The 55,891-nt window shown below is 58.4% G+C and carries 58 protein-coding genes; 23 read left to right on the top strand and 35 right to left on the bottom strand.

Annotated features, from left to right (window positions below):
- Nucleotides 1-27: 27 nt before the first annotated feature.
- The 8 genes from AC2FJE_RS20190 to AC2FJE_RS20155 all read right to left on the bottom strand — a co-directional run bounded on the left by AC2FJE_RS20190 (nt 28) and on the right by AC2FJE_RS20155 (nt 7,454).
- Nucleotides 28-1,197 (bottom strand): LysM peptidoglycan-binding domain-containing M23 family metallopeptidase, encoded by a 1,170-nt coding sequence (locus tag AC2FJE_RS20190; protein WP_109311749.1) that lies wholly within the window; start codon nt 1,195-1,197, stop codon nt 28-30.
- 63 nt (nt 1,198-1,260) lie between these two features.
- Nucleotides 1,261-1,911 carry a protein-L-isoaspartate(D-aspartate) O-methyltransferase gene (locus AC2FJE_RS20185; protein WP_058271826.1) on the bottom strand — a complete coding sequence of 217 codons (651 nt, stop codon included), beginning with the start codon at nt 1,909-1,911 and terminating at the stop codon, nt 1,261-1,263.
- On the bottom strand, nt 1,908-2,690 hold the full coding sequence (gene surE, locus AC2FJE_RS20180; RefSeq protein ID WP_496754259.1) for a 5'/3'-nucleotidase SurE: 783 nt from the start codon (nt 2,688-2,690) through the stop codon (nt 1,908-1,910). Before surE ends, AC2FJE_RS20185 begins: the two co-directional genes overlap by 4 nt.
- A gap of 120 nt (nt 2,691-2,810) precedes the next feature.
- Nucleotides 2,811-3,914: an ABC transporter ATP-binding protein gene (locus tag AC2FJE_RS20175; protein WP_472723896.1), complete on the bottom strand. Its 1,104-nt coding sequence runs from the start codon at nt 3,912-3,914 to the stop codon at nt 2,811-2,813.
- Nucleotides 3,915-3,976: 62 nt separating this feature from the next.
- Nucleotides 3,977-5,023 carry a methyltransferase domain-containing protein gene (locus AC2FJE_RS20170; RefSeq protein ID WP_496754262.1) on the bottom strand — a complete coding sequence of 349 codons (1,047 nt, stop codon included), beginning with the start codon at nt 5,021-5,023 and terminating at the stop codon, nt 3,977-3,979.
- A gap of 105 nt (nt 5,024-5,128) precedes the next feature.
- Nucleotides 5,129-6,241, bottom strand: coding sequence for a YhaZ family DNA alkylation repair protein (locus AC2FJE_RS20165; RefSeq protein ID WP_496754264.1), 1,113 nt, complete (start codon nt 6,239-6,241; stop codon nt 5,129-5,131).
- A 2-nt stretch (nt 6,242-6,243) separates the two neighbouring features.
- A complete protein-coding gene (locus AC2FJE_RS20160) occupies nt 6,244-7,023 on the bottom strand; it encodes an SDR family oxidoreductase (protein ID WP_496754266.1) in 780 nt (259 codons plus the stop codon).
- Between the two features lie 68 nt (nt 7,024-7,091).
- Nucleotides 7,092-7,454, bottom strand: a complete 363-nt coding sequence (locus AC2FJE_RS20155; protein WP_496754268.1) for a SnoaL-like domain-containing protein — start codon at nt 7,452-7,454, stop codon at nt 7,092-7,094.
- A gap of 109 nt (nt 7,455-7,563) precedes the next feature.
- Between AC2FJE_RS20155 and AC2FJE_RS20150 the strand changes: the two genes are divergently transcribed.
- The 4 genes from AC2FJE_RS20150 (at nt 7,564) to AC2FJE_RS20135 (ending at nt 12,156) form a co-directional block, all read left to right on the top strand.
- Nucleotides 7,564-9,171 (top strand): peptide chain release factor 3, encoded by a 1,608-nt coding sequence (locus AC2FJE_RS20150; RefSeq protein WP_058278118.1) that lies wholly within the window; start codon nt 7,564-7,566, stop codon nt 9,169-9,171.
- 21 nt (nt 9,172-9,192) lie between these two features.
- Nucleotides 9,193-9,630: a hypothetical protein gene (locus AC2FJE_RS20145; RefSeq protein ID WP_058271832.1), complete on the top strand. Its 438-nt coding sequence runs from the start codon at nt 9,193-9,195 to the stop codon at nt 9,628-9,630.
- Nucleotides 9,627-10,556, top strand: a complete 930-nt coding sequence (locus tag AC2FJE_RS20140) for a glycosyltransferase family 2 protein (RefSeq protein ID WP_058271833.1) — start codon at nt 9,627-9,629, stop codon at nt 10,554-10,556. Before AC2FJE_RS20145 ends, AC2FJE_RS20140 begins: the two co-directional genes overlap by 4 nt.
- A 184-nt stretch (nt 10,557-10,740) precedes the next feature.
- Complete coding sequence (locus AC2FJE_RS20135) at nt 10,741-12,156, top strand: DEAD/DEAH box helicase (RefSeq protein ID WP_496754771.1); 1,416 nt, start codon at nt 10,741-10,743, stop codon at nt 12,154-12,156.
- Here the strand turns inward: AC2FJE_RS20135 and AC2FJE_RS20130 are convergent.
- The 3 genes from AC2FJE_RS20130 to AC2FJE_RS20120 are packed head-to-tail and all read right to left on the bottom strand — an operon-like array spanning nt 12,153 to nt 14,157.
- Nucleotides 12,153-13,055 (bottom strand): EamA family transporter, encoded by a 903-nt coding sequence (locus tag AC2FJE_RS20130; protein WP_496754271.1) that lies wholly within the window; start codon nt 13,053-13,055, stop codon nt 12,153-12,155. The genes AC2FJE_RS20135 and AC2FJE_RS20130 overlap by 4 nt on opposite strands.
- A 21-nt stretch (nt 13,056-13,076) precedes the next feature.
- Nucleotides 13,077-13,961, bottom strand: a complete 885-nt coding sequence (locus AC2FJE_RS20125; protein ID WP_496754275.1) for a fatty acid desaturase — start codon at nt 13,959-13,961, stop codon at nt 13,077-13,079.
- On the bottom strand, nt 13,954-14,157 hold the full coding sequence (locus AC2FJE_RS20120; protein ID WP_058278218.1) for a DUF2061 domain-containing protein: 204 nt from the start codon (nt 14,155-14,157) through the stop codon (nt 13,954-13,956). Before AC2FJE_RS20120 ends, AC2FJE_RS20125 begins: the two co-directional genes overlap by 8 nt.
- Nucleotides 14,158-14,263: 106 nt before the next feature.
- On the opposite strand from AC2FJE_RS20120, the gene AC2FJE_RS20115 reads away from it, so the two are divergent.
- The gene (locus AC2FJE_RS20115) at nt 14,264-15,127 is read left to right on the top strand and encodes a helix-turn-helix domain-containing protein (protein ID WP_058271837.1); all 864 of its coding nucleotides are present in this window, start codon (nt 14,264-14,266) and stop codon (nt 15,125-15,127) included.
- A gap of 94 nt (nt 15,128-15,221) precedes the next feature.
- Nucleotides 15,222-15,404 carry a hypothetical protein gene (locus AC2FJE_RS20110; protein ID WP_496738430.1) on the top strand — a complete coding sequence of 61 codons (183 nt, stop codon included), beginning with the start codon at nt 15,222-15,224 and terminating at the stop codon, nt 15,402-15,404.
- Here the strand turns inward: AC2FJE_RS20110 and AC2FJE_RS20105 are convergent.
- The 4 genes from AC2FJE_RS20105 to bcoG form a co-directional block, all read right to left on the bottom strand.
- Nucleotides 15,401-16,162: an SDR family oxidoreductase gene (locus AC2FJE_RS20105; protein WP_496754277.1), complete on the bottom strand. Its 762-nt coding sequence runs from the start codon at nt 16,160-16,162 to the stop codon at nt 15,401-15,403. The genes AC2FJE_RS20110 and AC2FJE_RS20105 overlap by 4 nt on opposite strands.
- A complete protein-coding gene (locus AC2FJE_RS20100; protein WP_496754279.1) occupies nt 16,159-17,625 on the bottom strand; it encodes a carnitine 3-dehydrogenase in 1,467 nt (488 codons plus the stop codon). Before AC2FJE_RS20100 ends, AC2FJE_RS20105 begins: the two co-directional genes overlap by 4 nt.
- An 8-nt stretch (nt 17,626-17,633) precedes the next feature.
- On the bottom strand, nt 17,634-17,963 hold the full coding sequence (locus AC2FJE_RS20095; RefSeq protein ID WP_109311737.1) for a hypothetical protein: 330 nt from the start codon (nt 17,961-17,963) through the stop codon (nt 17,634-17,636).
- Nucleotides 17,964-18,027: 64 nt separating this feature from the next.
- Complete coding sequence (gene bcoG / locus AC2FJE_RS20090) at nt 18,028-18,942, bottom strand: 3-dehydrocarnitine:acetyl-CoA trimethylamine transferase BcoG (protein ID WP_496761392.1); 915 nt, start codon at nt 18,940-18,942, stop codon at nt 18,028-18,030.
- A gap of 133 nt (nt 18,943-19,075) precedes the next feature.
- Here bcoG and AC2FJE_RS20085 point away from each other — a divergent pair, with 133 nt between their 5' ends.
- A complete protein-coding gene (locus tag AC2FJE_RS20085; RefSeq protein WP_282151377.1) occupies nt 19,076-20,062 on the top strand; it encodes a GlxA family transcriptional regulator in 987 nt (328 codons plus the stop codon).
- 70 nt (nt 20,063-20,132) lie between these two features.
- On the opposite strand, the gene AC2FJE_RS20080 is transcribed toward AC2FJE_RS20085, so the two are convergent.
- The 4 genes from AC2FJE_RS20080 to AC2FJE_RS20065 all read right to left on the bottom strand — a co-directional run bounded on the left by AC2FJE_RS20080 (nt 20,133) and on the right by AC2FJE_RS20065 (nt 24,746).
- Nucleotides 20,133-21,179: an aldo/keto reductase gene (locus AC2FJE_RS20080; RefSeq protein WP_496761389.1), complete on the bottom strand. Its 1,047-nt coding sequence runs from the start codon at nt 21,177-21,179 to the stop codon at nt 20,133-20,135.
- Nucleotides 21,180-21,450: 271 nt separating this feature from the next.
- Complete coding sequence (locus tag AC2FJE_RS20075; protein ID WP_496754284.1) at nt 21,451-22,662, bottom strand: NADH:flavin oxidoreductase/NADH oxidase family protein; 1,212 nt, start codon at nt 22,660-22,662, stop codon at nt 21,451-21,453.
- Between the two features lie 154 nt (nt 22,663-22,816).
- The gene (locus tag AC2FJE_RS20070; protein WP_282118261.1) at nt 22,817-23,275 is read right to left on the bottom strand and encodes a DNA polymerase III subunit chi; all 459 of its coding nucleotides are present in this window, start codon (nt 23,273-23,275) and stop codon (nt 22,817-22,819) included.
- A gap of 4 nt (nt 23,276-23,279) precedes the next feature.
- The gene (locus AC2FJE_RS20065) at nt 23,280-24,746 is read right to left on the bottom strand and encodes a leucyl aminopeptidase (protein WP_282168165.1); all 1,467 of its coding nucleotides are present in this window, start codon (nt 24,744-24,746) and stop codon (nt 23,280-23,282) included.
- A 240-nt stretch (nt 24,747-24,986) separates the two neighbouring features.
- On the opposite strand from AC2FJE_RS20065, the gene lptG reads away from it, so the two are divergent.
- The 5 genes from lptG to rsmA all read left to right on the top strand — a co-directional run bounded on the left by lptG (nt 24,987) and on the right by rsmA (nt 31,382).
- Nucleotides 24,987-26,087 carry an LPS export ABC transporter permease LptG gene (lptG, locus tag AC2FJE_RS20060; protein ID WP_058277603.1) on the top strand — a complete coding sequence of 367 codons (1,101 nt, stop codon included), beginning with the start codon at nt 24,987-24,989 and terminating at the stop codon, nt 26,085-26,087.
- Nucleotides 26,087-28,249 carry an LPS-assembly protein LptD gene (locus AC2FJE_RS20055; RefSeq protein WP_496754288.1) on the top strand — a complete coding sequence of 721 codons (2,163 nt, stop codon included), beginning with the start codon at nt 26,087-26,089 and terminating at the stop codon, nt 28,247-28,249. Before lptG ends, AC2FJE_RS20055 begins: the two co-directional genes overlap by 1 nt.
- Nucleotides 28,240-29,493, top strand: coding sequence for a peptidylprolyl isomerase (locus AC2FJE_RS20050; protein ID WP_058271850.1), 1,254 nt, complete (start codon nt 28,240-28,242; stop codon nt 29,491-29,493). Before AC2FJE_RS20055 ends, AC2FJE_RS20050 begins: the two co-directional genes overlap by 10 nt.
- A complete protein-coding gene (pdxA, locus tag AC2FJE_RS20045) occupies nt 29,490-30,455 on the top strand; it encodes a 4-hydroxythreonine-4-phosphate dehydrogenase PdxA (RefSeq protein WP_282151384.1) in 966 nt (321 codons plus the stop codon). The genes AC2FJE_RS20050 and pdxA overlap by 4 nt, the downstream gene beginning before the upstream one ends.
- Before the next feature lie 84 nt (nt 30,456-30,539).
- Nucleotides 30,540-31,382: a 16S rRNA (adenine(1518)-N(6)/adenine(1519)-N(6))-dimethyltransferase RsmA gene (rsmA, locus tag AC2FJE_RS20040; protein ID WP_496696643.1), complete on the top strand. Its 843-nt coding sequence runs from the start codon at nt 30,540-30,542 to the stop codon at nt 31,380-31,382.
- Nucleotides 31,383-32,031: 649 nt separating this feature from the next.
- Here the strand turns inward: rsmA and AC2FJE_RS20035 are convergent.
- The 3 genes from AC2FJE_RS20035 to prfA all read right to left on the bottom strand — a co-directional run bounded on the left by AC2FJE_RS20035 (nt 32,032) and on the right by prfA (nt 34,763).
- Entirely contained in the window at nt 32,032-32,628 is a 597-nt protein-coding gene (locus tag AC2FJE_RS20035) for a DUF4167 domain-containing protein (RefSeq protein WP_108858419.1), read from the bottom strand.
- Nucleotides 32,629-32,865: 237 nt separating this feature from the next.
- Nucleotides 32,866-33,711: a peptide chain release factor N(5)-glutamine methyltransferase gene (gene prmC / locus AC2FJE_RS20030; RefSeq protein ID WP_496761388.1), complete on the bottom strand. Its 846-nt coding sequence runs from the start codon at nt 33,709-33,711 to the stop codon at nt 32,866-32,868.
- Entirely contained in the window at nt 33,708-34,763 is a 1,056-nt protein-coding gene (gene prfA / locus AC2FJE_RS20025) for a peptide chain release factor 1 (RefSeq protein WP_058277596.1), read from the bottom strand. Before prfA ends, prmC begins: the two co-directional genes overlap by 4 nt.
- Nucleotides 34,764-34,826: 63 nt before the next feature.
- On the opposite strand from prfA, the gene AC2FJE_RS20020 reads away from it, so the two are divergent.
- Complete coding sequence (locus tag AC2FJE_RS20020) at nt 34,827-35,114, top strand: hypothetical protein (RefSeq protein ID WP_082637102.1); 288 nt, start codon at nt 34,827-34,829, stop codon at nt 35,112-35,114.
- Here AC2FJE_RS20020 and AC2FJE_RS20015 read toward each other — a convergent pair.
- The 4 genes from AC2FJE_RS20015 to AC2FJE_RS20000 all read right to left on the bottom strand — a co-directional run bounded on the left by AC2FJE_RS20015 (nt 35,055) and on the right by AC2FJE_RS20000 (nt 38,681).
- Nucleotides 35,055-35,462, bottom strand: a complete 408-nt coding sequence (locus AC2FJE_RS20015) for a DUF1499 domain-containing protein (protein WP_058278155.1) — start codon at nt 35,460-35,462, stop codon at nt 35,055-35,057. The two genes, AC2FJE_RS20020 and AC2FJE_RS20015, sit on opposite strands and share 60 nt — an antisense overlap.
- Nucleotides 35,463-35,525: 63 nt before the next feature.
- A complete protein-coding gene (speB, locus tag AC2FJE_RS20010) occupies nt 35,526-36,473 on the bottom strand; it encodes an agmatinase (protein WP_496738414.1) in 948 nt (315 codons plus the stop codon).
- A gap of 62 nt (nt 36,474-36,535) precedes the next feature.
- The gene (gene speB, locus AC2FJE_RS20005) at nt 36,536-37,504 is read right to left on the bottom strand and encodes an agmatinase (RefSeq protein ID WP_496754296.1); all 969 of its coding nucleotides are present in this window, start codon (nt 37,502-37,504) and stop codon (nt 36,536-36,538) included.
- 13 nt (nt 37,505-37,517) lie between these two features.
- Nucleotides 37,518-38,681, bottom strand: a complete 1,164-nt coding sequence (locus tag AC2FJE_RS20000; RefSeq protein WP_496754298.1) for a M20 aminoacylase family protein — start codon at nt 38,679-38,681, stop codon at nt 37,518-37,520.
- 66 nt (nt 38,682-38,747) lie between these two features.
- Between AC2FJE_RS20000 and mazG the strand changes: the two genes are divergently transcribed.
- The 3 genes from mazG to AC2FJE_RS19985 all read left to right on the top strand — a co-directional run bounded on the left by mazG (nt 38,748) and on the right by AC2FJE_RS19985 (nt 41,056).
- Complete coding sequence (mazG, locus tag AC2FJE_RS19995) at nt 38,748-39,605, top strand: nucleoside triphosphate pyrophosphohydrolase (RefSeq protein WP_496761418.1); 858 nt, start codon at nt 38,748-38,750, stop codon at nt 39,603-39,605.
- 63 nt (nt 39,606-39,668) lie between these two features.
- Nucleotides 39,669-40,610 carry a nucleoside hydrolase gene (locus AC2FJE_RS19990; RefSeq protein WP_496754301.1) on the top strand — a complete coding sequence of 314 codons (942 nt, stop codon included), beginning with the start codon at nt 39,669-39,671 and terminating at the stop codon, nt 40,608-40,610.
- Nucleotides 40,607-41,056 carry a GNAT family N-acetyltransferase gene (locus tag AC2FJE_RS19985; RefSeq protein WP_058277590.1) on the top strand — a complete coding sequence of 150 codons (450 nt, stop codon included), beginning with the start codon at nt 40,607-40,609 and terminating at the stop codon, nt 41,054-41,056. The genes AC2FJE_RS19990 and AC2FJE_RS19985 overlap by 4 nt, the downstream gene beginning before the upstream one ends.
- A 48-nt stretch (nt 41,057-41,104) precedes the next feature.
- Here AC2FJE_RS19985 and AC2FJE_RS19980 read toward each other — a convergent pair whose 3' ends face one another.
- The 6 genes from AC2FJE_RS19980 to AC2FJE_RS19955 form a co-directional block, all read right to left on the bottom strand.
- Nucleotides 41,105-41,272 (bottom strand): hypothetical protein, encoded by a 168-nt coding sequence (locus AC2FJE_RS19980; protein ID WP_186437364.1) that lies wholly within the window; start codon nt 41,270-41,272, stop codon nt 41,105-41,107.
- Between the two features lie 151 nt (nt 41,273-41,423).
- The gene (locus tag AC2FJE_RS19975) at nt 41,424-41,963 is read right to left on the bottom strand and encodes a GNAT family N-acetyltransferase (protein ID WP_496754304.1); all 540 of its coding nucleotides are present in this window, start codon (nt 41,961-41,963) and stop codon (nt 41,424-41,426) included.
- Between the two features lie 46 nt (nt 41,964-42,009).
- On the bottom strand, nt 42,010-43,287 hold the full coding sequence (gene eno / locus AC2FJE_RS19970) for a phosphopyruvate hydratase (RefSeq protein ID WP_058271864.1): 1,278 nt from the start codon (nt 43,285-43,287) through the stop codon (nt 42,010-42,012).
- Nucleotides 43,288-43,432: 145 nt separating this feature from the next.
- Nucleotides 43,433-44,314: a DMT family transporter gene (locus AC2FJE_RS19965; protein ID WP_282151397.1), complete on the bottom strand. Its 882-nt coding sequence runs from the start codon at nt 44,312-44,314 to the stop codon at nt 43,433-43,435.
- 136 nt (nt 44,315-44,450) lie between these two features.
- Nucleotides 44,451-44,864 carry a Fur family transcriptional regulator gene (locus tag AC2FJE_RS19960; RefSeq protein WP_058277587.1) on the bottom strand — a complete coding sequence of 138 codons (414 nt, stop codon included), beginning with the start codon at nt 44,862-44,864 and terminating at the stop codon, nt 44,451-44,453.
- Between the two features lie 71 nt (nt 44,865-44,935).
- Nucleotides 44,936-45,640, bottom strand: coding sequence for an endonuclease/exonuclease/phosphatase family protein (locus AC2FJE_RS19955; RefSeq protein WP_496696660.1), 705 nt, complete (start codon nt 45,638-45,640; stop codon nt 44,936-44,938).
- A 14-nt stretch (nt 45,641-45,654) separates the two neighbouring features.
- On the opposite strand from AC2FJE_RS19955, the gene AC2FJE_RS19950 reads away from it, so the two are divergent.
- From AC2FJE_RS19950 to AC2FJE_RS19940, 3 genes are all read left to right on the top strand, one after another.
- Nucleotides 45,655-45,837, top strand: coding sequence for a hypothetical protein (locus AC2FJE_RS19950; RefSeq protein WP_496696662.1), 183 nt, complete (start codon nt 45,655-45,657; stop codon nt 45,835-45,837).
- Between the two features lie 8 nt (nt 45,838-45,845).
- A complete protein-coding gene (locus AC2FJE_RS19945; protein WP_496754306.1) occupies nt 45,846-46,733 on the top strand; it encodes a DMT family transporter in 888 nt (295 codons plus the stop codon).
- Between the two features lie 85 nt (nt 46,734-46,818).
- Complete coding sequence (locus AC2FJE_RS19940; RefSeq protein WP_496754308.1) at nt 46,819-47,790, top strand: cation efflux transmembrane domain-containing protein; 972 nt, start codon at nt 46,819-46,821, stop codon at nt 47,788-47,790.
- A gap of 11 nt (nt 47,791-47,801) precedes the next feature.
- Here the strand turns inward: AC2FJE_RS19940 and AC2FJE_RS19935 are convergent, their stop codons facing one another.
- Nucleotides 47,802-49,220, bottom strand: a complete 1,419-nt coding sequence (locus AC2FJE_RS19935) for a protein adenylyltransferase SelO (RefSeq protein ID WP_496754310.1) — start codon at nt 49,218-49,220, stop codon at nt 47,802-47,804.
- Nucleotides 49,221-49,305: 85 nt separating this feature from the next.
- On the opposite strand from AC2FJE_RS19935, the gene AC2FJE_RS19930 reads away from it, so the two are divergent.
- Nucleotides 49,306-49,725, top strand: coding sequence for a cupin domain-containing protein (locus tag AC2FJE_RS19930; RefSeq protein ID WP_496754313.1), 420 nt, complete (start codon nt 49,306-49,308; stop codon nt 49,723-49,725).
- Between the two features lie 3 nt (nt 49,726-49,728).
- Nucleotides 49,729-50,631 (top strand): fatty acid desaturase, encoded by a 903-nt coding sequence (locus tag AC2FJE_RS19925; protein ID WP_496761386.1) that lies wholly within the window; start codon nt 49,729-49,731, stop codon nt 50,629-50,631.
- A gap of 754 nt (nt 50,632-51,385) precedes the next feature.
- Here the strand turns inward: AC2FJE_RS19925 and AC2FJE_RS19920 are convergent.
- A complete protein-coding gene (locus tag AC2FJE_RS19920; RefSeq protein ID WP_432653435.1) occupies nt 51,386-52,444 on the bottom strand; it encodes an anhydro-N-acetylmuramic acid kinase in 1,059 nt (352 codons plus the stop codon).
- Between the two features lie 208 nt (nt 52,445-52,652).
- Here AC2FJE_RS19920 and AC2FJE_RS19915 point away from each other — a divergent pair, with 208 nt between their 5' ends.
- Together AC2FJE_RS19915 and tyrS are read left to right on the top strand one after the other, a co-directional pair.
- Nucleotides 52,653-53,921: an MFS transporter gene (locus AC2FJE_RS19915; protein WP_496754318.1), complete on the top strand. Its 1,269-nt coding sequence runs from the start codon at nt 52,653-52,655 to the stop codon at nt 53,919-53,921.
- A gap of 91 nt (nt 53,922-54,012) precedes the next feature.
- Nucleotides 54,013-55,266: a tyrosine--tRNA ligase gene (gene tyrS, locus AC2FJE_RS19910; protein WP_496761384.1), complete on the top strand. Its 1,254-nt coding sequence runs from the start codon at nt 54,013-54,015 to the stop codon at nt 55,264-55,266.
- Between the two features lie 79 nt (nt 55,267-55,345).
- Here the strand turns inward: tyrS and AC2FJE_RS19905 are convergent.
- Nucleotides 55,346-55,891 (bottom strand): hypothetical protein (locus AC2FJE_RS19905; RefSeq protein WP_496761383.1); only part of this gene is annotated, 546 nt, incomplete at its 5' end.

Genomic DNA, 55,891 nt, shown 5'->3' with positions numbered 1-55,891 from the left:
GGCACATCCCGCTCGGGGCCATAACCCTCACCGCAGATAGGGTTCCGGATCGACAGATTCGAACCCTTTACGCACCTCGAAATGGACGTAGGCATTGTCGCCACCGCGCAAGGAGGCGATCTTTTGGCCGCGCTTGACGCGAGCACCCTTTTTCACAGTGATGTTCTCGACATTCGCGTAGACGGTCAGCAGGTCGCTGTTGTGCTTTACCACAATGATCGGCACTTGATCCGCGTCTGCCGTGATTGCGGCGACGGTGCCCGCAGCGGCAGCGTTAACCGGGCTACCCGGCGAGGCCGCAATGTCGATTCCTTCGTTCGAGCCCTTTTTATAGGTGCGGATGATCGTACCTGTGACAGGCAGTCCAAGCGCAGAATTGCTTTGCGTAGTTGGCGCTTCGGCGGTCACGTCAGGTGCGGGTTCGGCGGGCTTGATGACTTCATCCGGCAAAGGTTGCGTCGCGCTGGGCGGCGTCGGTGTCGGCGATCCCTGCCCAGGTTGGGTGATCGTAGTCGCAGGGACTGTTGTCACGGCGGCCGCCTCCTGACGGGGCGCAGGCTGGTTCTTGATAGGAATCAGCAGAAACTGTCCTTCACGCACGGTAAAGTCCGACCCCAACCCGTTCCACTCGGCCAAGGCATCTACCGGCACGTTATACAGGCGCGCGATCGTATACGCGGTTTCGCCGCGCTTGACCTTGTGGCGAATGGGTTCGGGTCCCGCCGGCGCAGGGGCCGGAGCAGGCGCGGCGGTTGGTTGCGCCGGTTCCAGCGTCGATGTGCGCACCGACCCATCCGCCGGAGCTGCGTCAATCGCAGTGCCTGCAATTGTCGCGATATCGACAGAACTGGCCGCGCTGACAGTACGGGGCAAGGCCACCACTTCGCCATCACGCAGTTGGTCCGCAGCTTGCAATCCGTTAAAACGCGCGACTTCCGCTGCCGGTAATCCGACCCGGGCGGCGACATCGCCAACCGTGTCGCCCCGGCGCGCAACGGCCACTTGATAATTGGGATAGGTGATCACGCCACGCGCATCCGGTGCCGGCCGGTTGGCAGTGGCCGCCTGCGCCGCATCGGCCGTGGAAAAACCACCGACATTGCCGCGCAGATCATAATCTATGGGGCCTTCGCATCCCGCGAGGAACGCCAAGGACGCAACACCTGCTGCGACTGCTGATTTGGAAACTGCTCTCATTTTACTGTCCTCACCGCCTGCCCCTGTTGTCCGGGATTCCAGCGCTTATCGCGAAATATTTCTTTACGCTCCGTCTTTGCCAAGCCCTTCTAGCAGGGGCACGAACCGAACGGGCAACAATTCATCATAGTCCAGGCCGGTCTCAGTGCGTCTGACCCGGATCAGGGTCTGAACCGCATCCGACTGTCCCACCGGCAAAACCATGATACCGCCGATTTTGAGCTGCGCCAAGAGCGGCCCGGGCGGGTCCTCAGCGGCGGCGGTCACAATGATACGATCAAACGGGGCTTGTTCCGACAAACCGAACGATCCGTCAGACAGCATCGCCGTCACATTGGTCATTCCCAATTCTCGAAACAGCTCGCCGGTTTCGCGCACCAGACGTTTATGACGTTCGACCGTATAGACCCGGCGCGCCAGCTTGGACAGAACCGCCGCCTGATAGCCCGAGCCTGTACCAACTTCCAGCACCGTGTCACGAGGGCGCACATCCAGCGCCTGCGTCATCAGCCCCACAACCGAAGGCTGGCTGATCGTCTGGCCACAGGCGATCGGCAGCGGTGTATCCTCATAAGCGCGCTCGGCGAACAGACCCTTGACGAAACGGCCCCGATCGACCTGTTCCATCGCAGCCAGAACGCGCGCATCCGTTACCCCGCGCGACCGCAGGGCAAAGAGGAACTGCATGGTTGTTTCTGGATCAAGTCCGCTCATTCGATCGACTTCAGTTGTTCCAGAACGTCATGGGCCGTCAGGTCCGCACGCATCGGTGTGACCGAGATGTAGCCCCCAAGATTTACCGCCGCATCCGTGCCGGGTGCGGTCGGGTTGTGCTGATAGCCGCCCTTGATCCACAGGAACCGCCGACCCGAGGGCGAGCTGTGCGGTTCAACCGTGAAATTGGTATCCCGGCGAAAACCCTGCGGCGCGATGCGCGTCCCCAGAACCTCATCCGCCGGCACAGGTGGGAAATTCACGTTGTAAAACAGGCGGTAATCGCCCTGCTCTTCAGGCGTTGCTTTCAGAATTCGCCGCACGAGGTCGGCCCCGTAACGCGTTGCAGCCTCAAAAGGATCATCCAGACCCAGATTGCGCGGTCCGAAATACTGCGACAAGGCAATCGCAGGAATACCCTGCAGGGCGGCTTCCATCGCCCCACCCACCGTGCCGGAATACAGCGTGTTCTCGGCCGAATTGTTGCCCCGGTTCACTCCGGACAAAACCAGATCCGGCGGCGTGTCCTTCATGACGTCGTGCAGCCCGGCCAACACACAGTCAGCGGGTGAGCCTTCGGCGGCATAGCGGCGTTCGACGAGCTTAGCGACCATCATCGGGTGGGTATAGCTGATGCAGTGGCCGACACCCGATTGTTCGAACGCAGGTGCCACGACCCAAACCTCACCATCCGGGCCTGCCAAATCGGCGGCAATCGCCTCAAGTGCGATCAGCCCCGGGGCATTGATCCCGTCATCATTGGTCAGAAGTATACGCATAAGCCCCATCCACCCGGCGTTTTGCCCTTGATAGACCCGCCCCCGCGTCGCGGCAAGCAAAGCGCGCGTCCAATCTGATGCTTTCGCGCACCACTTGGCGCTAAACTGTGACTTTCCAGCCTAAACCGGGAAAACGAAACACCTGTCACGGCGGATGGTCAGCCACATGACCCGTCCCGGACTGGGAACAAAGACATTGGGCACCGTCGCCCTCAGGATCGAGCCGTCATGGTCCATCCGAAATTCAACAAGGCTTTCGTTGCCCAAAAACCGTGCCCGCTCGACCACGCCCCGCGCGGCAACGCCGTCAGTCGGTGTCGGCAGCGGCCCCTTGCCGTTACGGTCAAAGTCCAGCCGCACGTGCTGTGGGCGGAATACGATTTCGACATCTGTATTATCCGGAACACCGGGTGCCAGAAATTGCCCGAATGGCGTTTCGGCCAAGGCGCCATTCACTTTGGATTGCAAAACATTGATATCACTAAAAAACGCCACCGCTGCTTTGTCCGCCGGGCGGGTGAAGACGTTGTAGGGCGCGCCTTGTTGCACGACTTTTCCCCGCCGCATCAGGGCGATTTCATCCGCCATGCGCATCGCTTCTTCCGGCTCATGCGTGACAAGAACAACAGCGGCATCCTCTTCCTTGAGGATCGCAAGCGTTTCATCCCGAATGCCGTCCCGCAACCGGTTGTCGAGGCCCGAGAAAGGCTCGTCCATCAACATGATCCGCGGACGCGGGGCCAATGCGCGGGCCAGTGCCACACGTTGCTGCTCGCCACCTGACAGATGATGCGGGTAGTCGTCGACGAAACGCATCAGGTCAACCTTGCGCAGCAGCGCTTCGACGCGGGCGCGTTTTTCGTCCCTATGCCCCTTCAGGCCAAAGGCCACATTGTCGGCAACGCTGAGATGCGGAAACAGGGCAAAGTCCTGAAACATCAGCCCTATTTCGCGCCGCTCGGGCGGCACACGAAACACCGTGTCACAGATCAACTTGCCATCGACATAGATTTCACCGGATTCCTGCATCTCGACCCCGGCGATCATGCGCAGGGTTGTCGACTTGCCGCAGCCCGAAGGCCCCAACAGACAGGTCACCTGCCCCGCCCGCACCATCAGCGAGACGTCATCCACAACAACCCGCCCTTCATACCGGGCGATCAGATTTCGGATTTCCAACCGAGGAGGAGTAGCGTTTTCTGTCACCGATGGGCCCCGTTGCATTTCCCGATCAATTCCATCGGGCTTAGGCGGGGATAACAACCCCGCCCCTCAGGTGCAAGAGATCAGCAACAGCCGCTGGATGGAGCCTCGCCCATGGCTTCAAACGGGCTTTCACCACCGCAGCCTTCGAAAATCCCGTAGTGGGTCGAGAAATCGCCAATGAAGTTGAAATGCCGGGCAAAACGGGTGTCTTTCAACATCATCCACGTGTTGCCGCAGACAGGAAAGACCTTACCTGCCTCGATCGCGTGGTGATCATCCAGTTCGAACAGATGCGGGGCGTTCGGGATGGTGCCCTTGTAGATCACGGCCTGGCCGTAATCCTCACACGCAGGCTCCAACTCGGACAGCTTGAACAGACGGTAGGTGGCGGACAGGAATTTAAGAGGCGCAACACTCTCTTCGAGCACCGCGTTTTCAATAGTCAGCGGACGATGCGTGACCCGGCGCGGGTCGCCAAAGCCAGCCTTGCGCGACATCGACAGAAAATCGTTCCAGTACAACGCGCCTGACAAGCATTCGCCGTACAGAACCTCATCCTCGGCCATCTCTTTGGGCACGCGGCGGTCTGAATAGACGTCCGAGAAATACATCTCGCCCCCGTCTTTCAACAACCGGTGCGCACCGCGCAAAACAGCCTCTTTATCGGTGGCCAGATTGATCACGCAGTTCGAGACGATAATGTCAAAAGAACCGGGTTCCAGATCAAGCTCATCCAGCTTTTCGATATAGCCATGGTGAAATTCTACATTGCTGGCAGAATGCCCAAAGGCCTGCGCGTGATAGTCCTGATGCGCGAGCGCGATGTCCAGTTGCTCCGGCGTCATGTCCACACCGACAACGCGCCCCTTTTCGCCTACCATTGCAGACAAGGCATAAACATCACGTCCTGCACCGCAGCCGAGATCCAGAATGCTCATCCCCTCAAGGTCGTGCGGAGCGATCAGACCGCAGCCATAGTAGCGCGTCAGAACTTCATCATGAATTTTCGACAGGATCTTTTTGACATGATCCGGCATGTCATCAGGCGTACAACACGCGTTTGTCTGTAAGTCCGAGCTGCCCTGCAGGACTTCGCCATAGTAATTCTGCACTGCCTCATGCTTCATCGCGGTTATCCTTCTGTCTGATGGCTGCATAGCAGCTAATGCAGCGTGGGGCTTGGCGCAATCCGGGCCTTTAGAATCTGACGAAAGCGTGAGGGCGTGTAGGGGTTATGCCAGCAGTTCGAAATCAACGCCCGCGCGCAGTTTGCCGTTCACCTGTATCTCAAGCCGATGCGCACCGGGGATAAGTTTGAACGTGGTCGCGTCACCTTTAAGCTTATGCTTTTTGGTCAGGGTAAGAGCACCATCTACCAAAGTGGACTGTTTCAGCTTGTGCACTTTGGCTGAGGTTTTACCACCAGGCCTTTGAAAATGAACAATGTAATCCACCAAAACAGGTTGGTCGCCGTTTCCACTCAGCATTACATCGAATTCCAGCGCGCCGCCGATCTGGGCATCACCCTTGATGGTGACATCGGCCGAAACCTTCGCATCCGGGTCAAAGCCCAGCATTTTCATGGCGCGCGGATGGCCTGCTTTCACAAGCCCGCGCAAGGTGTGCGAGGTCATCCAGTCCATCTCGGCCTGATCCTGCCGCCCGTTCCTGCCCCAATCCTGCAACCGGTCCAAAACCAGATCGGGGTCTTTCTTGGTGATGTCATTCAGGTGGTTGGCCACCGACCGCGTGACATATCGCGTCCCATCGGCATGCAGCCGATCCAGTAGAGGCAGCGGATCGGTCAGGTCCAGCCCCACCGCCTGCCCCCAAGGCAAACGCGGTCTTGTGCCTTCGCTGACCAGCCGGCGCACGTGATAGCTGTCATGCGCGCACCACTCCTGCATCCGCGCCAACACCTGTTCCTGATGGGTGTTGAGGAACGGACGTATGGCCCATTCCATTGAAAACCTTTGGGTCAGTTCCTCAAGAACATCCAATGACTGCCTCGGATGATCCAGCCCCACGGCAACAACCCAGTCACCCAGCGGAGCAAAGATGAAATCACCAAAATCATCATCCGTTTTGCCGGGATCCAAAGGCGGCGGCAAAGCGCGCAGCAGCGTTGATGCGATCTGAGGCAAGTCGCCCGGCACCGCCTGTTGCAGGCATTCAGCGATCCAGGCCATCCTCTCTTTCAGTTCCAGATCCAGCAGACGCGACATGACCTGCGCCTCAAACGCCTCGGCATCAAAGGACGGGTCCGCACCCGCGAAAAGCCCCGCCAAATAGCGGGTCTTTTCGGCATTAAACAGTTGATCTTTAAGTGAGAAGTTTTGAGCCATGATCACATCGTCAGATTGGTGGCGCCACCATCCAGCAGTATGTTCTGCCCGACAATGAAACCGGCATTCTGCGAACACAGGAACGCACAGGCTGCGCCAAACTCTTCACGCGTTCCATACCGGCGCGCCGGGATGGTTGCCGCGCGTTCAGCGCGCGCCTCGTCCATCGAAATTCCTTTTTGCGCCGCGACACCACCATCCAATGAGTCCGCCCGGTCAGTGGCGTGAATGCCCGGCAGCAAGTTGTTGATCGTCACACCTTTTGGTGCAACCTGACGCGCAGTTCCGGCAACATAACCTGTCAGTCCGGTGCGGGCTGCATTCGACAGACCCAGCGCAGGGATCGGTGCACGCACAGATTGCGAGGTGATATTCACCACCCGGCCCCAGCCCTTGTCCATCATCCCCGGCAACAGTGCCTTCATGAAGGCAATCGGCGTCAGCATGTTAGAGTCCAGCGCCTTAATAAAATCGTCACGATCCCAGTCCGACCACAAACCGGGCGGCGGACCACCGGCATTTGTCACAAGAATATCAACATTCTGCGCGACTTTTATCACCTGTTCTTGCCCGTCAACCGAGGTCACATCGCAGGCGACAGTTTGCACGTCCACCCCATGTTCAGATCGCAGGCGCGTGGCCTCGGCTTCCAAAGCCTCAGACCCGCGCGCGTTCATCACCAGATCAACGCCGGCCGCTGCAAGCGCCTCGGCACAGCCCAGACCCAGACCTTTGCTGCTGGCACAAACCAGCGCGCGCTTTCCTCTAATTCCCAGATCCATCTGATCCTCCCTGTCTTTGCCGCACATCTAGCACCAGCCTTTCAGGGAAGACCAGAAACCAAAACACGTTAGTAAAAGAACTCTTCGCGCACGATCTTGCCATCCGCGACGTGGTAAATGGCGACTTCGCGCATATCAAAGCTGTCACCGCTTTCCAGCACAGTACCCTTCACTTCAAAAATTACGGCAAAGCGGTCCACACCATGCACAAATGGATCACTTACTGAAGCTTCGGTTACATCATGTGCGCCTTCCCACCATTCATGTTTGCCGCGGATTGCGTCGCGCCCGGCGACTTCGCGCCCCATACCCGAGTAATCCACAGCTTCGACAGAAACGGCATTGTCTGCATAGAGCTTATCCAAATTCGCTTTGGCCCGGCCCTCGCGGCAACCAGCGACCAGTTCGTTTGCGATTTCTTTTAAATTCATCACACCTCTCCATCATTTGTTCACTATATGTTCTTTTTGCCAGTATCAGGCGATTCTGAACACCCCCTTTGTCTTGCCTCGGCAGAATTCCCCGCATATACGCGCGTTCATGCTTGATATCGCCTCGAACCAACCCGTTTTGCCGCCCGAGATCGCCCGGCGCCGGACATTCGCCATCATCTCGCACCCGGATGCGGGCAAAACGACGCTGACTGAAAAGTTCCTGTTGTACGGGGGCGCTATTCAGATGGCCGGTCAGGTGCGCGCCAAGGGCGAAGCCCGGCGCACCCGTTCGGACTTCATGCAGATGGAGAAGGATCGCGGCATCTCGGTTTCCGCATCGGCGATGTCTTTTGACTATGACACCTTCAGGTTCAATCTGGTGGATACGCCCGGCCACAGTGATTTCTCTGAAGACACCTATCGCACGCTGACCGCTGTGGACGCCGCCGTGATGGTCATCGACGGCGCGAAAGGTGTGGAAAGCCAGACGCAGAAACTGTTCGAGGTCTGTCGCCTGCGTGATCTGCCGATCCTGACCTTCTGTAACAAGATGGACCGCGAAAGCCGCGATACGTTCGAGATCATCGACGAAATTCAGGAAATGCTGGCCATTGACGTCACGCCTGCCGCGTGGCCCATCGGCGTCGGCCGCGATTTCATCGGCTGCTACGACATGCTGCGCGACCGGTTGGAGCTGATGGACCGCGCCGACCGTAACAAAGTGGCCGAAAGCATCGAGATCAACGGTCTTGATGACCCCAAGCTCGCGGAACACGTACCCGAGCACCTGCTGGAGAAGTTCCTAGAAGAGGTCGAGATGGCGCGGGAGCTGCTGCCCGCCATGGACCCGCAGGCGGTGCTTGAGGGGCATATGACCCCGATCTGGTTCGGTTCGGCGATCAACTCGTTCGGTGTCAAGGAACTGATGGAGGGCATCGGCGCTTATGGCCCGCAGCCGCAAATCCAGTCTGCCGAACCGCGTCAAATCGCACCGGATGAAAAGAAGGTCGCCGGTTTTGTCTTCAAGGTTCAGGCAAATATGGACCCAAAGCACCGCGACCGCGTCGCCTTTGTTCGCATGGCATCGGGCCATTTCAAGCGTGGTATGAAGCTGACCCACGTGCGATCGAAAAAGCCGATGGCGATTTCGAACCCTGTGCTGTTTCTGGCGTCCGACCGCGAACTGGCCGAAGAGGCCTGGGCCGGTGATATCATCGGCATCCCCAACCACGGGCAATTGCGCATCGGCGACACGCTGACCGAAGGCGAAGCGATCCGGGTGACCGGCATCCCGTCCTTCGCGCCGGAACTGCTGCAAACCGTGCGCCCGGGCGATCCAATGAAGGCCAAGCATCTGGAAAAGGCTCTGATGCAATTTGCCGAGGAAGGTGCCGCCAAGGTGTTCAAACCTTCGATCGGGTCAGGCTTCATCGTCGGCGTCGTCGGCGCGTTGCAATTCGAAGTGCTCGCCAGCCGGATTGAGATGGAATACGGCCTGCCAGTGCGCTTTGAGGCGTCGCAATTCACCTCGGCCCGCTGGGTCAGCGGCGGCAAAGCCGAAGTCGAGAAGTTCGTCGAAGCCAACAAGCAGCACATCGCCCATGATCATGACGGCGATATCGTTTATCTGACGCGCCTGCAGTGGGACATCGACCGGGTCGTCCGCGACTACCCCGAACTGAACCTGACGGCCACGAAAGAGATGATGGCGTGATGGCACGGGCCGAAAGCACGAATGGATGATGATCTAACGTATTCGGGTGGCTTGCCCGCCCTGCAAGACAGGTTCGAAAGGCGACGAGCGCCTTTCGACTTCTCGGACGAGGTACTGCCAGCAGAAGATGTCGATCTGACCCATTTGACGCGTCAGATTGTTCCTGAAAGCGCGACACGGCCGCAACCCGGCCAGGCGGATACATCCTGGACGCGCAAACGCCGACACATCGCGCAGGAATTCGTCGGAAAATCTGAACTGGCGTTTCTGAACGCGCAGCTTATTTCGAACTTGCGGAAACGATCCTGGCCGAACCACGCCCCCGCCTTGTTTTGCCGGTTGTGGGCCGAGCATTCGGATCATCTGTTCAAGGCTTTGAATCGCGATCCCGGGACAGTGTTCCGGCGCCTGGCCAAAATGCGTGAGACTCGTGCAGCGCGTAGGGAAGCGCGCCAATGACGACCTGGGGTATCGTCTCAATGGTTCGCGGATCGACCCGCGACATACTCAGGTTCGCGGCCCATCACCTCGATCTGGGTGCGGATTATCTGTACATTTACCTGGACGAACCCAATCGTGAGGCGCACCGGACGCTGAGGAAACACCCGAAAATCAGGGCGCGAATCTCTGATGATGCCTTTTGGGAGAATCGCAAACGTGACCGCCCGGACCGCCATCAGGTTCGCCAGACGCTTCATGCCACATTCGCCTATCGCAACACCGATCTGGACTGGCTGGCCCATATCGATGTGGATGAGTTTCTGTGGTCCTCAAAACCAATCCCAGATCAGTTGCAATCCGTCCCCGCCGACATCCCTGCCGTCCGCGTCCGGCCGATGGAGGAAATGTCAGGGGGCGAAGATCTGTTCAAAGCACATATCCCCAGCGGACCGGACCGTTCAGCCATAGTGCAGTCGATCTATCCCAACTATGGTGGCTTTGTTCTTGGCGGGTTTCTCAGCCATGTTCAGGGTAAATTATTTGTCCGTACAGGTATGGAAAAGCTGAACTTTCGAATCCACAATTTGTTTCAAAACAAAAAGCTTCTGCCCTGCAAATTTGAACTTCCGGGGTTAGAGCTGTGTCATCGCCACGCCCCGGATTGGAACCACTGGGCGGCGCATTATCAGTTCCGGATGGCGCGTGGGTCCTATCAACCCGGCATGTCCCCTAATGTTCCGCGCGAACTGGGCGGTCTGAACAAGAATGAGCTGTTCAACTGGATCGAGACAGAACAGGGCCAGGACGGCTTGCGCGCGTTCTATGACGAAATTAGCGGTGCCGATCCTGGCGTACGCACACGTCTCGAAGAATATGGGTTGATCCGGCACAGACCGCTGGATCTGGACGCGAAAGTTGTGAAACACTTTCCCGGAAGCTGCTGAATTGTTGCGGAAAATCTGCAGTGGGCGCTAGCGACGTCAGGTTAAGGGCTCTTCATTTGACCCTGCCCCATGATTTTGTTATGTCCGCGCAAAGCCGAAATGCGCGTGACAGCGTATGGCCATCCGGGCCCGGCATTCCTTTGACGCGCGGGCTAGGTCTAGTGTCCGCATGAACCGGACATACATGACAAAATTCAACGAACTGAACCTGAACCCGAAGGTCCTCAAAGCCATTGAGGAAGCCGGATACGAAACGCCCACGCCGATTCAGGAAGGCGCGATACCAGCTGCCCTTGAAGGTCGTGATGTTCTGGGCATTGCTCAGACCGGTACCGGCAAGACGGCCAGCTTTACGCTGCCGATGATCACCTTGCTGGCCCGTGGGCGCGCCCGTGCACGTATGCCGCGCTCGCTAGTGCTGTGCCCGACCCGGGAACTGGCCGCGCAGGTGGCCGAGAATTTCGACACCTACGCCAAACACCTGAAACTGACCAAAGCGCTGTTGATTGGCGGCGTCAGCTTCAAAGAACAGGACGCGTTGATCGACCGGGGCGTTGACGTCCTGATCGCCACGCCAGGTCGCCTGCTGGACCATTTCGAACGCGGCAAGCTTCTTTTGACCGGTGTTCAGATCATGGTTGTCGACGAAGCTGACCGGATGCTGGACATGGGGTTCATCCCCGATATCGAACGCATCTTCTCGCTGACGCCGTTCACGCGCCAGACGTTGTTCTTTTCGGCCACAATGGCCCCCGAGATTGAGCGGATCACCGACACCTTCCTGTCTGCACCCACGCGGGTCGAGGTTGCGCGTCAGGCCACCGCTTCAGAAACTATTGAACAGGGCGTCGTGATGTTCAAAGGCGGTCGTCGGGATCGTGAGGCCAGCCAAAAACGCAATGTCCTGCGGGCACTGATCGACGCTGAAGGCGAAAAATGCACCAACGCCATCATCTTCTGCAACCGCAAGACCGATGTGGATATCTGCGCCAAGTCTCTCAAAAAATACGGCTATGACGCCGCCGCGATCCACGGCGATCTGGATCAATCCCAGCGCACGAAAACACTCGACGGCTTCCGGGATGGGTCTTTGCGCCTACTCGTGGCCTCGGACGTGGCCGCGCGCGGATTGGATGTGCCATCCGTCAGCCATGTGATCAATTTCGACGTCCCCGGTCACCCCGAGGATTACGTCCACCGCATTGGCCGCACCGGTCGCGCCGGGCGAGAGGGCAAGGCGATCACGATCTGCTCTTCCCGCGATGAAAAGGCGCTGGCGGCGGTAGAGAAGTTGATTCAGAAGGAAATTCCCCGTCTGAACAACCCGATTGAGGCGGATGACTCCAAAGCCGATTCCCCAAAAACCGAGAATCGGCCCAAAGCGGCGGACACCAAAAAGTCCGAGCGGCGCAAAAGTGAGCCCCGCACGGAAAGAGAGCCTCGTAAGGATAGAGAACCGCGCAAGGATAGAGAGCCCCGTAAGGACAAAGAGTCCAAAGGCCGCGGTCGCAGAGACGACAGGGGCCCTGCAGTTGTCGGCATGGGCGATCACTTGCCCAGCTTCATCGCCCTCAGCTTTGACGAACGCCGTGCAGGCTAAATCGTAAGCACCAGTGCCAGTATCGAGGCACCAAGCAACGTCATCCCGGCGATCTCGCGCCGGGTGATTCTTTCGCGGAAAAACAAGAGCGAGGCGAACAGGCTGAAGATCAGTTCGACCTGCCCCAGAGCTTTGACATAGGCCGCGTTTTGCAGCGTGAAGGCGAAGAACCAGCAGAACGATCCACATAGACTGGTGAGGCCGACAAAAACGCCCGTTCGGCGTGTGTCCCAAACTGCGCGCAGCTCAGCACGGTCGCGCCATAGCAGCCACAGCCCCATGCTGAAGAATTGGAACGAAACCACCACGGCCAAAGTGACCAGCGCCCGGAACCAGGCGTCTAAATCCCCCAGCTCCAACGAGGCACCGCGATAGCTGACGGATGAGAAAGCAAACAGCACGCCCGAACCCAGCCCAAGACGCGATGCACGGTTGGTGAGATGTGCCCACCAAGCCCCTTCTCCACCAGGGCTTTTCGACAACAGCAAGACAGCCACCAGTCCCAGAACAATCGCAAACAACGCACCCAAAGACACCTTATCGCCCAAGACCAGAAATCCGACGATGGCGGTTTGGATAACTTCGGTCTTCTTGAATGTAATGCCGACGGCAAAATTGCGTTGTTTGAACAAGGCCACCACGCAGATGGTCGCCAATATCTGCGTTGTCCCGCCGATCACTGCAAACAACCAGAACCGCCCGGTTAGGGCCGGTAGGCTGAAACCAGTCAACTGCATCGCCATGAACAGGCCTAGAACGGCCAGTGGCATGGAATAGGCAAACCGCGCAAAAGTCGCGCCGGCTGCCGAAAGTTTCACGGTGCTCAGCGACTTTTGCAGCATGAACCGCACGGTCTGAAATGCCGCGGCGGCGATGGTGATGGGAATCCACAAACTCATGGATTCCCTTGTGTCGTCAAATCAACCCTTTGGCCAGAGCGGATGCTCGACCGGGTCCTTGGTACGCCAGAAATAGGACCGGAAAATCTGCCCGTAAGACCGGTAGACATAAGCGTGGTTGCTGGCCAGATAGCGGTCTTTTCCGGCACGATAAAGCGCAGGCAACCGATACCACGGAGCACCGGGATTCATGTGATGAACGACGTGCAGATTGTTGTTCAGAAACAAAAAAGCCAACAATCCACGATCTTCGACGATGACGGTTCGGGCGCTGGAGTTTTCGTGCGCTCGGTGTTCAAGAAACGTCCGGATCTTGACCAGGCCCAAGCCAATGTAAGCAGACAGAACAAAGGCCCATACAGGCATTGGAGACCCAGCAACCACCCACAAAACCGCGGCCACCCCAACCAGGTGCAGCCCCCATGCCAACAGTACGGCTCTGTCTCCGCGTTTGGCGCCGCGCAACTCATCCCGAAAGAAGAGATACTGACCAATCGTCGGGCCCAACACCATGCGCCCAAGTAGTGTGTTGTTCGCCCTCAGCAGCCGCTTTTGCCAACCTTTGAGCGTATTCCAAACCTTCGGGTCCAGATAGTTCGACTCGGGGTCGTCATAGGGGTCAGTCAGCGTCGAATCCCTGTGATGCGCCAGATGCAGATCGCGGAACCGGTTGTATGGAATGAACAAGGTTAGCGGCAGTGCCATCAGCGCCTCGTTCACCCAGCGCGTACGGAACGGGTGCCCGTGCAGCGCCTCGTGCGTCAGCGACGAGTGCAGCGCCGCGACCAAGCCCATGGCGGGGATAGCCAGCCAGACGGGAAGTGTGAATATCACCGCCAGCCATGCTGCATAACACGCAATGATCAGGGCAAAGGTGCCCCACTCGGGACCCGGCCGCTCAGACATTTCGGCCCCATGTGATGCCTGCCCAGACACGCTCATAGATCACGTACATCGTCAGGCCGATGCCCGTGTTCACAATCGCCAACGTCCCACCAACTGCGGCAGAACCTGTCGCGATCAGACCCACCAGAGTCATCATGACCAGGCCCATCGCATTCCACACCACAGCCTTCACGACCGATCTTCGTCGCGTTTCCATTCCGTCACCCATATTATTGTTATGCTTTAAGAATTACGGATCGTGGCCGAGTTGAAAATTCTGAATATGATTAACAAAATTCATCATCCATGATATAAATCACCATATGACGGATAAATTAGACAAACGAGACCGCGCTGCACAGTTTCGCCAACGCCTTGCCCGCGCGATGGAAGAACGTGACATCAGCCAAAGCGCGCTGGCCCGGGATATCGGTGTCGACCGATCGACCGTATCCCAACTTTTGACTGGCGAAGGTGCGCGCCTGCCGAACGCGCATGTCGTTGGCAGCTGCGCCACAGCGCTAGGTGTTTCGGCTGACTGGCTGCTGAGCTTATCGGATCGGCCAGAAAGCGCTGCAGAGCTCCTGGCGCTTTCTCTGAGTATGACCAAAGCGCCACGCGCGCTGGTCGATGAACGCATTTTCGAATGGCACAAAGAGGCGGCTGGCTACAAGGTTCGCTATGTACCCGCCACCCTGCCCGACATGCTGAAAACCCGCGCCGTGCTAGAGTGGGAATACGCCCCGCATCTGGGGCGAACGGCGGATCAGGCCATCGGCGCGTCAGAAGACCGGCTGACGTGGATGCGCAGCGCGCAATCAGATTATGAGATCGCCATGCCGCTGTATGAGATCGACAGCTTTGCCCGCGCGACCGGATACTACGAAGGCCTGTGCCCGAAAATCAGGATGGATCAGATCGACCACTTGTTAGAGCTGAGCGACCAGCTTTATCCCCGCATGCGCATCTATCTGTTTGATGCCAAACGCCTCTATTCTGCGCCGGTCACGATTTTTGGCCCGCTGCTGTGTGTGTTCTACGCGGGCAGTCACTATATGGCCTTTCGGGACCGCGACAGGATCGAAGTTTTTTCCCGTCATTTCGATACGTTGGTGCGAGAAGCGGATGTGACGGCGCGGGACTTCCCCGATCATCTCAGGCAGCTGCGATCAACGATTTCCGCCTGATAACGGCCTTATAGATGCGTAAGCGACCAAGGTGTGATATCGTCACTTGGCGCGAACTTTCGAGCGATCCGATCACAGACGGAGGACAATAAGAATGGACGCATTAAAAACTGCTCAATACGCACGGGCGCTTTATTCCGCCCACGGAGATCAGGCCGAGGCGGAAGCTGCGCAGAAGATGCGCGAATGCAAAGACGCCGGGAACATGCAGCAAGCCCGTGACTGGCAGGCGGTTCGCCAGAGCATCCGCCAGATTCGCGGACCCAATCAGGCTTAAACCTTGGGGTCGGGGTTAACGGTGTGCCCATCGACCGCAATTACCTGCCCCGACACCAACCGCGCCGCATCCGACGCAAGGAACACGGCCATATTGGCGATGTCGTGCCCTTCGACAAAGCGACCCATTGAAGTGCCCGAGGCGTAACCGTCATAGACCTGGTCCCGCGTCATGCCCTTGGCGTCGGCCTCTCGCTGCAGCACGCCTTCCATCCGTGGGCCTTCTACTGAGCCAGGGCAGATAACATTGCACCGCACGCCATGCGCGCCAAGCTCCATCGCCAGGGTCTTGGCCAGACCGATCATCCCCCACTTCGCCGCAGCATAAGGCGCGCGATTTGGGTATCCGTATTGGCCAGCCGTCGAAGACGTAATGACCACCGCGCCACTGCCCTGACGTTTCAGGATTGGAGCGGCGTGTTTGGAGCACAGAAAGGCACCCTCCAGATTTACTGCAAGGCACATGCGCCAATCGGCCAATTCAACATCTTCAACCGAAGCGGTTGGTCCCGCGATTCCGGCATTTGCGCACAGGGTATCCAAACCACCCCATTCCGCCTCGATGTCTTGGAACAAGGTGGCCACGGCATCCTCATCCGCGACGTTCGCCTCGGACCGCTGCCAATGGACCGGACAATCAGACAGGGCATTCGGGTCAACATCAGCCACCCAAACCTGCGCACCAGCTGCGTCAAAGGCTTCGGCCATGGCGCGGCCAACGCCCGAGGCGCCAGCCGTGATCAGAACGCGCCCACTCATGCCGGTTTGCGGATCGCAGCACCCGCACCTTCAGGATAAGGCAATCCAGCCTGAGCTTCGGCGATCCGGGCCATAGCCGCTTCGATCTCGGCCGAAGGTGCGCTCGGACGACGGGTTTCCAGACTGACATGCAGCAGGAAGCTTTCGCCCGTGGCCAATAGCTTGTCGCCTTCATACATGGAATGGAACACGTGCAGCTTCTTGCCCTGCCCCAACAGCATCTGTGTACGCACTTCGATCTTTGCGCCCGCGTGGACTTCGTCGATATAGCGGATGTGGTTTTCGGCCGTAAAGTAACTGCCGCCCGAAGCGATGTAATCGGCATCACACCCCATGATCTCCATGAACCGGTCGGTCGCCGCGGCGAAGGCCTCAAGGTAACGCGCCTCGTTCATGTGACCGTTATAGTCGGTCCAGTCCAATGGCACTGCGCGCGACAAGGTCAGAATTGGCTGGCTCAGATCGGCCTGATCCATCGTCGGCAAAGCACCCGGTTTCAGCGCCGCGTCATGCTGGTTCAGAACAGCACCGGCCCCATAGTTCTGCGCCTTGAGCGCCCGCATCATCCCAACGAGGTTATTGTCGCGAATACGCTCCAATTCGCGGATCGAGTGCATGCCCGACTGTACGTCAGACTGATCCGCGATCATGTCGACCAGCTCATCGGTGAACTCGGGCACATCCATCAACTTGGTCCAGGGCCATTTCAACGCCGGGCCGAACTGCGCCATGAAATGCCGCATCCCCGCCTCGCCACCGGCCACGCGATAAGTCTCGAACAGACCCATCTGCGCCCAGCGGATACCAAAGCCCATGCGGATCGCTTCGTCGATCTCTTCAGTCGTGGCGATACCGTCCTTGACCAGCCACAGCGCCTCGCGCCAGACGGCTTCGAGGAACCGGTCAGCAATATGCGCATCAATTTCTTTTTTGACATGCAGAGGGAAGAAACCCACCGATTTCAACAGGTCCTTCGCGCGGTCGACCATTTCAGGCCGGTTCTTGTCGGTCGGTACCAATTCGATCAGCGGCAGCAGGTAAACCGGATTAAACGGGTGTGTCACCACGATTTGTTCTGGGCGCAGCGCGCCCTCCTGCAACTCGGACGGTTTGAACCCGCTAGTTGACGACCCGATGATCGCCTCCGGATCGCAGGCATCCTGCAAGCTTTTGTAAACCTTCAGCTTCAGTTCCAGCCGTTCGGGCACGCTTTCCTGAATCCAGGTGGCGCCTTGCACGGCGTCAATCAAATCGTCGTGGAAGGTAAGCGCCCCCTCAGACGGCAAAAGCACATCACTCAACCCCGGCAGAGACCGGCGCGCGTTGTCCAGAACTTCACCAATCTTGCGCTCGGCCTCCGGGTCCGGATCGAACACGCGGACATCCCAACCGTTAAGCAAGAACCGCGCGGCCCACCCGCCGCCGATTACACCACCACCGATAATAGCTGCTGTTTTTGTCATTTCTTTTCCTAGTCGATACAGATCACCAGCTCGCGTCCCGTCTCATCCAGATGAGGAATGCACCCGAACTGCGGCGTGACCGCGCTGCATTGTTTGGTCTCGGACAGGCAAAAGCCTTGACAGTCCGAACCTTTTTCACAGGTCTTGCCCGCATCTGCCAGCGGCAGAACGCACACATATTGCTGGGCTTTGCCTGCAACCTCGTAGACACCACCTTTGGCTTCGCAAGCCTGCCTCCCATTGTTCACAGAAGCCGCCTCCGCCTTTTCATCCGCTGGAAGGCAAGCCGCCATAAGTCCCGCTCCGACGACAGCCAGACACCGCAACATCACTTTCATGAGTCTCATTCCCTCAGTTGATGCCCCGGTGTCATGGCAAGGCGAACTTCCGACAAGAGAAAATTCAGCCCTTAGGTGCTCGTTTCACCAGCCCCAGCTTTTCACGCACTTCCTGCGCGCCGATCACCCGCGCGCCCATGTTCGAAACGATGGTGTTCGCCCGCTCAACCAGCTGCCAGTTTTCCGCAAGAACGCCTTTATCGAGGAACAGATTGTCCTCAAGGCCAACGCGCACATTGCCGCCCGCCAGCACCGAAGCCGACGCATATGCCATCTGGTTCCGCCCAAGCGCGAATGCGCTGAAGGTCCAGTCATCAGGCACGTTATTCACCATGGCCATAAAGGTGTTCAGATCATCCGGAGCCCCCCACGGCACGCCCATGCACAGCTGAACCAGTGCCTGGCTGTCCAGAACGCCGTCCTTCACCAACTGCTTGGCGTACCACAGATGACCGGTATCAAAGGCCTCGATCTCAGGCTTCACGCCCAGATGCGTCATCATCCGGCCCATCGCCTGCAGCATGCCTGGCGTGTTGGTCATGACATAGTCAGCTTCGGCAAAATTCATGGTGCCGCAATCAAGAGTACAGATTTCGGGCAGACATTCAGCCACGTGCTCCACCCGAGCAGCCGCGCCGATCATGTCGGTGCCGTCCGCGTTCAACGGCAGTGGAGATTCCGTCGGGCCAAAAATCATGTCGCCGCCCATCCCGGCGGTGAGGTTCAGCACAACGTCGACCTCGGCTTCACGAATGCGATCAGTCACCTCGCGGTACAGGTCCAGACGACGGCTGGGTGCACCGGTTTCCGGATCACGCACGTGGCAATGCACGATGGCCGCGCCTGCCTTGGCCGCGGCGATCGCACTTTCGGCAATCTGCTTGGGCGAACGCGGCACATGCGGGCTGCGATCCTGTGTTCCGCCCGAGCCGGTGACAGCGCAGGTGATGAAGACTTCGCGGTTCATTTCCAGTGGCATGGTGTTTTCCCCAACTTATACCCGGTTTTGACCTAAGTTATCCTCAGGCTTCTCCCCGGATTCCGATTTGCGTTCATCCCCGACTCTGGCGCAGCTTTATGGAAACAACTTGCCAGAATGCGAATCGAACTTGATGAAATCCGCAAAAAACATATTGCAGCCCGAACATCGCGCCCTAAAAACGGCCGTGCTGGTTCTGGATGAATGCAACACGCTCAGCTTTGCCTCGGCCGTTGATCCCATGCGCGCCGCCAACCGTCTGGCGGACCGCCCAGCCTTTGACTGGGATTATGTGACGGCCACAGCGGAACCGGCGATGCTGACCAGCGCCCTGAATGTTCCAGGCACACCGCTGGCTCGGTTGCAGGGTTGCGACCTGATGATCGTCATTGCAGGTTTCCAACTGGCCCGTCACGCCACACCCAGCTTGCTCGCCGGACTGCGCCGCATTGCCGGTACCGGAGCCACCATGGCTGGCATCGACGGCGGCCCCTGGTTGTTGGCTGAAGCCGGCCTGCTGAACGGCCACTCCGCCACAACGCACTGGGAGGATCTGGACAATTTCGCGACCCGCTTCCCCGAAGTTGATGTTCGCCCTGACCGATTTACTGTGTCCGGCAACCGGCTGACTTCAGGCGGCGCGATCCCCGCAGTCGAGATGATGCTACACATCATCGCCGCGCGCCACGGCGCAGGTTTTGCCGCCCGCGTGTCCGGCCTGTTCCTATACGAGGGCGCACCGGAACCGTCCAAGCCACAAAGCCGTACAGGCGCGCCGCATCGTCATACGGCTCTGACAGCAAAGGCGAACTCGTTGATGGAGACATCGCTCGAGGACCCGCTACCGTTGGCCGTCATTGCCGACTCTCTGGGCACCAGCCCTCGTACTCTGCAACAACAGTTCCGTCTGCGCCTGAACACAACGCCACAGGATCACTATCTGCAACTGCGCCTGGCCGAAGCGCGGCGTCTGGTAACCGATACGGATATGCCATTGATGGACGTGGCACTCGCCACAGGCTTTGCCTCACAATCCAGCTTTGCCCGTGCTTTCCGCACCGCGCACGGCCTGTCGGCCAGAGACCTCCGTCAGGACCGGATCCAGCCCACACATCACTGACCGGATCCGCTTCATCTGGCTAAAAATTTCCCGGGGGAGTCGCGCAAAGCGCGGCGGATGCAGAGCCCCCTTAGAACGGCATCGGATGCGCGCGATGCGCGGCACTGATATCCGCCAGGACATCATCCGCCAACACCACCTCCGTGCCCCCCAGAATATGGGCCAACTGCGCAATCGTGGTCGCTCCGAAAATGGCAGACATCATAAACGGGCGCGTTTGGCACCATGCCAGCGCCATATGTACCGGATCCAGGCCATGCCGCTGCGCGATCTTCAGATAGGCATCTACGGCCCCAAACACACGCTCGTACTTACGCCCACCCATGGTCGGAACAAGATCCATGCGCGAGTCCTTAGGCACCGCTCCGCCCTGATACTTGCCCGTCAGAAACCCTGCCGCCAACGGAGAAAACGCCATCAGGCCGACATCTTCGTGCACGCTAAGCTCGGCCATATCGGTGTCGAAGTGGCGGCACAGCAGAGAATACTCATTCTGGACCGAAGCGACCCGTGGCGCGCCCGTCTGTTCGGCCAGCCGCAGCCATTGCGCGGTGCCCCATGCGCTTTCATTCGACAGGCCGAACGCGCGGATATTGCCCTTATCGACTTGCTGTTGCAGAGCGACAAGGCACTCCTCCATATTCTCCAGTACGTCATTGGTGTTGTGACCAGACGGCGCATAGGTCCAGTTCTGCCGAAACATGTAACTGCCGCGATTGGGCCAGTGAAACTGATACAGATCGATGCAATCCGTCTGCAATCGACGCAGAGACCCCTCGATCGCTTCGGGAATCGTTTGCGCAGAAATTGGTGCCCCGTCGCGGGCATGCGCGAAACCTGCACCGGAGTGTTTGGTCGCCAGAATATACTCCGCCCGCCGCGCGGGGTTCACCGCGTTCCAGTTGCCCAGGATTTCTTCGGTCCGCCCCACGGTCTCTTTCGAGATCGGGTTCACCGGGTACATCTCAGCCGCGTCAACGAAATTGATCCCAGCCTCCAGCGCCATGTCGATCTGGGTGTGTGCATCCGCTTCAGAGGTCTGCGTCCCAAACGTCATGGTGCCAAGGCACAGATCCGTCACTTCAATACCAGTGCGCCCCAATGGGTTCTTTTTCATCTCAAAATCCTTCTGCTCGCAACGCCGCGCACCCTAAAGCAGAGAACCGTCAGAGCAAGGGTGCAGGCGATCAATTCCGGTGCAACAAGGGGTTGGGCTTATTCAAACCTCTCTGCAGAAAGCGGAATAAAGCCAAACGCAGCACACGGCGTTTCTGCCCCCTGTGATACGGGTATCCATGCCGATTCCAGCGAATGCGCTTTCCTTTCAAAGTTTTGGTCCGCCATGCGGACCAATGCTTCCGGTCACTGCAGCTGCGCCAATGCCGGCTTTAGGTTGCTCGTGAGATTCCGCTGAAATGAGAGTTCCAAACCTCTCGTCGAACCTCATCTCTGGCCTCGTATGCCGCTATTGCTTCGTCTAGCTCGTCAGGTTCAAGCGCGTTTTCTCCCCTGGCGATCCGCGTGACTTGCATCGTGTACCATGCAGTCACTCCGCCTTCCGGAGGGTTCTTGAAACGTGGGAATTGCGGCTCGTCGCGTTGATCGGAAAGCCAAAAGGATGGCAATTCTGGATCAACGACCAATGCGCGGGCCAATCCAACGAGATCGGCTTTTCCCTCTGCAATGGCGCTTTTGGCCTGTGCAAGCGTCTTGAAACCGCCCGTCACCATAAGGGGAATGTTCGTTTTCGCACGCGCACGTTCAGCAAAATCAAGAAAATAGGCGCCGGAACCCGCACGATCTGATGATGACGCAGCACCCGGAAAATATGTGCCACCGCTGACATCAATCAGATCAATTGTTGTTTTGTCTAATGCCGCAATGACCTCAAGAGATTCATCTTCAGCGAAGCCGCCTTCAAGTTGATCTGTAGCGTTCAATTTGATGCCCACAGGGAAATCCGGGCCAACGGCATCGCGCACGGCGCTGATCACTTCCAGCAGCAGTCTCATCCGGTTTTGCAATGAACCGCCATAGGCATCTTCGCGTTTGTTGAATAGCGGAGACAGAAACTGATTAAGTAAGAATCCATGGGCCGCATGCAACTCAACGCCACCGAACCCGAGCTGCTTGGCAAGGTTTGCTGTGCGTGCAAATTCGGCCGGCAGTGCATGGATCTCATCCAAGGACAGCGCGCCACATTTCAGACCGGGCAAATCAAGTCTACTCGGCCCCTTCGGCGAGCTGATCGGAGCATCCGCCATCGCACCTGCATGTCCAAGTTGCGGCCACAAATGAGCGTCGTTGGTTGCCCCTGCCTGTGCAAGTTTTCTTAGAAATGCGAAATCGGATTGATCGTTCAAAACCAAATTGCCGGGCTTCTCTGCGAAATGAGGTGTGCCCTGCACTTCGCCGATGATCGAGAGGGCGAGGCCGCCAGTTGCCCAACGCTCATAGAGCTTGATTTGATCATCACTTGGATTGCCTTTGCCGTCACCAAGCGAGTCAGACATCGCCGATTTAGCAATTCGGTTTTTAAGAGTTACGCCGCAGGGCAGAATTAGCGGCTGGCGCAAGAGAGACTGGGTTCTATTGGACATTTGGTTCCTCAAACTTTTGCCTTAACAGTTGAAAACAGTCATTTTTGCCTTGCACCGCAACCGTCAATTCGGGCTTCAATCCAGTCATTGAGGCATTACTGATCGCACATCTTTGCGCAATCACCACCACGCCTTCCGGAAAGCGGCTCGGGCCCTAAGCCTCAGCTTTCTTTTCCCAGCGCCCGGATTCTTCGGACCAGTATTGGGCGGAACATCCCGCACCGGTCAAAGCCTTCCACTGCCCGCGCGCGTGTTGAACGGCCTCTGCGTCATTGCCGTCGAACAGGATACATACACGGTCCAGTTTCTTGATCTCATCGGGGTCGACCGCCGCGCCATCTACCGCCATGACACAAGACGGGTCATTGGCAGCCTGCGCCTCAGTCGTCAGCAGGATCGGCTGCGCGGCATCGTGCGGACCGCCTGCGCGGCCATGTGGCAGGAACCCTTCTTCGGGCCCCTGCCACAGCTTTTCATCCAGCCAGTCCATCCGCGCGGGATCGCTGCCCCGCACGGCAATCTTCCACCCGGCCTGCCGTGCCTTGTCCAGCAACACCGGCAAGGTATGCTCCAACGGTTGGCGGGTCAGGTGATAGAAATAGACGGCCCCCATCGGCTTACTCGAAGTTGTCCTGAACGAAACGGCTCAACGCGCGTACGCCCCAGCCGGTTGCGCCCTTCGGGGCGTAGGATGTCTCGGACGAGACCGAAGCCACACCGGCAATATCCAGGTGAATCCACGGCATATCTTCTTTTACGAACCGCTGCAGGAACTGCGCCGCCGTGATCGAACCCGCCGGGCGCCCGCCCACGTTCTTCATATCGGCGATCCGCGACTTCAACTGCTTGTCATAGGCTTCGCCCAACGGCATCCGCCATGCGCCTTCGTCCTCGGCCCCCGCCGCCTTCAGGAAGGCATTGCAGAACGTGTCGTTGTTCGAAAACACGCCCGCGTTCTCATGCCCGAGGCCGATGATGACCGCTCCGGTCAAGGTGGCCAGATCGACCATTCCCACAGGCTTGAACCGCTCTTGCGTGTACCACATCACGTCGCACAGAACCAAACGGCCTTCGGCGTCGGTGTTAATGATCTCGACCGTGTCGCCCTTCATGGATTTGACCACATCGCCCGGACGCGTGGCGTTGCCCGAAGGCATGTTTTCCACCAAACCGACCAAGCCGACAACGTTGGCCTTGGCCTTGCGCTTGGCCAGCGCGCGCATGGTGCCTGCCACTACGCCAGCGCCGCCCATGTCCATGGTCATGTCTTCCATGCCGCCCGCAGGTTTCAGCGAAATACCACCGGTGTCGAACACCACGCCCTTCCCGACCAATGCCAGCGGCGCGTCATCTTTGTCGCCGCCATTCCATTGCATCACCACAACCTTCGAAGGGCTGTCCGACCCCTGCCCGACGCTTAGCAGCGTACGCATGCCCAGCTCGGCCAGTTTGTCTTCTTCCAGCACTTCGACCTCAAGCCCCAGTGCCTTCATTTCGTCCAGCCGGTCGGCGAATTCCGTGGTGGTCAGGATATTCGCAGGCTCGTTGGTCAAATCGCGGGTCATGCGGACACCGTCGGCGACCGCGTAGAGCGGTGCAAACGCAGCCTCGATCTCATCCGCCTTCTGGTGGGTTATGATGACCGAACCGGCCTCATCAGACTCCTTAGTTTTGTGCGCATCAAAATCATAGCTGCGCAGCGCGATGCCCATGGCCAGATCCTCGGCTTTGACCTGATTGCCCGACATCACCAGCAGGTCCTTGCTGCCCGCCAGCTTGGCCAGCGCAGCACCGGCCTTGCGGGCCTCGGCCGGTTCGGGGCGGCGCGGCAGGACCAAAACGTCCAGCGCCTCGGCTGCCATGCCGGATGGCCACGCCATCGAGATCACGTCACCGGTTTTCACCTTTTCGAACCGCTCGCTTTCGACCAGCCGTGTCACAGCCCCGCGGGTCAGGCGGTTGGCGCGACGGGCGGCGGGGTTCATTTTGCCGTCGGACGGGATGATTATGGCCACGCGCCCTTCGGCCTGCGCCATCGTATCCATGTCGGGGTCCTGGAAACGGATCGGTACAAGACTGCTCATTGCGAACTCCTCAAAATCAGTTCCCCAAGACCTAGCCCGCGCCGCGCGGCTTGACCAGATAGCAGTTTTCCCCGGCCCGCATTTGGACTACAGTCCCGGAAAAAATCCGACAGGCTCGGGGGAGAATGTTTTGGCAAGACAGAGCAGGCATAGGCTGTCGCGCACAATTGCGTGCAGCGGTGATTCTGGTCTGCACCCGACCAAAGGCTGTTTGCGCGTCTTTTCGGCAGGAGTTCCTTCGTGATCCTCGACCGCTACTTCGCCCGCCGTTTCATTCAAAGTTTCCTGGTCATCGGCAGCATTTTCCTGACACTGATGATTCTGATCGACCTGATCGAACAGGTGCGCCGCTTTGACGATGCAAATCTGTCCTTTGGTCAGCTGCTTCAGTTGACGCTGTTGAATACGCCTGCCGCGATCAGCGAAATGCTGCCGCTGCTGGTCATCCTGTCCACGATCGCGTTGTTTATCGGTCTGGCCCGCAGTTCGGAACTGGTTGTCACCCGTGCCACTGGCCGTTCAGGCATCCGCGCCCTGTTGGCCCCTGTGGTGATCGCCCTGATCATCGGCGCACTGGCGGTTGGCATGTTGAACCCCATCGCAGCCGCCACGTCGGAAGAGTACAAACAGCTTGCCGAATCCTACAAAAACAACGGCGGATCAACGCTGTCGATCAGTGCAGATGGTCTTTGGTTGCGGCAGGGTTCGGCCAATGGCCAATCCGTGATCCACGCCCAGGACACATCTAACGGCGACAGGTTCACCCTTAATCAGGTGACGATCATTACTTTTGCCCCGGATGGCACACCAACCCAGCAGATCGTAGCCGACCAAGCGGATCTGGAAAACGGTACGTGGGTCCTGACCAATGCCAAGATTTGGGCGCTGGAAGGCGGTGTGAATCCAGAAACCCACGCCACTGAACACGCACGGCTTGAGGTTCCCACATCGCTGACACGCCAACGGATTCTGGACACGCTTGGCGATCAGGATTCCGTATCGGTCTATGACCTGCCGGAACTGATCCGCGACCTGCGCGAAGCCGGGTTTTCGACCAAGCAATATGAGGTCTGGTTGCAGGTCCAACTGGCCCGCCCCTTGTTTCTGATGTCGATGGTCCTGATCGGCGCGGCCTTCACCATGCGCCACGTGCGATTTGGCGGCACCGGGATCGCGGTTTTAACCGCCGTCCTGCTGGGCTTTGGTATCTACTTCATTCGCAACTTTGCCCAAATTCTGGGGGAAAACGGTCAATTGCCTATCTTAGTCGCGGCCTGGGCCCCGCCCTTCGCAGCCATTCTTCTATCCCTCGGCCTTTTGCTGCATGCGGAGGATGGCTAATGCGGCTTATTGCCAGTTTGTTTCTGTCCGGTGCAGTCGCACTGACCATGCCCGTGGGCGCATTCGCGCAATCTCAACCCGCTGCTGGTGCCGCACAGGGTGCCACGCAAGAGGATCAGCCTGCCCTCCTGGTGGCCGACCGGATCTTTATCACACCCGAGCGTAATCTGGTGGCCGAAGGGAATGTCGAAGCCTTTCAGGGCGACGCCAAGGTCACGGCCACGCGCATCACCTATGACCGCGAAACCGGCAATCTGTCGCTGGAAGGCCCGGTCCGCATCGATCAAGGCGGCGAAACCACGTTGCTGGCTGATTCCGCCGAACTGGATGACGGGATCATGAACGGTCTGCTGATCGGAGCCCGCATGGTGTTCGATCAGCAGGTTCAGATCGCCTCGGTCCAGGCTGCGCGCGCGGGGGGGCGTTACACACAGTTCAGCAAGGTCTCGGCGACGTCCTGCCATGTCTGCGCCAATGGCAAACCTCCGCTGTGGCAAATCCGCGCCCGCAAGGTCACGCATGACCAATTGGAACGCCAACTGTATTTCGAAGGAGCACAGTTCCGAATACTGGATTTCCCGGTTTTCTACTTCCCCTATCTGCGCCTGCCCGACCCGACACTGGACCGCGCAACAGGATTCCTTGTCCCGTCGATTCGCACCACATCGCAGCTGGGAACCGGCGTGCAGGTGCCGTATTTCTTTAAGCTTGGCGACCACAAGGACCTGACGCTGACCCCCTATATCTCGGGAAAAACAAGAACACTGGGCTATCGCTATCGCCAGGCATTCAAACGCGGCCGGATTGAGCTGAACGGCGCTTTCACCCGCGACGACCTGCAGGAGAACGAGGATCGGGGCTATCTCTTTGCCAACGGTTATTTCTTCCTGAACAACGACTTCCGCCTTTTGTTTGATGTAAAGACAACCTCGGATAACGCTTATCTCGCAGACTATGGCCTGCCTGATTTTGACCGGTTGCGCAGCGAAATCGCGCTTGAGCGGATCAAACGCGATACCGCCTTCCGCACCAGTTTCATCCATTACAAATCCCTACGAGACAGCGAAAATGAGGAAGTGATCCCATCGCGGATCTTCGACCTGTATTTTCAGAAACGCTACTTCCCAACCTCTGTTGGCGGCGAAGTTCGCTTAGGCTTTGTGGCCCACAATCACACACGCACCAGCGATCAGGATATCGTTGGCCGCGATGTCGCGCGTGCCACGTTCGATGCCGACTGGATGCGCAGCTGGATTTTCGCATCGGGCCTCAGGGCTGATGCCCGGTTCGGGACATCGGTGGATATCTTTGACATCCGAGATGACAGCCAGTTTCCTGACCAGGTGACCCGCGCGGCCCCCCGCGCCGCACTCACACTGCGTTATCCGATGACCCGTCGGGAAAAGTCAGGCGCCACGCAGGTGCTTGAACCCATCGCGCAAGTCGGTTGGACGAACGTGACAGATCAGGACGTTCCCAATGACGAAAGCACCTTTCAGGAATTCGACCAGGGGAACCTGTTGTCGCTGTCACGCTTTCCGGCCCCGGATCGCCGCGAAGATGGCGCGACGGCGGTGTTCGGGGTCAATTGGGCGCGCTATGCCGCAAATGGCTGGCGCGCGCTTGCCACTGTCGGACAGGTCTTCCGCTCGACCGCTGACCCAAACTTCAACCTGACGTCGGGCCTACAGGGTACCGCCTCCGACGTGTTGTTGGCCGGTCAGTTGCAAACCGCCAATGGCTGGTCTTTGGCGGGTCGCGGCCTGTTAAATGGTGATTTCAGCTTTGCTAAGGCCGAGGTGCGCGCAGGCTGGAACAAGCCAAATGTCGGCCTAACCGGCAGCTATGTGTGGCAGGAAAAAGATCCGGCAGAAAATGCGAATGACGAAATATCCGAAATCTGGATGAATGGCCGCTACCTTGTTGACCAGAACTGGCTGACACAGGCCTATGCGCGCTATGACCTCAGCGAATCCGAACCGATCCGATATGGGCTGGGCCTTACCTACCAGAATGAGTGTGTAAAAGTTAACATGACCGTCAGCAGGCGATTTACCTCATCATCAAGTATTGAGCCTTCGACAGAATTCGGGTTTACCGTTGCCCTGACAGGTTACTCCGTCGAGGGTGGCGGCCAACAGTACAAGAGAAGATGCAGTTGATTTCACGTTTCTCGCGAATAGTCCGTTCCGGTTGGTTAAAGCCGGTTGCACCGGCACTGGCTGCCGCTTTGCTGGCCCTGTCCACTGGTCACAGCCAGGCTCAGAGCCTGTTTTCACCTGCGATCAAGGTCAACCAGGACATTGTCACTTGGTACGAACTTCAGCAGCGCCAGCAATTCCTGACTGTTCTGGGTGCCCCTGGCGCCACCGAGGACGAAGTCCGCGACTCGCTGATCGACGAACGACTGCGCAAACAGGCCATGCGCGACGCAGGAATCGAGGTCGCACCTGAAGACATTCAGGTGGGCATTGATGAGTTTGCAGCCCGTGGCCGTCTTTCGACCGATGAGTTCCTGCAATTGCTGGGCGAATCTGGCGTTTCCCCCGAAACCGTGCGGGATTTCGTCGCTGATCAGCTGTCGTGGCGCGACTACGTCAGTTCGCGCTTTCTGTCGCAGGCCAGGCCGAGTGAAGACGAGATCAACCGGGCTTTGGGACAGGCCGGGAGTGGCGGGCTTCAAGTCCTGATGTCGGAAATCATTATTCCGGTCACGCCGCAGACCTTGGCCCAAGCCGAATTGCTAGCCGAAGAGATCGCACTGCTTGAAGGTTTCGATGCGTTTTCCTCTGCCGCCACACAGTATTCTGCAGCTGGCACACGCGATGACGGCGGGCGTTTGGAATGGCTTAACCTGACCGACTTGCCGCCTGCCCTGCAACCTGTGATTCTAGGTCTCAAAACGGGCGACATCACACAGCCCTTGTCGTTGCCCAACGCGATCGCCTTGTTCCAGCTGCGCGGATTGCGCGAAGTAAGCACCAGCGCGCCGCGTTACTCCAAGATCGACTACGCGATTTACAACATGGCCGGCGGTCGCAGTGCCGAAACCCTGGCCAAGGCCGCCAAGCTGCGCGAACAGATTGATAACTGCGACGACCTCTATGGCATCGCCAAGGATCAACCTGCCGGGGTACTGCAACGTGTCGAAGCCAGCCCGTCCGAGATCCCCCGCGACGTGGCGCTTGAGCTGTCCAAGCTGGACCTGAACGAAGTTTCGACGACGCTGACGGGAAACAATGGCCAGACTCTGAAGTTCCTGATGCTGTGTACACGCACATTGGACCGGGGCGAAGACACGACGCGCGTGGATGTGGCCAACGCCCTGACGCAACAGCGCCTGCAGGCCTTTGCCGAAAGCCTGGTTGAACAGCTCCGCGCCGACGCGACGATCATCGAGCAATGACCGCGCCCATCGCGCTTAGCTGTGGCGATCCCGCTGGAATAGGCCCCGAAATCGCCGCCAAAGCCTGGTCAAAACTGCGCGCGAGTTGCCCGTTTTTCTATATCGGCGATGCGGCGCATCTGCCGGCAGGTACGCCTACGCAGCGGATCAGCGATCCGGCACAGGCCATTGATATCTGCGCGAATGCCCTGCCTGTTCTGCAATTGAGCTTTCCCGCCACAAACGCAGCAGGCCAACCGGACCCATCCAATGCGCCCAGTGTGATCGACGCAATCGAAACCGGTGTTTCCCTAGTTCAATCCGGTGCCGCATCGGCGCTGTGCACTGCACCGATCCACAAAAAGGCCCTGATCGACGGGGCCGGGTTCGCCTATCCTGGCCATACCGAATTTCTAGCCGCTCTGGCCGGGCGCAAGCGCGTCGTGATGATGTTGGCCAGCGAGCAGCTTCGCGTGGTGCCCGCAACGATTCACATTCCGCTGTCGCGCGTCCCGTCCGAGCTCACCCCCGACCTGCTGCGCGAAACCATCGGCATTACCGCTGAAGGCCTGCGCAGACAGTTTGGCGTCCCCCATCCCCGCATCGCCATTGCAGGCCTCAACCCGCATGCGGGCGAAGGCGGTAAAATGGGGCATGAAGAACTGGACTGGATCGCCCCTCTGATATCTGATTTGCCGGGCGATACCTGCACGGTTACCGGCCCACACCCGGCGGACACGATGTTCCACGCTGCCGCCCGCGCCCGATATGACGCCGCAATTGCCATGTATCACGATCAGGCGCTGATCCCGATCAAGACACTCGACTTCGACCGTGGCGTGAACGTGACTCTCGGCCTGCCTTTCATTCGCACCTCGCCCGATCACGGCACCGCACTGGATATCGCCGGACGGGGGATAGCCAACCCCACCAGCCTGATCGAGGCGCTGAAACTAGCCCAACGGATGGCACAAAGCGCTTGATCCTTCACTTGGCTGAAAATATCCCCGCCGGAGGCAAAAAATAACTGGCGTTCCCCCCCGGACACGCGCCACGGTAATCGGATCATGAGTTCAATCGACACCCTTCCCCCTCTACGCGAGGTTATCGCGACACATCAGCTCTCGGCGCGTAAATCGCTGGGGCAGAACTTTTTGCTGGATCTCAACCTGACGGCCAAGATCGCACGGCAGGCGGGCGATCTCACGGAATGCGACGTGCTGGAAATCGGACCCGGCCCCGGTGGTCTGACCCGTGGCCTGTTGTCCGAAGGTGCGCGCAAGGTCGTTGCGGTCGAAAAAGACACCCGCTGTATCGCTGCCTTGAATGACATCGCTGCTGCTTATCCGGGTCGTCTTGAGGTCATCAACGGCGACGCACTGGAAATCGATCCGCTGGCGCATTTGACCCCGCCGATCCGCATCGCGGCGAACCTGCCGTATAACGTAGGCACCGAATTACTGGTGCGCTGGCTGACCCCGCCCGAATGGCCGCCGTTCTGGCAAAGCCTAACGCTGATGTTCCAACGCGAAGTCGCCGAACGCATCGTTGCCCAACCCGGGGGCAAAGCCTATGGCCGCCTTGCGATCCTTGCCCAATGGCGGGCCGAGGCGCGCATCGCCATGTCCCTGCCCCCCGGGGCTTTTACGCCGCCACCAAAGGTCTCAAGCGCGGTTGTGCACCTGACGGCGCTGCCCGAACCGCGCTATCCGGCGGATGCCCGGGTTCTGTCGCGTGTCGTGGCCGCAGCTTTCAACCAGCGCCGCAAGATGCTGCGCGCATCGCTAAAAGGCGTGGCGCCGGATATCGAGGACCGCTTGCTCGCGGCTGGGATTCAACCAACAGAGCGCGCCGAACAAGTCCCGCTGGAAGCTTTCTGTGCTTTGGCTAGAAACATCAGAAATTCATGAGATTTCTGGTCTCAATGAATCTTCAACTTTATCATGTTCACAGGCGGGGATATTTACAAAAGAGTTAATCTCAAATCGCAGGAAAATCAGTTGAAGGTTTTAGTGACACTTTTGACGATTCTATTCGTCCAAGTGCCGTTGTCAGGCCACGCGGCTCAAATAAAACTACGTTGTACATATGAACCAGACCGTCAGGGTTGGGTTCCCAATGAAGCGTTCTACGAAATAGACACCTCATCTAGATCAGCATCGGCGTATGATGGATTGATACACCATGTCCACGGCGCGCCTCTTGGCACGAAGTATGCTGAAAGGAGGGACGGTCGATATAGGCTCAAATGGAAGTTGAAGCTGCCTACTAAAGTAACGCGAAGCCTCGACAACAGCGTGTATAGAAAATACGAGACTTACCGCACGATCACATACACAGTTTTCATTGATCTAGACGCAAAGTCAGCCCAATTGAAAACAAGTTTGGGTAGGCCGGCAGAAGGCAATGGGCCTTGTCAAATTATTGAATAACCCGACCGCTGCCTGAGCGACTATCAAAGATAGACACCATCAGATTTTGGTATCAAAACAAACAAATGAAAGAGCCCTACAAATTTTCACATGTAGGGCTCATTTCGATCAAGTCATAAACCAAGTTTTACTCAGCCGCTTCCGGTGCATCACCGTTGCTTGTCGGCGCGTCCTCTGCCCCCTCTGGCGCGGGCTTTGGCTTGCGCGTACGCGGACGACGCGGTGCTTTTTCTTTTTTCGCCGGTGCTTCGGTGGCCGCCGCAGCAGCAGCATCCTTGCTCTCCGGGGTCTCAACCAAACCGGATTCCGGGGTAGCTGCCTCGGGTGTGAAATCCATCACATCAGGCTGCGGCGCTTCGGCCGGGTCTGACTGACGGGCGGCAGCTTCGCGCTCCTGGCGCTCGGCGCGTTCACGGTCCCGCTCAGCCTGACGCTCGCGGTTCTGGCGGTCTTGCTCTTCGCGTCGCGCTTCCATTTCGCGCTGTGCCTCGCTCAGCAGGCGCAGATAGTGTTCTGCGTGCTGCTGAAAGTTCTCAGCGGCCACACGGTCATTGGACAGTTGGGCGTCGCGCGCCAACTGATTATATTTGTCGATAATCTGCTGGGGCGTACCGCGCACCTTGCCTTCGGGACCCGAGCTATCAAAAACCCGGTTTACGACATTACCCCCAGAAGGGCGGTTGCGGTTATTCTTGACCCGAGAGCGGGATTTGGAAGATCTCATTTACTTTACGTCAGCCTTGTCATTCGCTGTCGATCATCTCGCATCTTGCACTGCTCAAAAGCTTAGCTGTGACGCGATGTCGACCATTTTGGGCTTGGCGTCCGGGGCCCGCTGAACCAGCGTCAGCCCTCCGACTGGTGTTGAGTAAACACGTCCTGTGCGTGCAGACAAGGGGGTTGTCCAAAAATTCGCAGCTTTTTTACATTTATCGGCGTATTTCGGCCTCAGGTTGCCGCATTAAAGCGGCATTTTGGCAAAAACGACGCGATCGCGGCCGTCCAGATCGGGAACGATCCGTGTGGCTGTCAAACCCGCCGACTCGAACAAAGCCGCGACGCTTTGCCCCTGCGTTGGCCCGATTTCCACCAACAGGCGACCGCCGGGCAATAGAAAGTCCGGCGCACCCGCCGCGATGCGGCGATAAGCGCCCAGCCCGTCCCCTTCGTCCGTCAGCGCCATGCGCGGTTCATGCACGCGCACTTCTGGCGAAAGGTCGGCCATTTCTTGCAGTGAAATGTAGGGCGGATTCGAAACGATCAGATCAAACTGGCCGTCAATATTCTGAAACCAGTCAGATTGCAGGATTTCCACCCGACCCTGTACCTGGTGCTGAACTGCATTTGCGCTGGCCTGCAGACAGGCGGCCTCGCTCAGGTCCGCACCCACGCCCGAGGCACTGGCCCGTTCAGCCAGCAACGTGATCAGGATACAGCCTGAGCCGACACCCAGATCCAGTACATGATCGAACGGTTCGCTGAGCGCGGCTTCGATCAGCGCTTCGGTTTCCGGCCGTGGGTCCAGCACATCGCGACTGACGCGGAACCGTCGGCCATAAAACTCGCGCTCGCCCAACAGGTGCGACACCGGAACACGCACCGCACGCAGCGAGATCAACTGATCATAGCGCTCTGCAACCTCAGGAGACAGCTCTTCGGGCGCAATCAGAGTGACCCGGCTGGCTTCGATCCGCGCCGCATGGGCCAGCAGAACCCGCGCATCCCGCGCCGGGTCAGCCACGCCAGCTGCCCGCAATCGCGCCGTGGCTGCGACCATCGCCTGTGCCGCTGTCAGCGCGGCGATCATTGCGCCATATCGGCCAGCAGCCGCGCCTGATCGTCAGCTGTCAATGCGTCGATCACTTCGTCCAGATCGCCCTGCATCACCTGATCCAGCTTATATAACGTCAGATTGATGCGGTGATCGGTCATGCGCCCCTGCGGGAAATTGTAGGTTCTGATCCGTTCGGATCGATCCCCCGACCCCACCTGGCTAGCCCGGTCCGCCGACCGTTCACTGTCGATCCGCTGACGCTCCTGATCATAAAGCCGGGTTTTGAGCACCTGCATCGCAATCTCGCGGTTGCGGTGCTGCGATTTCTCCGAGCTTGTTACCACGATCCCGGTTGGCAGGTGAGTGATCCGCACCGCCGAGTCTGTGGTGTTCACGTGCTGCCCCCCCGCGCCTGAACTGCGCATGGTGTCGATGCGAATATCATTGGCGTCGATCTGGATGTCCACATCCTCGGCCTCGGGCAAAACCGCGACCGTCGCAGCCGAGGTGTGAATGCGTCCGCCACTTTCGGTTTCGGGCACGCGTTGCACCCGGTGCACGCCGGATTCGTATTTCATCCGGGCAAACACGTTCTCGCCCTTGATGTGGGCAACGACCTCTTTGATCCCACCCAGATCCGAGGCCTGTTCTTCGATGATCTCAAACTTCCATCCCCGCGCTTCGGAATAGCGCTGGTACATGCGCAGAAGGTCCCCGGCGAACAGCGCGGCCTCATCTCCGCCAGTTCCGGGACGGATTTCCAGCATCGCCGGACGCGCATCCGCCGCATCACGGGGCAACAGCGCAAGCTGCAAGGCGTGTTCGGATTCGGGGATGCGGGTCTTCAATGCCGGAATTTCTTCTTCCGCCAGTTCTTTCATGTCCGGGTCGGCCAGCATCGCCTCGGCCTCGGCCAGATCGGCGACCAGCTGACGCCACGCCATGATCTGATCCACAACCGGTTTGAGGTCGGAATACTCTTTGGCCAAGGCCGCAATATCCCCACCCGAGGCACCATCTGCCATGGCCGCTTCGAGGTACTGGAATCGCTGGGTTATCTGTTCAAGTCGTTCTTCGGGGATCATCCGGGCGGTGTCTATCAATCCGGCCCTTTGGTCAAGGCCCCTCACTATGCTAGGCTAATGCACATGAAACGGTTGATACTTGTTTTTACACTGCTCGTAACGCCCGCCCTGGCCGACGTGGTCGGCCCCGGCGGCAAGGTTCAGGACTGCTATTGCACCGACAAATCCGGAACCCGCGTCGAACTGGGCGAGATGATCTGCCTGCAGGTCGACGGCCGCATGTTCATGGCGCAATGCCAGATGTCTCTGAACGTACCGATGTGGCGCGAGGTTCAGGAGGGGTGCTTGTCCTCAGGGCTGCAACAGAGCAAGCCACTCATCAACACGAGCGCGGTTTACCCCAAAATCTGACCGGCCAAACCTGAGACGAGCGTAGATGCGAAGCGTGTCTCCGTCCTGTTGCACTGTCGTGTAGTCTGGAAAGCCGATAACTTTCGTACGCGTGATGTAGGTAATCATACCTTCATCAACAGACCCGGCCAGAACTGATGTTCGGTCTGAAACGCGTGCGAACGCATCCAGCCGCAGCAGGCCATCCGGCCCCGTTTCGACCACACGGACGACACCTCCATCAAGATCACGGTCCTGATCACCTATCGGTGCCACATGCCATTTTGCCGGGTCTGATGGTGCAAAACGAATGTATGCTCCAAGCAAAATTACCAGAACAACAATCAGCCACAGCACCATTTTTTTCATCCCCGGACCAGCCCTTTCGCCGACCATATTCGGATCGCTTTGGCAGACAAGGTGCGAACTCTTTTACCGTGACGTCACGCCTGGCAATATGCACAGCAGTTCAAACAACAGGTTTGCTGCGGTCAGCGCCGTGTTGCCGCTGGGATCGTAAGGTGGGGACACTTCGACCAGATCGCATCCGACCACGTTCACGCCTGCCAGCGCATGGATCAGCTGCAGGGCTTGCGGCGTGGTCAGCCCACCAATTTCCGGTGTTCCGGTGCCGGGGGCATATGCTGGGTCCAGGCTGTCAATGTCATAGGTGATGTAGACCGGATGATCTCCAATCGTTTTACGGATTTGCGAGCCTATCTCCGTAAGGTTTTGTTGCCACAGCTCCCACGCCGGGAATTGGCGAAAACCCCAGTCCCTGGCTTCGGTGAAGTCACTGGCGGCGTAACCAGAACCGCGAATGCCAATCTGGAATGTCTTGTCCGGAACAATGAGCCCTTCCTCATAAGCCCGCCGGAAGACGGTGCCGTGGGTCTCACGCTCACCAAACATCTCATCATTTACATCGGCATGGGCATCCACGTGGACCAGCGCCACCGGTCCGTGCTTGGCGGCAATGGCGCGCAGGATCGGCAACGTGATCGAATGATCACCTCCCATCGCAACCGGGATAACCGCCTGATCGAGAATGGAAACATAGCTTTCCTTGATGATCTTCAGGCTTTCGGCCAGCGAAAAGGTATTGATCGCCAGATCGCCGATATCCGCAATCTGTAAGCTATCGAACGGAGCTGCGGAATTGGCCATGTTATAAGGCCGGATCATCGCGCTTTCGCTGCGGATCTGTTTCGGCCCGAACCGTGTACCTGACCTCCAAGAGGTGCCGATATCCATCGGGATGCCCAGCACGGCCACATCCAACCCGGCCAGCGAGTCAGCCTGCGGCAACCGCATGAATGTATTCGGCCCAGAAAACCGCGCCAGATCATTGCCGCTGATCGGTTGGTTAAAGTCTGTCATGCCCGTATTTCTCCCGTCCGGCTTTTGGTTAATCAGATACCGGAAAGATGGCTAACCAAAGGTTAACCCTGCACCAGCTTGTTCCACCCCAGCAGGCAAATGATCTGAGTCGCCACATGAGCACCTGCAATGGCCGTGGCACCTGACGTGTCGTAGGGCGGCGACACTTCGACCACGTCCCCGCCTTTGATGTTAATCCCGGCAATGTCGCGCAGGATGATCTGCGCCTGAATGGAACTCAGTCCGCCCCAAACGGGCGTGCCGGTGCCGGGGGCAAAGGCCGGGTCCAAGCCGTCGATGTCAAAGCTCAGATAGACCGGGCTGTCGCCCAAAATACCTTTGATTTTTTTCGCCACTGCGGCGGGGCCGGATTCGTAGACTTCGCGCGCGTCGATGATGTTGACGCCCAGAGTATCCTCGTTGGTCGTGCGGATACCAACCTGAACCGAGCGTTTCGGGTCCACGATGCCGGATTTCACCGCCTTGTAGAACATCGTCCCGTGATCCACGCGGGACATGTCGTCATCGGCCCAAGTGTCGGTATGCGCATCGAATTGCAGCAGAGACATCGGCCCGTATTTCTCGGCATAGGCCTTGAGGATCGGGAAGCTGATATAGTGGTCCCCGCCTAATGTGACCGAAGACACATCAACGGCCAAAATAGTGCGGATGTGGTCGGTCAACGTATCGGGAAAGGCTGGGATATTGGCATAGTCATAAGCCATGTCTCCATAATCCACGATTGCCAGTTCGCTGAGCGCATCGAAGGGCCAGCCGTAGGGCGCATCGGGCGATTGCAAAGCGCTGGCCTCGCGGATTGCGCGGGGGCCAAGTCGGGTGCCGGGTCGGTTCGTCACGGCCTGATCAAAGGGCACACCGGTCACGGCGATATCCACGCCTTTCAAGTCCTTGGTATAGAGACGGCGCAGGAACGATGTCGCGCCGCCAAAGGTATTTTCGTAGGACAGCCCTTTGAGATCAGGGTTGGTGAAGGCCTCGTCTACCTGATTTTTTGCGTCTTCCAGTGCCATATCTTCCCCCCGATCAGCCCAGCGGCTGTGCCTTTTCGACGATCCGCGCAAAGAACGAAGCGCCGACCGGCGCGATCTCGTCGTTGAAATTGTATTTCGGATGGTGCAGCCCGGCGCTCTCGCCCTGCCCCAAAAACAGATAGGCGCCGGGGCGCGATTGCAGCATGTACGAGAAATCCTCGGCCCCCATTTCGCGGCCCATGTTGCCCACCACACGCTCGGCCCCGGACACGTCCCGGGCCACCTCGGCGGCAAATCCGGCCTTTTCGCCGTCGTTGATCGTGGCCGGGTAGTTCTTTTCATAATCCAGCCGCGCCTCGACGCCGTAAGAGGTCGCCTGCCCCTGTACGATTTGCTCCATACGCTCGATTACCATCTGCTGAACGTTTGGATCGAAGGTTCGAACAGTGCCGTTGATGAAAGCCGTATCCGGGATCACGTTATTCACCGTCCCGGTGTGGATTTGCGTGACCGAGACGACCAGGTCGTCCAGCGCATAGTTGTTGCGGCTGACGATAGTCTGAATGGCCTGCGCAATGCCGCAGGCCGCCATCACCGGGTCGCGGGCTTCATGCGGCATGGCACCGTGACCACCAACGCCTTGAATATGAACCTCGAACGTATCCACCGCCGCCATGATCGGCCCCGGAGTGGTGTGAAACGCGCCTACGGGCAGGTTCGGTGCATTATGCAGCGCGTAGACCTGAGAGATGTCGAACCGGTCCATGATGCCTTCTTCGACCATCACGCCCGCACCGCCGCCCTCTTCTTCGGCTGGCTGAAAGATCAGCGCGACACGGCCGCGAAAATTCCGTGTCTCGGCCAGATAGCGCGCCGCGCCCAACAGCATCGTAGTATGCCCATCATGACCACAAGCGTGCATCTTTCCCGGATTGGTCGAGGCGTATTCGACACCCGTTTCCTCGGGGATCGGCAGCGCGTCCATATCGGCCCGCAGACCAATCGTAAGCCCCTCACCCCGCCCGCTGATGATCGCGACGATCCCGGTCTTGGCAATACCTTCGTGCAGCTCGTCCACTCCGAATTCGCGCAGACGGTCCGCTACGAACGCTGCAGTTTCATGGCATTCGAACTCCAACTCGGGGATTGAATGCAAGTGTTTGCGCCATTCGGCCATATCGGCTGAGTAATCGGCAATTCGGTTGACGACGGGCATCTGGGGTGGACTCCTGATCGGGACTGCGGAATGGATGCATCTGACACCGGAACGAAAGGGTTCGCAATGGCCGAAAATCCTCTGATCCACGACAGCGAAGCGGGTATCGAGCGCCTGTTGGAAATCATGCGCCGTCTGCGTGACCCGCAAACGGGCTGCCCGTGGGATAACGAACAGGATTTTGCCACCATCGCCCCCTACACGATCGAAGAGGCCTATGAGGTCGCTGATGCCATCGAGCGCGAAGCCTATGATGAGCTGAAAGGCGAGCTGGGCGACCTGCTGTTCCAGTCGGTTTTTCACGCACAAATGGCCGAGGAAGCCGGGCATTTCACCTTTCAGGACGTGGTGCGGACCATGTCGGACAAGATGGTCGACCGTCACCCGCATGTATTTGGCGATGAATCCCGCGATAAATCAGCGGACCAGCAGACCGTGGATTGGGAAACCATCAAGGCGGCTGAGCGCGCCGGCAAGGAACAGAAAGGGGCGCTGGACGGTGTCGCGGCCAACCTGCCTGCCCTGTTGCGCGCGCACAAACTGCAAAAACGCGCGGCCCGCGTAGGGTTTGACTGGCCCGATGCCAGTCATGTGTTGGCCAAGATCACGGAAGAGGCTGCAGAGCTTGAGGAAGCGCGCAATGCTAAGGACGCAGACGCGCTGGAGGATGAATTCGGCGATCTTCTGTTCGTGATGGTCAATCTGGGCCGTCATCTGGGCATCGAACCCGAGGCCGCCCTGCGCCGCACCAATGCCAAGTTTACCCGCCGGTTCGAGCAAGTAGAAGCGCGGCTGGCTGCGCGCGGTAAAACACCATCTCAAAGCGATCTCGAAGAAATGGATGCGCTGTGGGACGAGGTCAAAATTGAAGAGCACCGCGCCAATGGCAAACTCCCGCCGGTAGGTGCGACGACCGAGGTCTGAAACCGCTGGACAAGCGTGGTGACACTTGCGAGTGTCCGCGCTTCAATACCCCGGAGGCAAAGCATGGCACCGCGCAAGATCATCATCGACACCGATCCCGGGCAGGACGACGCAGTCGCCATCTTGCTGGCATTGGCAAGCCCGGAAGAGATTGATGTTCTGGGCATTACCGCCGTTGCGGGGAATGTACCGCTGGAAATGACGGCCAAGAATGCGCGGATCGTCTGTGAACTGGCCGGCCACACGCATATCCCTGTTTATGCCGGGTGTGACCGCCCGCTAAACCGCCCTCTGGTCACCGCAGAACATGTGCACGGCAAGACCGGCCTCGACGGTCCCGTCCTGCCTGATCCGGAAATGCCGCTGGCTGACGGGCACGCGGTCGACTTCATCATCGACACCCTGCGTGCACATGAGCCTGGAACCGTCACACTTTGCCCGCTTGGCCCGTTGACGAACATCGCATCCGCCTTTCAAAAAGCGCCTGACATTGTCGACCGGGTCCAGGAAATCGTTCTGATGGGCGGGGCCTATTTTGAGGTCGGCAACATCACCCCAGCGGCAGAATTCAACATCTATGTCGATCCCGAAGCTGCTGATATCGTGTTCAAATCCGGCGTACACGTCGTCGTTATGCCACTGGACGTTACCCACGACGCGCTGGTCACGAAACACCGCAATGACGCCTTTCGCGCCCTCGACAGTAAAGTCGGTCATGCCGTGGCCGAGATGACGGATTTCTTCGAACGTTTCGATATAGAGAAATACGGCTCGGAAGGCGCGCCGCTGCACGACCCGTGCGTGACCGCCTATCTGATCCGGCCGGAGCTGTTCTCGGGCCGACACATCAACGTCCAGATCGAAACGAAGTCCGAACTGACGATGGGTATGACCGTCGCTGATTGGTGGCGCGTGACAGACCATCCGCCCAATGCAATGTTCATTGGGGAAATCGACGCTGACGGTTTCTTTGCCTTGCTGACCGAACGGCTGGCCCGGCTATGAGCGCCGCACTTCGCCTCGCGCGCCCCGAAGATCTGGACCGCCTGATGGGCCTGGTGACCGCGTTCCACACCGAAGCAGGGATCGCGCAGGACATGGACCAGACCCGCAATGCGCTGACCCCCTTGCTAGAGGGTATTCCCCACGGTTGCGTCTACCTGATCGGTCCAGGACGTGCGCCGCTGGGCTATGCCATCTTGACGTTCGGCTGGTCGGTCGAGTTCGGCGGCATGGACGGATTCATAGACGAAATCTACATCCGCCCGGCCGTGCGCGGCCGTGGCATCGCCACCGAAGTTCTGCTTGACCTGCCCAAAGCCCTGGCCGAGGCTGGCCTGACCGCCCTTCACCTGGAAGTCGATCGCACGAACGAGGCTGCGCATAAGCTGTACTTGCGCACCGGCTTCAAACCGCGCGATCGCTATGTCTTGATGAGCCGAAAGCTCTAAATCGGTCAGATACTTACGGGCGTCGCCGCCCGTCCCCCCGTGAAGGCCCTACCGGGCTTCACCGCGGTACATGTATGATGGCGTTTCCATACCCAGAACCGGGTCACTTGCGGACACCGCCTCCCCGGTGATCGGATAAGTGCCAGGCCCTGCACAGGCCGCCAAAAATACAGTGCTGATCACTGAAGCTACGAGAAGGATTTTCGAACCAGTCATGTCGTTTCCCTTTCTGTAATGCAGGCACATTACGAGACACCGGGATCGGACAAATAGGTAAAAGTTCACACAAAATTGAATTTATGTAGGTGTATTTCTAACAAGTTTGATTTTTACAAGCGATAACAACGCGTAAGACTTTGAAAAAAAATCACTCAATTTGCGAGTTTTCTGCCTGAGCACCGGGCAAAGGCATCTCAAAAAACAATAATGTGTCTTTCGCGATCTCCGGAATCTCTGAATATGCGTCGCGCAGTTGGAAGCCCATCGACAGGTATAGACGCGTTGCCGATTCCAATGGTTTGCCCGTGTCCATGCGAATGCAGTCAAACCCCTGTTCACGGCACTGTTCAATCAAGGACATCATAACCGCGTACCCTGCCCCCGTCCCTCGGGCGGCGTCATTTACAAACACCCGTTTTATTTCGGCAATGCCCGGCCCGATTGTCCGGAACATTCCGCACCCGACGGCATGTCCATCCTTTAGTACCAGCCGCACACCACCGCCCGGTGGGGCGTGTTCGACTTCGATCTCGTCCATCAGCCGGGCATAAACGTCGCGGGGATAAAAGGTCTTTACGACGCGCACGGACTTGGCGTCCAACGTCAGCAGGAAGTCGCGATATTCCCAACACAAACGCCGAACCTCATCAAAGTGGTCCGGCGTTTCAGCTTCGATAACTTTAAGCAAAACACGATCCTCGAAAAACACGAGGATCAGTCTAGCATTATTGACCTCAGTTGCGAAGGATCGACGCGCCTGCGTATTCCGCAACTTCACCCAGCGATTCCTCGATGCGGATCAGCTGGTTGTACTTGGCCAACCGGTCCGACCGCGCCAGCGAGCCGGTTTTGATCTGACCGCAATTGGTCGCAACCGCCAGATCGGCAATGGTCGCATCCTCGGTTTCGCCCGACCGGTGCGACATCACGTTGGTATACCGTGCACGGTGCGCCATATCGACGGCACGAAGTGTTTCAGTCAGCGATCCGATCTGGTTCACCTTGACCAGCATCGAGTTGGCACAGCCGCGCTTGATCCCTTCGGCCAGACGCACGGGGTTGGTCACGAACAGGTCGTCGCCCACCAGCTGCACCTTGTCGCCAATCATGTCGGTCAGAGCTTTCCAGCCGTCCCAGTCATCTTCGGACATGCCATCTTCGATGGAAATGATCGGGTAGTCATTGACCAACGCCGCCAGGTATGCCGCGTTCTCGTCCGAGCTCAGAGAGATCCCCTCGCCCGCCAGCACGTATTTGCCGTCTTTGAAGTATTCGGTTGCGGCACAATCCAGCGCCAGGTGGATTTCCTCGCCCGGTTTGTAGCCCGCTTTTTCGATGGACTTCAGGATGAAATCCAATGCCTCGCGGGTGGACGCAATGTTCGGGGCAAACCCACCTTCGTCACCGATACCAGTGTTCAGACCAGCGGCGGACAGTTCTTTCTTCAGCGTGTGGAACACTTCCGAGCCCATGCGCACGGCTTCACGGATATTCGCGGCCGAGGTCGGCATGATCATGAATTCCTGAATGTCGATCGGGTTGTCGGCATGTTCGCCGCCGTTGATGATGTTCATCATCGGTACTGGCAAAACGCGGGCCGACGTACCGCCGACGTAGCGATATAGAGGTTGCGTGGTGAAATCTGCCGCAGCCTTGGCTGTGGCCAGCGAGACGCCCAGAATGGCGTTTGCGCCCAGACGGCTCTTGTTCTCGGTCCCGTCCAGTTCGATCATTGCGCCGTCGATGGCGACCTGCTCGGTCGCGTCATAGCCGACCAGTTCTTCGGCGATCTCACCGTTCACAGCGGCGACAGCTTCAAGCACGCCTTTGCCCATATAGCGCGATTTGTCACCGTCACGCTTTTCCACCGCCTCATACGCACCGGTTGACGCGCCCGAAGGCACAGCAGCGCGGCCCATGGTGCCGTCTTCCAGAATCACGTCCACTTCGACGGTTGGGTTGCCCCGGCTGTCCAGGATTTCGCGTGCGTGGATGTCGATGATGGTGCTCATGAGGCCCGTCCCTGTGGCTGCATTTAGTTGCATGCCTCATAACATCACCGAGCCAAAAGTAAACCGGCCATGTTACCGCTAACAGGTATATTTGCCGAGGTTTAGGGCTAAAACCTCTCTGTTTGCGCCAACGTGCGACGATCCGTCAGGCCGCAACCGCCATTGCACGCGCCAGCCGGCGTTCGCGAACAAAGGTGTACATGCCAGAGCCGAGGATCAACGCGGCACCGGCCACCGTCATCAAATCAGGCCGTTCGCCAAACATCAGCATCCCTGCCGCGATGGAAAACACGAGCCGGCTGTACCGGAAAGGTGTCAAGGCCGAGGCCTCACCGATCCGCATGGCCGTCACGATGCCGTAATATCCCAGGACGCCAAAGCCAATTGCCCCCAGATACGGACCAACTTGCGTGGATTGCAGTGGAACAACTGGCTGAGCCAGAAACACCATCAGAACCACCCCGGCAAGGGCAACGGCGATATAGGCCTGCATGGCAACAACGGACGAGGCCACACGGACGTCCAGTTTGCGTGTAATCAGATCACGCGCGGCGATCGCAATTACGGTCGCGACAACGAACAGCGACTCGGGCTGAAACCCTTCCAAACCCGGGCGAATAATCATCAAGACACCAATAAAGCCTATTCCGATGGCGCTCCAACGTCGCCAACCGACCTGCTCACCCAAAAACAGTGCCGCCCCCATAGTCACGGCCAGCGGCATCGCCTGAAAGACGGCAGCAACGGTGGACAGCTCGACCAGAGATAGCGCGGTAACAAAGGTCAGGGCTCCTACCGCCTCGGTCCCTGCCCGCGCCAGCGGCAGACCTTTCCACGCCTCCGGATCAAAGATGCGTTTACGCGTGGCCAATGACATCAGTACGAACACCAGCCCGCAGACCAGACCCAAAGCGATCATGATCTGACCCGTAGGTACAGTGATCGACAGATGCTTGATGAACATGTCCTCAAGTGCGAAGGCCGCCATCGATCCGATGATCAGCAAGATGCCGTGTACGTTGTTCATACGCGTGTCCGTTGAGATGGCGCGGGAAATTCCGCGACCTTAAGTCAGCAAAACCGTATCATCCGCGACGCCGCAAGCGATATTGCGACATGTTTCATGAATTGCCGTGCGGCAACCAATCGCGTTTCGTGATGGATCAGCCCTGTTTCAGCGGCACGCCGTACAGTTCCAACCGATGCCCTTTCAGCTTGTACCCAAGCTTGGCTGCGATCTTTTCCTGCAGGGCCTCGATCTCGGGATCGACAAATTCGATCACTTCCCCCGACTGCATGTCGATCAGATGGTCGTGGTGGTCCCTCTCGGCATCCTCATAGCGGGCGCGCCCATCACCGAATTCCAACCGCTCAAGAATCCCTGCCTCTTCGAAAAGCTTCACGGTGCGATAGACCGTGGCGATCGAGATACCCGAATCCACCTTAGAGGCGCGCGCATACAGCTCTTCTACATCCGGATGGTCATCACTTTGCTGCAACACCTGAGCAATTGTGCGGCGCTGACCCGTCATGCGGAGACCTTTGGCTTCGCAACGGGCGATGATCGTGTCGGACATAGTGACCCTCAGAGTAGTTCGGGTTTCTGTCTTAATACGTCTGCGCCGCTGGCGCCACAGGGGATTTGCGCCTAAGCGACCTTGCGAAGATCAGCCCAGATCGGCAGGTGATCTGATGCGATATGCGCAGGCCGCGCTTTGTGGACGCCATGTACAACGGCCTCAAGCCCAGCGCCCAGCGCGATCCGATCCAGTGCCCCCAGAGGCTGTGCAGCGGGGAAACTGGGAACCGGGGGCAAAAATCGCATGTCGGGTGCAAGATGATCGAGCACCGGCTGGCGCGACCACTCGTTGAAATCTCCGGCCCAAACGGTAGGCATTTGATCCAGATCCTCATCGCAGCGCCGGAGTTGATGAATCTGCTGCCGCCGAGATGCGGGCAAAAGACCCAGATGCATCCCCATCACCCGAAGCGGCCCGATCTGGGTGTCGAACTCGACCCGAACTGCACCGCGAGGTTCCAGCCCGGGCAAATCATGGTGACCGGTCGTGCGCACGTCAATTTTGTCACCGCGCCAGATGACCGCGTTGCCGTGCCAGCCCAAGCTGCCTGCGCCCCCCAGATCAACAATCTGCCAACCGGCTTCATCCAACATGAAATGCGGTAAGGCGGCGGGTCGCGGCGGCAGCCTTTTGTCGGCCTCTTGCAGCACCACAATATCAGCCTGCATGCCTTCAATGACCTGCATTATGCGCTGAGGCTGGCGGCGAAAATCCAAGCCCACGCATTTCTGGATGTTATAGCTTGCAATCCGCAGGGTTGATTGAGGCGACATAAGGTTCCGATCAAATGGACGAACCCCAAAGTGCCACGCTGGTGGCCGGGCGCAACCCCAGTCTTCTGCAGGAGTGGCAAATAAGAGCTTTTCGCGCTGCCAAAGTGCCCAATATTCTAGCAGGCGGCGCGATCAGGAATGCTGCGCTTGATCAACAGGGTGCCGATACACTATCCCCGTGGAACGCGTCCAATTGAGGCCTGAAGTGGTTTCCAGCAACACACTCTCGAACAACCGCACCTGGGCAAGCATTGTCCTAGTAATCGGTGGCATGATGTGGGGTCTCTATTGGATCCCCGTTCGGTTTTTCTATGATCTGGGCCTGACCGGGCCCTGGCCGGGTATTGCGATGTATAGCGTTGCGCTGCTGGGGCTGGTTCCCTTTATCTGGAAAGAGAGAGGGACGCTGGCCCTGCAATGGCGCGATCTGGTGTTCAGCGGTATGTTCACCGGCGCGGCCTTCAGTCTTTATTCCATCAGCCTTGTCTATACGGATGTGGTGCGGTCGATCCTGTTATTCTACCTCACCCCGATCTGGGGCACGGTTCTGGGCCGGGTGTTTCTGGGTGAACGCCTGAATTTGGGGCGGCTTGCGGGCCTTGCCTGCGGTGTCGGTGGTCTATTCGTCGTGCTGGGCGACTCGGGTGGTATCCCGCTGCCCCAAAACAGCGGCGACTGGATGGCGTTGGCCTCGGGCATGTGCTGGGCGCTGGGTACGTTGGGGCTGTACCGAACCAGTACGATCTCAGCCTCGGGTCAGGTCTTTGCCTTTGTCGCAGGCGCGCTGATCCTTTCCCTGGTCAGCCTCACGGTCCTGCCCGAACCTGTGTTGCCGACAATTGTGCAGGCGGATCTTCTTTGGACCCTTCAGTTTGTGCTCCTGTCGGCTTTCTACACGTTACCCATGGTGTTCATGACCATCTGGCCTGCTACCAAGCTGTCCCCTGCCCGCGTTGGCATCTTGCTGATGAGCGAGGTTGTCGTCGGCTTGGCCTCGGCCGCCGCGTTCTCGGGCGAGCCGTTCGGGTTGCGCGAGCTGTTGGGCGCTATCTTGATTGTCAGTGCTGCGGTGCTTGAAATCGTGCGGGACTAGGACAACCCACCATCGCAGGTGTTGGCCTATCCCCTTCGAACGGGTATCTGTTGCGGAGTTTGATGCCCTATCAGGACGTTACCAGATGTCGACGCCAAATGCAGAACGCAGAAAGCAGCTTGAGGGGCGCGCTCTTATCATTGCCATGGGCGGCAATCTTTTCATGGGCGCGGCTGGTATACTGGCCGGGATTTTGTCGAACTCCAATGCGATCATGATGGACGGGCTGTATTCGCTGGTCGGCTTTGGATCGGCATTCCTTGGCCGCCGTATCAGTTTGAAGATTGATGCAGGCCCCGACAAGCGACGCCCGTTTGGCTATGCAGCGGATGAGGCGATCTTTTCCACCTTCCGCTCTTTGTCTCTGTTAGGACTGGTGCTGTTCGCCATCTCGAACGCGACTAAAAACATCTACAGCTACTACAACGGCATGATGCCTGAACCGCTGATATTTGGGCCGATGTTCATCTACTTCGCTGCCATTGGCCTGACCTGCGTTTTGCTGTGGGCGTTTCACTATTTCACTTGGCGGAAGACCGGGAAGGCCAGTGCAATCCTGCGGTTGGAATCCAAAGCAGCACTGTTCGATGGTCTATTCACGGCTGCCGCAGCAATTGGCCTTGGGGCAATCTACCTGTTCCGGGATGGGGCCCTATCGGCGATCGCACCCGTCGGCGACTCGATCATCGTATTGTTCCTGTGCGTTCTGGCCATCGGATCATACCTACGCGACTTCCGTGGTGGGTTGGGTGAGCTGGCAAACGCCACCGCAAGCCCCGAACTTCTTGCTGCTGCGCGTCGTGCCTTGCGCCCGGCAATCGCAGAGGACGGTGGCGCATTGCGGGACATGTCCGTAACCAAGCAAGGTCGGACCATTTTGATCACCGTCTACTACAACCCGCTGCGCGCGATCACCGCCGAAGAGGTGGACATCCTGAACCTGCGCATGGTCCGCGATGCGCGCAGGGCAATCGACGGGGCGGATGTCTACCTGATGATCTCACAATACGCCCGCCGTTGGCCGGATGAGGTCAATCCCTATCGTGATGAGGCCTGAGCGCCAGAACTTCAGGTTCCACAGAACGTCGCATGGACAACTTCGGTCTCTGATGGCGGGCGTTTCAGATCATCCGCATCGGACTGATCCTCATAAGGTCGCGCCAGAACAGTGTTCAGCCTTTGGAACGGCTCGTAATCGCCCTGAACGGCCGACTGTATCATTTGTTCAACCCGGTGATTGCGCGGAATGAAAGCCGGGTTTGCGGCGGACATTACGGTGGATGGGTCCTGCTCACGCCCCAAACGCGCGTTCCACCCTTCGGACCATTCGTCGTACGCCGCAGGATTGGTGAACTGATCACGTGCGGCATCACTGCCCAGCGCCCTGAAGATGTTGGTGAAATCCGCTTGGTTCTGCGCCATACGCGTCAGCAGATCCGAGATCAGTTCCAGATCGCCCTCTTCCTCGGTCATCAACCCGATCTTAGCGCGGAACCGCTTCAACCAGTTCTCCTGCAGTTGCGCAGGCATGGCGTGTACGATCTCGGTCGCCTCTTCAACGGCGGCTTCCTTATCATCCATCTGCTGAATCAATGCCGTCGCCAGTTGCGCTACGTTCCAAACGGCGATGTCGGGCTGGTTGGAATAGGCATAGCGCCCCATCCGGTCGATCGAACTGTAGACCGTGTTCGGATGATAGCTGTCCATGAAAGCGCAGGGTCCATAATCGATGGTCTCACCCGCGATTGAGCAATTGTCGGTGTTCATCACCCCATGGATAAATCCTACGCTCATCCATGCCGCGATCAGCCGCGATTGTGCTTCGACCACCGCACGCAACAGGCCCATCGGACCGTCCGCAACCGGGTAGTGACGGTCTATTGCGTATTCTGTCAGGCGGCGCAGGCTGTCCAGCTGTCCGCGCGCTGCAAAAACCTGAAATGTACCGACCCTCAGATGACTTTGCGCCACGCGGGTCAGCACCGCGCCGGGCATAGGCCCCTCGCGCAGAACGATCTCGCCGGTCTCAACCGCCGCCAGTGCGCGGGTCGACGAGATGCCCAGCGCATGCATTGCCTCGGACACCACGTATTCCCGCAACACCGGTCCCAGCCATGCGCGACCATCCCCCTGACGGCTGAACGGGGTTGGACCGGACCCTTTGAGCTGGATATCCCGGCGGAGGCCATCTGTCCCGATCGTTTCGCCCAGCAGTACAGCGCGGCCGTCCCCAAGCTGCGGGTTATAGTTGCCGAACTGATGTCCCGAATAAAGCTGCGCAATCGGCTCTGCGCCTTCGGGCAGCGTGTTGCCGGCGAAGGCTTCGGCCATCTCCTCTACTTCCCCCGGTGTGACCTTCAATACCTTCGCCAATTCCGAGTTGAATGCGATCAGGCGTGGGGCACGCACAGGTATAGGTGCCTGCCGCGCATAAAAGCTGTTGGGAAGGCGGGCGTAGCTGTTATCAAACGGGATGGTCAGGGTCATGCGGCAAACATATTCCTTGCGTACACGAATACCATAGCGGATCCCACCTTCCCGTGCATAATCATCGCAAAAGACAAGAGGCCCCATGACCGCACAAGAGATCATCGACCACCTGAGACTGGAACAACACCCCGAGGGTGGCTGGTTTCGCGAAACCTGGCGCGCAGATAACGCAGGCCGCGCCACCGGGACCTGCATCTATTTCCTATTGGCCGCTGGTGAAAGCAGCCACTGGCACCGCGTGGACGCCACCGAAATCTGGCTCTACCACTCTGGTGCTCCGCTGATCCTGTCGCTGAGCGCTACGGATGACGGTCCAGCCACCGATCACATCCTGGGCCCCGACCTTTCAAAGGGCGCACCGCAATTGATCGTGCCCGAAAACCACTGGCAGGCGGCGCGCACCACCGGAGACTATACGTTGGTCAGTTGCACTGTTTCGCCCGGGTTCCAGTTTGACGGTTTCGAACTGGCCGAGCCAGGGTTCGACATAGCGCGCGGATGATGCATGGATCACCGCGCCCTCATAGCGTCGCTGCCACCCGAGACCAAAGATCAGCTACAACGGCGCTCGGACACAGCAGGTCTGCGTCATCTTCTGGGCTATCTGGTGTTACTGTCCGCCACCAGCGCGGGTATCGCGTGGCGGGTCCCTCTCTGGCCGGTCCTGATCCTGCCACAGGGTGTCTTGTTGGTGTTTCTGTTCACGCTCAGCCATGAATGCACCCATAAGACCCCGTTCAAGACCGGCTGGCTGAACGACGCTGTCGGACATCTTGTTTCAGTTCCAATCGCCCTGCCCTTTACGTGGTTTCGATATTTTCACCTAGCGCACCACAAATGGACGAACCACCCGGAGAAAGACCCCGAGCTTGGCGGCAAGCCACGACCGCAGGACCGGCTGAGCCTGCTGATCTACCTGTCCGGCTGGCCCTATTGGAAAGGCATGGCACTTGTCCTGTTCCAAAACGCCTTTGGTCGCATCGACGCCCCGTATCTACCTGCGCGCCAACACACCGCCATGCGGGCTGAGACACGTCTGCTGTTGATACTCTACACGGTCGCAGCCCTAAGCCTGTTCCTGTCGCCGCTGCTCCTCTGGCTTTGGTTCTTACCCGTTCTGCTGGGGCAGCCATTCCTACGCCTCTATCTACTGGCGGAACACGGCCTGTGTCCGCCAGTCGCCAACATGCTCGAGAACTCGCGCACCACGTTCACCAACCGGATCGTGCGTTTTGTGGCCTGGAACATGCCCTATCACGCCGAACACCACGCCTTTCCGAATGTGCCCTTCCATCAGCTGCCTGCATTGCACGGTTGGACGCGGGAATATTTGAAGTCGACTTCGGACGGATACTCACAGTTTACAAGTAATTATGTAAGAAGCGTGAAGCACCAATCATTCAGCTAGTTGGTTGAAGGTCCGCTTTGTTGAAGTACAAAGAGCCACTGAGCAGATATAAACTGCCGTTGAAGCGGTTCTTAATCGAAGGTTGAGATGATCATGCGAAAAGGCACGTTGTAGGCAATTGGCAAGAAACATTGGCAATCCACCCAAAGTAAGCACTCCGCGATTTGGTGAGCTTCCGACTTGGTGGTCAAAGATTATCGGAATTAAGTGCCCAAAATGTGGTCGTCCTCAGCCACCACGTATGATGGCTTCAACTAATCCCCATCACGGGCTCAATAAAACCGACTTCCACATGTGCGGAGGCTGCGGAAAACTCCTCTATTTGACTGGTAGGTGGCGTGTTCGTCGGTTTTTTCTACTGGTGTTGCCCACATTTTTTGGAGTTGCGATTTTGGGGTTTTCTGTTCTTCGAAACATCAAAGGCCTGAACGTTTATCGTGAGGCAAGGGAAGCTTATGAACCAAATGCCTTGGGTTTCCTTTTGATGTGTGCCGCGATTTACATTGCCGTGAGTCTGCTATCGCGACTTGAAATTGTAGGAGTTGCTGAATCGTCAGAAGCGGACGTGGAGCAACTGCGATCCACCCGTTAAACTTCGAGTAATTTAAGTTACTACGTGGACATTTCTGAGTCCGAGAAAACGCGTTACTCCAAGACGTTATACGTTAAATGCAGACCTTGAGGCTGGCGCAGCGAATTCACACTTTGCCCGCAATGCGGAATCCGGGCAATCAACTTTTAACCCACCGCCCCATTACGCAACCGAACTCACAACCCCACCACCGACCAGCGCTTTCACACCTGTCGTCCCCGGACACGACGTCGGCAGCCTGCGGGCGACGCGTGCCGCCAGATAGGCGAAGGCCTGCGCCTCGAGCATGTCGCCGTCCAGACCCACGGCCTCAACCGGTTCGACCGGACAATCCAGCGCGACGCGCAGCATCTCCATCAATACCGGGTTGTGTCTACCGCCCCCGGTGACCAACAAACGCGACGGTGGTTTGGGGCAGTGTTCCATCCCCTGCACCACGCCTGCTGCACACATGCCGGTAAGCGTGGCAACTGCGTCCGCATCGCTGAGCTCTTGCACCAGTTTGATCATCTCGGAAAAGTCGTTCCGGTCCAGTGATTTTGGCGGCATACGGGTGAAAAAAGGCTCAGACAAAAACAGCTCGAGTGCGCCCATCTCGACGGTTCCGCCGCGCGCGACAGCTCCGTCGCGATCCATCGGCAGGCCCAGACGCGCCTGCATCAGATCATCGACCGGTGCATTCGCGGGACCAGTGTCAAACGCCAGCAACGCGCCCGGGGCTTCGGGGCCATCGTAACTGGGGTCCACATAGGTCAGGTTCCCGACACCGCCGAGGTTCAAAAAGCAAAGCGGTTGGGTTGCTTCGATCCACTTGGCGCAAGCGAAGTGAAAGAAGGGCGCCAGCGGAGCGCCTTCGCCGCCCATCGCCACATCATCGCTGCGGAAATCCCAGACGACCGGCACGCCCAATGCCTGAGCCAGCCCTTTCCCGTCGCCCACCTGCAACGTCCCACGCCCGCTCGGTTCATGCGCAAGAGTTTGGCCGTGCACACCGATCAGGTCGACCTCATCGAATTCAGACAGCGCCTCGGCATGGGCCAGGGTAACAAGCTCTGCCGCGGCATCCACGTCCGGCCCGTGCCACTGCCCTAAAGCGGCGCGCAGAACCGCACGCTCTTCATCGGAGTAGGCACGATACCCACTTGGACCAAATCCCAAAATCCGGTGCCCGTCCGTTTCTACGACCGCGGCATCCACCCCATCCATCGAAGTGCCGGACATCGCGCCCAAAACCCTGATCGCACCTGTTCGTTTGATGGCCCGCCCCACGCGTATCTCTCCTGCCGAACTCCGTGGTACCGTCATGGTTGATCGGTACAGTCTGTTTAACCTGCCCGTTCAGCTAAACCCAAGGCAAGCCAGATCATACGAGGGTCGCGCTTTTTCCCGACAATTTGGTATAAGGAACACAAATCAGTTTTAGGTACATATGGCAGACACATACTCGCAGAAACAACCATCCGAAGGCCGGAACTATTTTCTGATCTTCTGGTCCGGCGCTCTGGCCACGATCGGAGGGCAGTTGATCAACCCAAATCTGGTGCTGCCCTTCCTGTATCTGGCTCTGGGCGCGCCAACGTTTTTTGCAGGAATGCTTCTGCCCTTTGTCACCGGATCGCGCCTGGTTGCCGAGATCTTTGTCGCACCTTTCATTAACCGGGCAACCCGCGCCAAGCTGGCCGTTTACGCACCGAACCTGTTGACAGCCGCAGTATTGGCGGCGGTGGCCCTGTTTTCAACAAAACTACCCAGTGTGATGATCGTACTGCTGTTCCTGACCACCGCGATGGTCCTGGGATTGTGCCAGGGGATCACCAGCCTTGGAACCAGCCAGATCTACGGCATCTCCGTTCCCGAAGCGAAACGAAACCGGATGGTGTTTGCGCAAGCCACCATCTCGGGCGTTTTGGCCATCATCGTCGTTCTGATCACGCGCGACCTGCTGTCCGGGGACCAACCGATGCAGCGCCACATCGTCGTTCTGTGGTGCGGCGTGATTGCCATGTTTGCCGCAGGTGTTGCCTTTGCAGGAGTGCGACTGCTTGAGGATGAACAGCGCGCCCCATTGCCGGAGCCGAAGAAAAAACCCAAGCCCCTGGCCGAGTTGGCGACCGGATTCAAAACCGGCATGGCCTATCCCTGGTATCGCAAGTTTCTTTCGGCCCGACTGATCTTTGTATCGGTCGAACTGGCGATGCCCTTCTACACAATCCATGCTGCGACGCTGCATATGGGGACCAAGCATTCGCTCAGCTATTTTGTCATAGGGGCCAGCCTTGGAATGGTGATCGGTTCGCTTTTGTGGGGATGGCTCAGCGATCGTGTCTCGGTCAAACCTGTGATGTGGCTGGGATGCCTGATCGCGGCAACCTCGGCTCTGATGGCGCTTGGCTTTACGTTCCTCGGCTACGCTCAGAACGTCTGGGTCTACGCGCTGGTGATCCTGCTGCTATCGCTGGGTGGGAATGGGGTGATCTACGGGCGCTACCTGTATCTCATTCAGATGAGCGTCGAAAAAGAGCGCCCCTACCTGGTTGCACTAGGGGATGTCAGCGCTGGCCTCGTTGGAATTGTTTTTGCTGCGATCCTTGGCGCAGTCGCACATCTGCATGATCCGATCACGCCGATTGTTGTCCTTGTGGTGTTGAACACAATCGCAATGTTCTATGCCTTCCGCCTGCCCCCGGTCAAAAGCTGACACAGCCCGCGTTTTCTTGGAAATGGTGCCTTTTCCTTACCCAAAGCGCCGCCTATACAGTGCCCCGCAACATAAACCCAAAGGGCACGATATGACCTACCACCCCAAATCGGATTTCATCGCCACGATGATCGAGCGCGGCTTTCTCGCCGACTGCACCGATTATCAGGGCCTTGACGAGGCGCTGATCAGTGGGTGCAAACCGGCCTATATCGGCTTTGATGCGACGGCCAAGTCGTTGCATGTGGGCAGCCTGATTCAGATCATGATGCTGCGCTGGTTCCAGAAAACTGGCCACCAGCCAATCACCCTTATGGGCGGCGGCACCACCAAGGTGGGCGACCCGTCGTTCCGCGCGGATGAACGCCCCCTGCTGGGTCCCGAACAGATCGACGAAAACATTGCGGGCATCAAAAAGGTGTTCTCGGCCTATATCGATTATGACAGCGATGCCGAAAACAAGGCGCTGATGCTGAACAATGCCGAATGGCTTGATGGCCTGAACTACCTCGATTTCCTACGCGATATTGGACGCCATTTCTCGGTCAACCGGATGCTGGCGTTTGAATCGGTGAAATCACGGTTGGATCGCGAGCAATCGTTGAGCTTCCTTGAGTTCAACTACATGATCCTGCAGGCCTATGATTTCCTTGAGCTGAACCGCCGTTACGGCTGCGTCCTGCAGATGGGCGGCTCGGATCAGTGGGGCAACATCGTCAACGGTATCGACCTGACGCGTCGGGTGCTGGATCATGAGATCTACGGCCTGACTTCGCCGCTTCTGACCACCAGCGACGGCAAGAAGATGGGCAAGTCGCAGGACGGTGCGGTCTGGCTGAACGCCGAGATGCGCTCGCCTTATGAATTCTGGCAGTTCTGGCGAAATACGACCGACGCGGATGTTGGCCGTTTCCTGAAGCTTTACACCGAATTGCCCGTAGATGAGTGTGAGCGCCTTGGCGCGCTGCAGGGGTCCGAAATCAACGAAGCCAAAATCCGCCTTGCCAACGAGGTCACCACCCTGCTGCACGGAATTGAGGCTGCGGCCAATGCCGAAGCCACGGCGCGGGAAGTGTTCGAAAAGGGCGGCGTTGGGCATGATCTCCCGACCCTTACCCTCAGCGCGGATGAACTGGGTGACGGGATGTCCATCGTTCAGGTCATCGTGAAATCGGGTCTGGCAAAATCAGGCAAGGAGGCCAAACGCCTAATCGCAGAAAACGGTGCGAAACTGGATGACGCACCGCTAACTGATGCCGGGCTGATGATCGACGCGGGCGCATTGTCGTCGCCGATCAAGTTGAGCGCTGGTAAAAAGCGCCACGCACTGGTTCAGCTAGGCTAGGCCACTCAATAGTTCAGAAAAACAAAGGCCACCCAGTTGGGTGGCCTTTTTCCTTTGGCTGGCGCCAAAACGCCTGTTGTTAGCGCTCTTCCTTACCGCCGCCATTGCTGCCGCCGTTGCCAGAACCACCGCCGCCGTGACCTTGACCGTTATTGCTGCCGCCGTTGCCGGTTCCGGGGCCAGATCCGCCGTTGTTTCCGCCGCCGTTACCGGAGTTACCAGCGTTGCCGTTCCCGTTTCCGGGCCCACCGTTGCTGCCGCCATTTCCGTTGCCGCCACCGTGGCCACCGCCGTTGCTACCACCGTTTCCGGAGCCGCCGCCGCCGTTGCCAGAGCCGCCACCCTGACCATTATTGCCACCACCGTTTCCAGTTCCGGGTCCAGATCCGCCGTTGTTGCCACCGCCGTTACCCGGGTTGCCGGCATTGCCGTTGCCATTGCCGGGGCCATTTCCGCCGCCGTTGCCGCCGCCATTTCCGCCGCCGTTGCCGCCGCCATTGCCGCCGCCGTTGCCGCCGCCATTTCCGCCGCCGTTGCCGCCGCCATTTCCGCCGCCGTTGCCGCCGCCATTTCCGCCGCCGTTGCCGCCGCCATTTCCGCCGCCGTTGCCGCCGCCATTTCCGCC

The organism is Ruegeria sp. CDSC002 (genome assembly GCF_059610905.1).
This window is presented reverse-complemented; position numbering and strand designations above follow the sequence as displayed.

Coding starts and splice junctions, on each gene's coding strand:
- AC2FJE_RS20190 (WP_109311749.1), bottom strand. CDS start 1,197: ATGAGAGCAGTTTCCAAATCAGCAGTCGCAGCAGGTGTTGCGTCCTTG.
- AC2FJE_RS20185 (WP_058271826.1), bottom strand. CDS start 1,911: ATGAGCGGACTTGATCCAGAAACAACCATGCAGTTCCTCTTTGCCCTG.
- surE (WP_496754259.1), bottom strand. CDS start 2,690: ATGCGTATACTTCTGACCAATGATGACGGGATCAATGCCCCGGGGCTG.
- AC2FJE_RS20175 (WP_472723896.1), bottom strand. CDS start 3,914: ATGCAACGGGGCCCATCGGTGACAGAAAACGCTACTCCTCCTCGGTTG.
- AC2FJE_RS20170 (WP_496754262.1), bottom strand. CDS start 5,023: ATGAAGCATGAGGCAGTGCAGAATTACTATGGCGAAGTCCTGCAGGGC.
- AC2FJE_RS20165 (WP_496754264.1), bottom strand. CDS start 6,241: ATGGCTCAAAACTTCTCACTTAAAGATCAACTGTTTAATGCCGAAAAG.
- AC2FJE_RS20160 (WP_496754266.1), bottom strand. CDS start 7,023: ATGGATCTGGGAATTAGAGGAAAGCGCGCGCTGGTTTGTGCCAGCAGC.
- AC2FJE_RS20155 (WP_496754268.1), bottom strand. CDS start 7,454: ATGAATTTAAAAGAAATCGCAAACGAACTGGTCGCTGGTTGCCGCGAG.
- AC2FJE_RS20150 (WP_058278118.1), top strand. CDS start 7,564: ATGCTTGATATCGCCTCGAACCAACCCGTTTTGCCGCCCGAGATCGCC.
- AC2FJE_RS20145 (WP_058271832.1), top strand. CDS start 9,193: ATGGATGATGATCTAACGTATTCGGGTGGCTTGCCCGCCCTGCAAGAC.
- AC2FJE_RS20140 (WP_058271833.1), top strand. CDS start 9,627: ATGACGACCTGGGGTATCGTCTCAATGGTTCGCGGATCGACCCGCGAC.
- AC2FJE_RS20135 (WP_496754771.1), top strand. CDS start 10,741: ATGACAAAATTCAACGAACTGAACCTGAACCCGAAGGTCCTCAAAGCC.
- AC2FJE_RS20130 (WP_496754271.1), bottom strand. CDS start 13,055: ATGAGTTTGTGGATTCCCATCACCATCGCCGCCGCGGCATTTCAGACC.
- AC2FJE_RS20125 (WP_496754275.1), bottom strand. CDS start 13,961: ATGTCTGAGCGGCCGGGTCCCGAGTGGGGCACCTTTGCCCTGATCATT.
- AC2FJE_RS20120 (WP_058278218.1), bottom strand. CDS start 14,157: ATGGAAACGCGACGAAGATCGGTCGTGAAGGCTGTGGTGTGGAATGCG.
- AC2FJE_RS20115 (WP_058271837.1), top strand. CDS start 14,264: ATGACGGATAAATTAGACAAACGAGACCGCGCTGCACAGTTTCGCCAA.
- AC2FJE_RS20110 (WP_496738430.1), top strand. CDS start 15,222: ATGGACGCATTAAAAACTGCTCAATACGCACGGGCGCTTTATTCCGCC.
- AC2FJE_RS20105 (WP_496754277.1), bottom strand. CDS start 16,162: ATGAGTGGGCGCGTTCTGATCACGGCTGGCGCCTCGGGCGTTGGCCGC.
- AC2FJE_RS20100 (WP_496754279.1), bottom strand. CDS start 17,625: ATGACAAAAACAGCAGCTATTATCGGTGGTGGTGTAATCGGCGGCGGG.
- AC2FJE_RS20095 (WP_109311737.1), bottom strand. CDS start 17,963: ATGAAAGTGATGTTGCGGTGTCTGGCTGTCGTCGGAGCGGGACTTATG.
- bcoG (WP_496761392.1), bottom strand. CDS start 18,942: ATGCCACTGGAAATGAACCGCGAAGTCTTCATCACCTGCGCTGTCACC.
- AC2FJE_RS20085 (WP_282151377.1), top strand. CDS start 19,076: ATGAAATCCGCAAAAAACATATTGCAGCCCGAACATCGCGCCCTAAAA.
- AC2FJE_RS20080 (WP_496761389.1), bottom strand. CDS start 21,179: ATGAAAAAGAACCCATTGGGGCGCACTGGTATTGAAGTGACGGATCTG.
- AC2FJE_RS20075 (WP_496754284.1), bottom strand. CDS start 22,662: ATGTCCAATAGAACCCAGTCTCTCTTGCGCCAGCCGCTAATTCTGCCC.
- AC2FJE_RS20070 (WP_282118261.1), bottom strand. CDS start 23,275: ATGGGGGCCGTCTATTTCTATCACCTGACCCGCCAACCGTTGGAGCAT.
- AC2FJE_RS20065 (WP_282168165.1), bottom strand. CDS start 24,746: ATGAGCAGTCTTGTACCGATCCGTTTCCAGGACCCCGACATGGATACG.
- AC2FJE_RS20055 (WP_496754288.1), top strand. CDS start 26,087: ATGCGGCTTATTGCCAGTTTGTTTCTGTCCGGTGCAGTCGCACTGACC.
- AC2FJE_RS20050 (WP_058271850.1), top strand. CDS start 28,240: ATGCAGTTGATTTCACGTTTCTCGCGAATAGTCCGTTCCGGTTGGTTA.
- pdxA (WP_282151384.1), top strand. CDS start 29,490: ATGACCGCGCCCATCGCGCTTAGCTGTGGCGATCCCGCTGGAATAGGC.
- rsmA (WP_496696643.1), top strand. CDS start 30,540: ATGAGTTCAATCGACACCCTTCCCCCTCTACGCGAGGTTATCGCGACA.
- AC2FJE_RS20035 (WP_108858419.1), bottom strand. CDS start 32,628: ATGAGATCTTCCAAATCCCGCTCTCGGGTCAAGAATAACCGCAACCGC.
- prmC (WP_496761388.1), bottom strand. CDS start 33,711: ATGATCGCCGCGCTGACAGCGGCACAGGCGATGGTCGCAGCCACGGCG.
- prfA (WP_058277596.1), bottom strand. CDS start 34,763: ATGATCCCCGAAGAACGACTTGAACAGATAACCCAGCGATTCCAGTAC.
- AC2FJE_RS20020 (WP_082637102.1), top strand. CDS start 34,827: ATGAAACGGTTGATACTTGTTTTTACACTGCTCGTAACGCCCGCCCTG.
- AC2FJE_RS20015 (WP_058278155.1), bottom strand. CDS start 35,462: ATGAAAAAAATGGTGCTGTGGCTGATTGTTGTTCTGGTAATTTTGCTT.
- speB (WP_496738414.1), bottom strand. CDS start 36,473: ATGACAGACTTTAACCAACCGATCAGCGGCAATGATCTGGCGCGGTTT.
- speB (WP_496754296.1), bottom strand. CDS start 37,504: ATGGCACTGGAAGACGCAAAAAATCAGGTAGACGAGGCCTTCACCAAC.
- AC2FJE_RS20000 (WP_496754298.1), bottom strand. CDS start 38,681: ATGCCCGTCGTCAACCGAATTGCCGATTACTCAGCCGATATGGCCGAA.
- mazG (WP_496761418.1), top strand. CDS start 38,748: ATGGCCGAAAATCCTCTGATCCACGACAGCGAAGCGGGTATCGAGCGC.
- AC2FJE_RS19990 (WP_496754301.1), top strand. CDS start 39,669: ATGGCACCGCGCAAGATCATCATCGACACCGATCCCGGGCAGGACGAC.
- AC2FJE_RS19985 (WP_058277590.1), top strand. CDS start 40,607: ATGAGCGCCGCACTTCGCCTCGCGCGCCCCGAAGATCTGGACCGCCTG.
- AC2FJE_RS19980 (WP_186437364.1), bottom strand. CDS start 41,272: ATGACTGGTTCGAAAATCCTTCTCGTAGCTTCAGTGATCAGCACTGTA.
- eno (WP_058271864.1), bottom strand. CDS start 43,287: ATGAGCACCATCATCGACATCCACGCACGCGAAATCCTGGACAGCCGG.
- AC2FJE_RS19965 (WP_282151397.1), bottom strand. CDS start 44,314: ATGAACAACGTACACGGCATCTTGCTGATCATCGGATCGATGGCGGCC.
- AC2FJE_RS19960 (WP_058277587.1), bottom strand. CDS start 44,864: ATGTCCGACACGATCATCGCCCGTTGCGAAGCCAAAGGTCTCCGCATG.
- AC2FJE_RS19955 (WP_496696660.1), bottom strand. CDS start 45,640: ATGTCGCCTCAATCAACCCTGCGGATTGCAAGCTATAACATCCAGAAA.
- AC2FJE_RS19950 (WP_496696662.1), top strand. CDS start 45,655: ATGGACGAACCCCAAAGTGCCACGCTGGTGGCCGGGCGCAACCCCAGT.
- AC2FJE_RS19940 (WP_496754308.1), top strand. CDS start 46,819: ATGTCGACGCCAAATGCAGAACGCAGAAAGCAGCTTGAGGGGCGCGCT.
- AC2FJE_RS19935 (WP_496754310.1), bottom strand. CDS start 49,220: ATGACCCTGACCATCCCGTTTGATAACAGCTACGCCCGCCTTCCCAAC.
- AC2FJE_RS19930 (WP_496754313.1), top strand. CDS start 49,306: ATGACCGCACAAGAGATCATCGACCACCTGAGACTGGAACAACACCCC.
- AC2FJE_RS19925 (WP_496761386.1), top strand. CDS start 49,729: ATGGATCACCGCGCCCTCATAGCGTCGCTGCCACCCGAGACCAAAGAT.
- AC2FJE_RS19920 (WP_432653435.1), bottom strand. CDS start 52,444: ATGTCCGGCACTTCGATGGATGGGGTGGATGCCGCGGTCGTAGAAACG.
- AC2FJE_RS19915 (WP_496754318.1), top strand. CDS start 52,653: ATGGCAGACACATACTCGCAGAAACAACCATCCGAAGGCCGGAACTAT.
- tyrS (WP_496761384.1), top strand. CDS start 54,013: ATGACCTACCACCCCAAATCGGATTTCATCGCCACGATGATCGAGCGC.